The 56,145-nt window shown below is 63.8% G+C and carries 51 protein-coding genes and 2 pseudogenes (1 of these 53 running past the window's edge); 24 read left to right on the top strand and 29 right to left on the bottom strand.

All coding sequences use genetic code 11. The annotated features are described in order from the left end of the window. The first annotated feature begins 197 nt into the window (after positions 1-197). From AC1HFW_RS30105 to AC1HFW_RS30075, 7 genes are all read left to right on the top strand, one after another. The gene (locus AC1HFW_RS30105; protein ID WP_005304555.1) at positions 198-1,733 is read left to right on the top strand and encodes an efflux transporter outer membrane subunit; all 1,536 of its coding nucleotides are present in this window, start codon (positions 198-200) and stop codon (positions 1,731-1,733) included. Beyond that, on the top strand, positions 1,730-3,304 hold the full coding sequence (locus AC1HFW_RS30100; protein WP_074921862.1) for an MFS transporter: 1,575 nt from the start codon (positions 1,730-1,732) through the stop codon (positions 3,302-3,304). Before AC1HFW_RS30105 ends, AC1HFW_RS30100 begins: the two co-directional genes overlap by 4 nt. Before the next feature lie 7 nt (positions 3,305-3,311). Further along, positions 3,312-4,346 carry an HlyD family secretion protein gene (locus tag AC1HFW_RS30095; RefSeq protein ID WP_011806069.1) on the top strand — a complete coding sequence of 345 codons (1,035 nt, stop codon included), beginning with the start codon at positions 3,312-3,314 and terminating at the stop codon, positions 4,344-4,346. 31 nt (positions 4,347-4,377) lie between these two features. After that, positions 4,378-4,689, top strand: a complete 312-nt coding sequence (locus tag AC1HFW_RS30090) for a DUF3861 domain-containing protein (protein WP_035481292.1) — start codon at positions 4,378-4,380, stop codon at positions 4,687-4,689. Positions 4,690-4,725: 36 nt separating this feature from the next. After that, a complete protein-coding gene (locus AC1HFW_RS30085; protein WP_052814403.1) occupies positions 4,726-5,670 on the top strand; it encodes a LysR family transcriptional regulator in 945 nt (314 codons plus the stop codon). Next, positions 5,667-5,945: an EexN family lipoprotein gene (locus tag AC1HFW_RS30080; protein WP_011806066.1), complete on the top strand. Its 279-nt coding sequence runs from the start codon at positions 5,667-5,669 to the stop codon at positions 5,943-5,945. The genes AC1HFW_RS30085 and AC1HFW_RS30080 overlap by 4 nt, the downstream gene beginning before the upstream one ends. 275 nt (positions 5,946-6,220) lie before the next feature. After that, a complete protein-coding gene (locus AC1HFW_RS30075; RefSeq protein ID WP_003049965.1) occupies positions 6,221-9,136 on the top strand; it encodes a Tn3-like element IS1071 family transposase in 2,916 nt (971 codons plus the stop codon). Between the two features lie 444 nt (positions 9,137-9,580). Here the strand turns inward: AC1HFW_RS30075 and AC1HFW_RS30070 are convergent, their stop codons facing one another. Next, positions 9,581-9,865: a hypothetical protein gene (locus AC1HFW_RS30070; RefSeq protein WP_279494659.1), complete on the bottom strand. Its 285-nt coding sequence runs from the start codon at positions 9,863-9,865 to the stop codon at positions 9,581-9,583. A 325-nt stretch (positions 9,866-10,190) separates the two neighbouring features. Here AC1HFW_RS30070 and AC1HFW_RS30065 point away from each other — a divergent pair. The 3 genes and pseudogenes from AC1HFW_RS30065 to AC1HFW_RS30055 all read left to right on the top strand — a co-directional run. After that, a pseudogene (locus tag AC1HFW_RS30065) lies at positions 10,191-10,493 on the top strand (PAS domain-containing protein); the annotation flags it as partial. A 134-nt stretch (positions 10,494-10,627) separates the two neighbouring features. Further along, positions 10,628-12,385 carry a methyl-accepting chemotaxis protein gene (locus AC1HFW_RS30060; protein WP_279494658.1) on the top strand — a complete coding sequence of 586 codons (1,758 nt, stop codon included), beginning with the start codon at positions 10,628-10,630 and terminating at the stop codon, positions 12,383-12,385. A gap of 347 nt (positions 12,386-12,732) precedes the next feature. Continuing rightward, a complete protein-coding gene (locus tag AC1HFW_RS30055) occupies positions 12,733-13,341 on the top strand; it encodes a hypothetical protein (RefSeq protein WP_279494656.1) in 609 nt (202 codons plus the stop codon). Positions 13,342-13,607: 266 nt separating this feature from the next. Here the strand turns inward: AC1HFW_RS30055 and AC1HFW_RS30050 are convergent, their stop codons facing one another. The 4 genes from AC1HFW_RS30050 to AC1HFW_RS30035 all read right to left on the bottom strand — a co-directional run bounded on the left by AC1HFW_RS30050 (position 13,608) and on the right by AC1HFW_RS30035 (position 15,624). Then, entirely contained in the window at positions 13,608-13,964 is a 357-nt protein-coding gene (locus tag AC1HFW_RS30050; RefSeq protein WP_012435589.1) for a cupin domain-containing protein, read from the bottom strand. A gap of 133 nt (positions 13,965-14,097) precedes the next feature. Further along, the gene (locus AC1HFW_RS30045) at positions 14,098-14,658 is read right to left on the bottom strand and encodes a chlorite dismutase family protein (protein ID WP_011514928.1); all 561 of its coding nucleotides are present in this window, start codon (positions 14,656-14,658) and stop codon (positions 14,098-14,100) included. A gap of 406 nt (positions 14,659-15,064) precedes the next feature. After that, entirely contained in the window at positions 15,065-15,349 is a 285-nt protein-coding gene (locus AC1HFW_RS30040) for a type II toxin-antitoxin system RelE/ParE family toxin (RefSeq protein WP_011342942.1), read from the bottom strand. Continuing rightward, positions 15,346-15,624: a hypothetical protein gene (locus tag AC1HFW_RS30035; protein ID WP_011342941.1), complete on the bottom strand. Its 279-nt coding sequence runs from the start codon at positions 15,622-15,624 to the stop codon at positions 15,346-15,348. The genes AC1HFW_RS30040 and AC1HFW_RS30035 overlap by 4 nt, the downstream gene beginning before the upstream one ends. Positions 15,625-15,877: 253 nt before the next feature. Between AC1HFW_RS30035 and AC1HFW_RS30030 the strand changes: the two genes are divergently transcribed. Together AC1HFW_RS30030 and AC1HFW_RS30025 are read left to right on the top strand one after the other, a co-directional pair. Then, complete coding sequence (locus AC1HFW_RS30030; RefSeq protein ID WP_012077403.1) at positions 15,878-16,456, top strand: recombinase family protein; 579 nt, start codon at positions 15,878-15,880, stop codon at positions 16,454-16,456. After that, positions 16,453-19,482 carry a Tn3 family transposase gene (locus AC1HFW_RS30025; RefSeq protein ID WP_012077404.1) on the top strand — a complete coding sequence of 1,010 codons (3,030 nt, stop codon included), beginning with the start codon at positions 16,453-16,455 and terminating at the stop codon, positions 19,480-19,482. The genes AC1HFW_RS30030 and AC1HFW_RS30025 overlap by 4 nt, the downstream gene beginning before the upstream one ends. Positions 19,483-19,521: 39 nt before the next feature. Here the strand turns inward: AC1HFW_RS30025 and AC1HFW_RS30020 are convergent. The 14 genes and pseudogenes from AC1HFW_RS30020 to AC1HFW_RS29955 form a co-directional block, all read right to left on the bottom strand. Beyond that, positions 19,522-19,890: pseudogene (locus AC1HFW_RS30020) on the bottom strand (MOSC domain-containing protein); the annotation flags it as partial. Between the two features lie 23 nt (positions 19,891-19,913). Further along, positions 19,914-20,360, bottom strand: coding sequence for a hypothetical protein (locus AC1HFW_RS30015; RefSeq protein WP_008647292.1), 447 nt, complete (start codon positions 20,358-20,360; stop codon positions 19,914-19,916). Positions 20,361-20,373: 13 nt separating this feature from the next. Continuing rightward, positions 20,374-21,351: an L-histidine N(alpha)-methyltransferase gene (gene egtD, locus AC1HFW_RS30010; protein ID WP_034053995.1), complete on the bottom strand. Its 978-nt coding sequence runs from the start codon at positions 21,349-21,351 to the stop codon at positions 20,374-20,376. Then, positions 21,348-22,556 (bottom strand): ergothioneine biosynthesis protein EgtB, encoded by a 1,209-nt coding sequence (gene egtB / locus AC1HFW_RS30005; RefSeq protein ID WP_197022694.1) that lies wholly within the window; start codon positions 22,554-22,556, stop codon positions 21,348-21,350. Before egtB ends, egtD begins: the two co-directional genes overlap by 4 nt. Positions 22,557-22,577: 21 nt before the next feature. Continuing rightward, on the bottom strand, positions 22,578-23,339 hold the full coding sequence (locus AC1HFW_RS30000; protein ID WP_042797684.1) for an FAD-binding oxidoreductase: 762 nt from the start codon (positions 23,337-23,339) through the stop codon (positions 22,578-22,580). Then, entirely contained in the window at positions 23,332-23,940 is a 609-nt protein-coding gene (locus AC1HFW_RS29995; protein ID WP_008647302.1) for a sulfite oxidase-like oxidoreductase, read from the bottom strand. The genes AC1HFW_RS30000 and AC1HFW_RS29995 overlap by 8 nt, the downstream gene beginning before the upstream one ends. Positions 23,941-23,957: 17 nt before the next feature. Beyond that, positions 23,958-25,367 (bottom strand): mercuric reductase, encoded by a 1,410-nt coding sequence (locus AC1HFW_RS29990; protein ID WP_034053982.1) that lies wholly within the window; start codon positions 25,365-25,367, stop codon positions 23,958-23,960. After that, positions 25,364-25,645 carry a DUF427 domain-containing protein gene (locus tag AC1HFW_RS29985; RefSeq protein ID WP_034053981.1) on the bottom strand — a complete coding sequence of 94 codons (282 nt, stop codon included), beginning with the start codon at positions 25,643-25,645 and terminating at the stop codon, positions 25,364-25,366. Before AC1HFW_RS29985 ends, AC1HFW_RS29990 begins: the two co-directional genes overlap by 4 nt. A gap of 32 nt (positions 25,646-25,677) precedes the next feature. Then, on the bottom strand, positions 25,678-26,898 hold the full coding sequence (locus tag AC1HFW_RS29980; RefSeq protein ID WP_008647313.1) for a bifunctional alpha/beta hydrolase/OsmC family protein: 1,221 nt from the start codon (positions 26,896-26,898) through the stop codon (positions 25,678-25,680). Further along, a complete protein-coding gene (msrB, locus tag AC1HFW_RS29975) occupies positions 26,895-27,335 on the bottom strand; it encodes a peptide-methionine (R)-S-oxide reductase MsrB (RefSeq protein ID WP_034054008.1) in 441 nt (146 codons plus the stop codon). The genes AC1HFW_RS29980 and msrB overlap by 4 nt, the downstream gene beginning before the upstream one ends. Positions 27,336-27,902: 567 nt before the next feature. Further along, on the bottom strand, positions 27,903-29,435 hold the full coding sequence (locus AC1HFW_RS29970) for a protein adenylyltransferase SelO (RefSeq protein WP_074423286.1): 1,533 nt from the start codon (positions 29,433-29,435) through the stop codon (positions 27,903-27,905). A 4-nt stretch (positions 29,436-29,439) separates the two neighbouring features. Further along, positions 29,440-29,928, bottom strand: coding sequence for a peroxiredoxin family protein (locus AC1HFW_RS29965; RefSeq protein WP_034053978.1), 489 nt, complete (start codon positions 29,926-29,928; stop codon positions 29,440-29,442). A gap of 85 nt (positions 29,929-30,013) precedes the next feature. Next, positions 30,014-30,523 (bottom strand): peptide-methionine (S)-S-oxide reductase MsrA, encoded by a 510-nt coding sequence (msrA, locus tag AC1HFW_RS29960; RefSeq protein ID WP_008652077.1) that lies wholly within the window; start codon positions 30,521-30,523, stop codon positions 30,014-30,016. Positions 30,524-30,647: 124 nt separating this feature from the next. Continuing rightward, entirely contained in the window at positions 30,648-31,499 is an 852-nt protein-coding gene (locus AC1HFW_RS29955; protein WP_052157284.1) for an AraC family transcriptional regulator, read from the bottom strand. A gap of 69 nt (positions 31,500-31,568) precedes the next feature. Between AC1HFW_RS29955 and AC1HFW_RS29950 the strand changes: the two genes are divergently transcribed. The 3 genes from AC1HFW_RS29950 to AC1HFW_RS29940 all read left to right on the top strand — a co-directional run bounded on the left by AC1HFW_RS29950 (position 31,569) and on the right by AC1HFW_RS29940 (position 37,648). Next, positions 31,569-33,428, top strand: coding sequence for a glutamine--tRNA ligase/YqeY domain fusion protein (locus AC1HFW_RS29950; RefSeq protein ID WP_197970338.1), 1,860 nt, complete (start codon positions 31,569-31,571; stop codon positions 33,426-33,428). A gap of 485 nt (positions 33,429-33,913) precedes the next feature. Then, positions 33,914-34,618: an isocitrate lyase/PEP mutase family protein gene (locus AC1HFW_RS29945; RefSeq protein ID WP_079385910.1), complete on the top strand. Its 705-nt coding sequence runs from the start codon at positions 33,914-33,916 to the stop codon at positions 34,616-34,618. Positions 34,619-34,732: 114 nt separating this feature from the next. Next, a complete protein-coding gene (locus AC1HFW_RS29940; RefSeq protein WP_003049965.1) occupies positions 34,733-37,648 on the top strand; it encodes a Tn3-like element IS1071 family transposase in 2,916 nt (971 codons plus the stop codon). 372 nt (positions 37,649-38,020) lie between these two features. Here AC1HFW_RS29940 and AC1HFW_RS29935 read toward each other — a convergent pair whose 3' ends face one another. The 3 genes from AC1HFW_RS29935 to AC1HFW_RS29925 form a co-directional block, all read right to left on the bottom strand. Continuing rightward, entirely contained in the window at positions 38,021-38,884 is an 864-nt protein-coding gene (locus tag AC1HFW_RS29935; RefSeq protein WP_006393193.1) for an IclR family transcriptional regulator, read from the bottom strand. Positions 38,885-39,042: 158 nt separating this feature from the next. After that, positions 39,043-39,855: a competence/damage-inducible protein A gene (locus AC1HFW_RS29930; protein ID WP_479286268.1), complete on the bottom strand. Its 813-nt coding sequence runs from the start codon at positions 39,853-39,855 to the stop codon at positions 39,043-39,045. Positions 39,856-39,902: 47 nt separating this feature from the next. Next, the gene (locus AC1HFW_RS29925; RefSeq protein ID WP_035360027.1) at positions 39,903-40,706 is read right to left on the bottom strand and encodes an EI24 domain-containing protein; all 804 of its coding nucleotides are present in this window, start codon (positions 40,704-40,706) and stop codon (positions 39,903-39,905) included. Positions 40,707-40,769: 63 nt separating this feature from the next. On the opposite strand from AC1HFW_RS29925, the gene AC1HFW_RS29920 reads away from it, so the two are divergent. Further along, the gene (locus AC1HFW_RS29920; protein WP_116520641.1) at positions 40,770-41,153 is read left to right on the top strand and encodes a thioredoxin family protein; all 384 of its coding nucleotides are present in this window, start codon (positions 40,770-40,772) and stop codon (positions 41,151-41,153) included. Between the two features lie 91 nt (positions 41,154-41,244). Here the strand turns inward: AC1HFW_RS29920 and AC1HFW_RS29915 are convergent, their stop codons facing one another. Both AC1HFW_RS29915 and AC1HFW_RS29910 read right to left on the bottom strand, forming a co-directional pair. Beyond that, positions 41,245-42,708: a DEAD/DEAH box helicase gene (locus AC1HFW_RS29915; RefSeq protein ID WP_085943742.1), complete on the bottom strand. Its 1,464-nt coding sequence runs from the start codon at positions 42,706-42,708 to the stop codon at positions 41,245-41,247. 243 nt (positions 42,709-42,951) lie between these two features. Next, positions 42,952-43,926 (bottom strand): helix-turn-helix transcriptional regulator, encoded by a 975-nt coding sequence (locus tag AC1HFW_RS29910; protein WP_479286265.1) that lies wholly within the window; start codon positions 43,924-43,926, stop codon positions 42,952-42,954. A 107-nt stretch (positions 43,927-44,033) separates the two neighbouring features. On the opposite strand from AC1HFW_RS29910, the gene AC1HFW_RS29905 reads away from it, so the two are divergent. The 3 genes from AC1HFW_RS29905 to AC1HFW_RS29895 are packed head-to-tail and all read left to right on the top strand — an operon-like array spanning position 44,034 to position 48,564. Then, on the top strand, positions 44,034-46,127 hold the full coding sequence (locus tag AC1HFW_RS29905) for a TonB-dependent receptor (protein WP_479286263.1): 2,094 nt from the start codon (positions 44,034-44,036) through the stop codon (positions 46,125-46,127). A 17-nt stretch (positions 46,128-46,144) separates the two neighbouring features. Further along, entirely contained in the window at positions 46,145-47,395 is a 1,251-nt protein-coding gene (locus AC1HFW_RS29900) for an MFS transporter (protein WP_479286261.1), read from the top strand. A 2-nt stretch (positions 47,396-47,397) separates the two neighbouring features. Further along, positions 47,398-48,564 (top strand): FAD-dependent oxidoreductase, encoded by a 1,167-nt coding sequence (locus tag AC1HFW_RS29895; protein ID WP_479286259.1) that lies wholly within the window; start codon positions 47,398-47,400, stop codon positions 48,562-48,564. 6 nt (positions 48,565-48,570) lie between these two features. On the opposite strand, the gene AC1HFW_RS29890 is transcribed toward AC1HFW_RS29895, so the two are convergent. Next, the gene (locus AC1HFW_RS29890; protein ID WP_006393180.1) at positions 48,571-48,906 is read right to left on the bottom strand and encodes an AzlD domain-containing protein; all 336 of its coding nucleotides are present in this window, start codon (positions 48,904-48,906) and stop codon (positions 48,571-48,573) included. After that, positions 48,903-49,652 (bottom strand): AzlC family ABC transporter permease, encoded by a 750-nt coding sequence (locus AC1HFW_RS29885; RefSeq protein WP_198485448.1) that lies wholly within the window; start codon positions 49,650-49,652, stop codon positions 48,903-48,905. The genes AC1HFW_RS29890 and AC1HFW_RS29885 overlap by 4 nt, the downstream gene beginning before the upstream one ends. Positions 49,653-49,837: 185 nt before the next feature. On the opposite strand from AC1HFW_RS29885, the gene AC1HFW_RS29880 reads away from it, so the two are divergent. The 4 genes from AC1HFW_RS29880 to AC1HFW_RS29865 all read left to right on the top strand — a co-directional run bounded on the left by AC1HFW_RS29880 (position 49,838) and on the right by AC1HFW_RS29865 (position 52,620). Further along, the gene (locus AC1HFW_RS29880) at positions 49,838-50,758 is read left to right on the top strand and encodes a branched-chain amino acid transaminase (RefSeq protein WP_054432913.1); all 921 of its coding nucleotides are present in this window, start codon (positions 49,838-49,840) and stop codon (positions 50,756-50,758) included. A 79-nt stretch (positions 50,759-50,837) separates the two neighbouring features. Next, positions 50,838-51,050, top strand: a complete 213-nt coding sequence (locus AC1HFW_RS29875) for a zinc-finger domain-containing protein (RefSeq protein ID WP_006393177.1) — start codon at positions 50,838-50,840, stop codon at positions 51,048-51,050. Positions 51,051-51,084: 34 nt separating this feature from the next. After that, on the top strand, positions 51,085-51,507 hold the full coding sequence (locus tag AC1HFW_RS29870; RefSeq protein WP_006393176.1) for a YybH family protein: 423 nt from the start codon (positions 51,085-51,087) through the stop codon (positions 51,505-51,507). 12 nt (positions 51,508-51,519) lie between these two features. Then, on the top strand, positions 51,520-52,620 hold the full coding sequence (locus AC1HFW_RS29865; RefSeq protein WP_006393175.1) for a YheT family hydrolase: 1,101 nt from the start codon (positions 51,520-51,522) through the stop codon (positions 52,618-52,620). Between the two features lie 22 nt (positions 52,621-52,642). Here the strand turns inward: AC1HFW_RS29865 and AC1HFW_RS29860 are convergent, their stop codons facing one another. Then, positions 52,643-54,151 carry a M48 family metalloprotease gene (locus AC1HFW_RS29860; protein WP_225856708.1) on the bottom strand — a complete coding sequence of 503 codons (1,509 nt, stop codon included), beginning with the start codon at positions 54,149-54,151 and terminating at the stop codon, positions 52,643-52,645. 73 nt (positions 54,152-54,224) lie between these two features. On the opposite strand from AC1HFW_RS29860, the gene galU reads away from it, so the two are divergent. Further along, positions 54,225-55,076, top strand: a complete 852-nt coding sequence (gene galU, locus AC1HFW_RS29855; protein ID WP_061072318.1) for a UTP--glucose-1-phosphate uridylyltransferase GalU — start codon at positions 54,225-54,227, stop codon at positions 55,074-55,076. An 88-nt stretch (positions 55,077-55,164) separates the two neighbouring features. Here galU and AC1HFW_RS29850 read toward each other — a convergent pair whose 3' ends face one another. Further along, positions 55,165-56,037, bottom strand: coding sequence for a cytochrome c oxidase assembly protein (locus AC1HFW_RS29850; RefSeq protein ID WP_479286255.1), 873 nt, complete (start codon positions 56,035-56,037; stop codon positions 55,165-55,167). Between the two features lie 101 nt (positions 56,038-56,138). Further along, positions 56,139-56,145 carry the 3' portion of a porin gene (locus tag AC1HFW_RS29845; protein ID WP_479286253.1) on the bottom strand. Its footprint extends 1,100 nt past the window's final position, so the window shows 7 of its 1,107 coding nt (coding positions 1,101-1,107); its start codon lies beyond the right edge, outside the window; the stop codon is at positions 56,139-56,141.

Below are 56,145 nucleotides of genomic sequence, written 5' to 3'. Positions count from 1 at the left end.
TCGCATCTGCTTGGGTCGGAAGTTTTGACACGGTGGCCAGGATTCTATATAGTACCAAACCGCTCGGTACGCATCAACCTAACCATTCGTCTCACAGGCATCTGCACCTAAGCAGGTTTCTTGTGAGCCGTCGGCTTAACTTTTATCGTAAATCACACCGAGCGGTTCGGTACTATTCGCGCATTGGATAAACCTTCATGACGTCACAACCGCTGCTCTCACAACTGCTGCGACAAGCAGGCACGGCGCTCTGCACGATCTCACTGGTCGGCTGTGCGGTGGGTCCTGACTTCGTGAAACCCGACGACAGGCTTGCAGCCGTTCAACTGTCGCCCAGGGCGGATTACGCGCAGGCTCAGGAAACATCCGCTGCGAACTTCCCATCGTCATGGTGGACGCTGTTCAACGATGACGTGTTAGCGGATCTGCAAGCCCGTGCGCAGGCGGGCAACCTGAACCTGCAGATCGCTTCCGAGCGCATTGAGCAAAGCCGGGCGCAGTTGGGGATTGCTTCCTCGCTGCTGCTGCCCAGCGTGGGCGCATCGGCAGGCTATTCCCGCGAGGCCCTCAGCGAGCACGGCAAGTTTGCCGCGTTGGGTGCACCGACGAGCGCGAGCGATTTCTGGCAGTTGGGATTCGACGCCAGTTGGGAACTCGATCTGTGGGGCCGCGCGCGGCGATCGCGCGAAGGCGCCGCAGCCGCCTTCGAGGCCACTGTGTATGAGCGCGAGGCGGCACGGGTGGCCTTGTCCGCCGAAGTGGCCCGCACCTACCTCCAATTGCGAGGAACGCAGGCGCAACTGGACATCACCCGGCAGAACCTGGAGGTCGCCGATCGCACCCTGCGCCTTGCCGAAAGCCGTGAGCGCAACGGTGTCGCCACGCGCTTTGAAACCGCTTCGGCGCGCGCGCAACTGGCAACGGTGGAGGCGCTGGTGCCAGAACTGGTCCAGCGCCGCAACACGCTGATGAACGCCTTGGCACTGCTGCAGGGGGAGGAGCCGCGCGCCCTCGATGCGCAGTTGCTTGAGGCGATGCCCTTGCCTTCGCTTCCTTCCAATGTGCCGGTGGGCCTGCCCTCCGAATTGGCGCACAGGCGGCCGGACATACAGCGCGCCGAAGCCCAGCTCCATGCCGCGACGGCGGCCATCGGCGTCGCCAAGGCCGATTTCTACCCGCGGATCGGCTTGCGGGGAAGAGTCGGCGTCGAGGCCTTCGAGTTCAACGACCTCGACAGTTGGGATTCCCGGTTCTTCTCCGTTGGCCCGACAGTCTATCTCCCGATCTTTCAGGGCGGTCGTTTGAAGCAGCGCCTGGCGCTGAACGAGGCACGGCAAAGAACAGCCGCCATTGCCTATCGGCAGACGGTGCTGCAAGCCTGGCATGAAGTGGACAACGCCCTGGACGCCTGGGCAGCCCAGCAGCACCGACATGCCGAATTGCTGGTTTCGTATGAACAGAACAAGCAGGCGCTGCATGCAGCCGAGCGCGGCTATCAGGAAGGCGCTGCCGACTACCTGAATGTCCTGGCCGCGCAGCGTGGCGTCCTTGCCAGCCAGACCAGCCTCAATGCCAGCGCCACCAACGCCGCGCTCACCCTGGTCAATCTCTACAAGTCGCTGGGCGGTGGCTGGGACCCTGACGCACTCACATCCGACCGGCAGGCCGGCGGCGATGCGCCCCTGACGACCACTGCGTCGTCTGCCACCTCGCCATCAAAGGCCGGCCAATGAGTGCCGCAGCGTTGCAGCCGACAGCGGCGCCACCCGCACCCGCTGCTGCGGCAGCCCCGCCGAAGCGGGCGATCGCCGGGCTGGTCGGCATCCTCATCGCGGCCATGATGGCCGGACTGAACAACCGCGTGGGCGCGTTGGCGCTGGCGGACGTGCGTGGCGCGCTGGGCTTCGGCCTGGACGACGCCTCCTGGCTCACGACCGTCTATAGCGCCGGCGAAGTGATCGCCATGCCGTTTGCGGCATGGTTCGCCATCACGCTCTCAGTGCGCCGCTTCGAGCTGTGGATGATCGGCGCATGCACCTTGCTGGCGGTGTGCATTCCCTTCATCCATGACCTCGATCTGCTGCTGGCCATGCGCTTCCTGCAAGGCATCGCCAGCGGCACGATGATTCCCGTGCTGATGATGGCGGCGTTGAAGTTCCTGCCACCCCACATACGGCTGCACGGACTGGCGCTGTATGCACTGACGGCCACCTTCGCCCCCAACCTCTCGATCTGGCTGGCGGGGCAATGGACGGATGGCCTGTTCGATTGGCGCTGGGTGTACTGGCAAATCCTTCCGCTCGCGGCCATTGCCGCCTTGTTGATCGGATGGGGCCTGCCGAAAGACCCGATCCAGACAGACCGCTTCCCGCAGGCCAACTGGCCGGGCATGGCTTTCGGCATGCCGGCATTTGCCCTGATTACCGTCGCCCTGGATCAGGGCGTGCGGCTGGACTGGTTCAACTCCCCCCTCATCGTCGTCTCATTGGTGGCCGGGCTGACGCTGCTGGCGGCCTATCTGCTGACGGAGTGGTATCACCCGGCGCCGTTCATCAAATTGCAGATGCTCAGCCGCCGCAACCTGGCGTTGGGCTTCACCTTGTTCATCTGCCTTCTGGTCGTGCTGACCTCTGGCGTGATGTTGCCGATGACCTATCTCGGGCCGCTCCAAAGCTACCGACCGCTTCAGATGGCACCAATCGGGCTCATCGTCGCGCTGCCTCAACTGGTCCTGGGTTCCGTGGTGGCGCTGTTCCTGTACCGGAAATGGGTCGATGCCCGATTCGTGTTCGCGGGCGGCCTGCTGCTGATCGCCCTGGCGTGCTTCTTTGGTGCGCAATTGACTTCCGATTGGAACCGCGACCAGTTCGTTATGACGCAGACGCTGCAAGCCTTTGGCCAGCCCATGGCTGTCGTCTCGATGCTGTTCCTGTGTACCAGCGTCGTACATCCCAGCGAAGGCCCGTATGTGTCGGGGAACATCAACACGCTGCGCGCCCTGGGGTCGGTACTCGGGGGCGCGGTGGTTGGGCAACTCGTGACCGTGAGACAGCGGTTCCACGCGGAAATGCTGCTGGACCACGCTGCGTTGGTAGGCAACTCCGTCCCGCTTGCTCCGGAGCCCGCTCAACTGATGGGAATCATCGGCCAGCAGGCGCTGGTGCTGTCGGTCGCGGATGCCTATCGCGTGCTGGGCGTTCTGGCGCTGGTGATGGTTCCCTTCGTACTGCGGCTGACCTACATTCCCGCGCCCGACTTGCAGGCCCCCGCTTCTCATTCCACACCGTCGTCGTCCCAAGGATAGTTTCACCATGGCAATGCCGAAGAAAGCCAAGATCACCAGTGCCGTGCTGCTGCTCGCAGTCGCAGCGGGCTGTGTCATTTATCTGAATCGTCCCGAGTCCAGCGCATCGACCCAATCCACGGACGACGCCTATGTACAGGCTGATTTCACCCTCGTCGCGCCCCAGGTGTCGGGAGTGATCGGCAAGGTACTGGTCGAAGAAAACCAGCCAGTGAAGGCAGGGGATTTGCTCGCAGCCATCGACGACCGGGATTTCATCGTTGCGGTGGATGCGGCAAAGGCACAAGTCGCCGCCGCCGAGGCCAGCGTCGCGGGGCTTGCCGCGCGTGTGGCGCAGCAAGAAACCGCGATCCGCCAAGCGCAGGCAGCCGTTGCGGTGGACGATGCCGAACTCAAACTGGCAGAGGCCAACCAAAAACGCTATCGCAACTTGGCAGCCGATGGATCTGGTTCGATCCAGGCACAACAACAGGCCGAAGCGCAGTTGGCCATTCGGCTGGCCAGCCGGGACAAGAACCGCGCGGGCCTGCAAGCGGCGCGGCAGCAAACGGACATCCTGAAAGCCGATCTTGAAAAGGCCAAGGCTGCGCTTTCTCAAGCGCAGGCCGCACAGGCGGCTGCGGAGTTGAAGCTTTCCTATACCCAAATCACCGCGCCCATCAACGGCATGATCGGCCAGAAGTCGGTACGTGTCGGCGCATTCGTGAATGCTGGCAAGCCGTTGCTGGCGGTGATTCCACTCGATGCCCTCTATATCACGGCCAACTTCCGCGAGACGCAGTTGGCGCGTGTACGGGCCGGACAATCGGTGGACATCAAGGTGGACGCCTTGCCGGGTGCCGTACTGAAGGGAACCGTGGAAAGCCTGGGGCCGGCCAGTGGCGTCAGCTATTCGGCTGTCGCGCCACACAACGCCACGGGCAACTTCACCAAGATCGTCCAGCGCCTGCCTGTGCGCATTCGCATCGACCCCGACCAGCTTGACGCTGCAAACCTGCGCGTCGGCATGTCCGTGACGCCGAAGATCCGCATCGGTGAATAGCGTCATTAGCCCAACGTGAGGACCCATGCAAATGAGGCAATACCGTTATCGCGTAACTCTGGAGCAATTGACTGATTCACATGGCGTTCCCACCGATCGCAAGCCTCTACAGTTTGAGGTTGGAAATCATGACGACATCATCTCTGTCGTGACGTGGATTCGCAGCAGAGGTGATTTCAGTAGCCAGGCGGAAGCCGCTGCTTTTGGAGTTGGGTTGAAGTTATTTGGTGGAGCCATCTTGGCAAACAAGGATGACCCGCTTCTGTCTTCGTTCCTGCCGCAGCTATATCAATTCGTGAAGGATTTCAAGGCAGGATCAAGCGACATCCAAGGAAAAGATTGATTCGGCTTCTCTGCGCGACACGGGATATGAATCACTATGGAGCTTCGTCACCTTCGATACTTTCTGGCCGTGGCCGAAGAACTCCGCTTCGCTCGCGCAGCGGAGAAGCTGCATATTGAACAATCGCCGCTGTCGCGGGCCATCAAGGAACTGGAAGAAGAACTCGGCGTGGCGCTGTTTGCCCGTACCACGCGCAGCACGCGGCTAACCCATGCCGGAACATTGTTCTTGGAGCATGTGCGTCGTGTGTTCGCTGCCCTGGAACAAGCGCGTGACAGCGTGAAAGCGGCGGCTAATGGCTTTCATGGGCAATTACGTGTGGCCATGTCGGATGGCATCACGCCGTCGCGCTTGCCGGCCTTACTGGCGTTGTGTCGTCAGGAAGAACCCGAGGTCGAAATTCGCTTCTTCGAGGTGCCGTTATCACAGCAGATCAAAGGGCTTCATGATGATCTGTACGACGTGGGGTTTGCCCAATCCGACGAAGTAGGCGATGGCATCGTCGCCGTGCCCGCTTGGAGCGATGCGCTCATGGTGGCGGTTCCCGCCCGCCATCCGCTGCTGGCCCACAAGCGCATTCCCTTGGACGAGTTGCTGCGCTATCCGCTGGTCCTGTGCGATCCGCAAGTGTGTGAAGGCCATGCCAAGCACGTTGAACGAGTGCTGCGTCGTGCTGACATGGAGCCGCTCATCGCAGAACGAGTTGCCACGTGCGATCTGATGATGGCACTGGTATCGGCCGGCTTCGCGCTCGGGTTGGCGGGCGCTGCACACATTGCCACCAGCCGTGAGCTAGGTGTCGTGGCCCGGCCGCTGGCGTCGCGCGTTCCGCCGCTTACGACCTACTTGCTTCGTCTTGACGGTGATCCGTCCGACGAACTGACACGGTTCATTGAGCGCGTACAGGCCATCGAACTGCCGGAAACTCCCAGGCCCATACGAGGCCGCAACCCTGATCCCCCGGAGGAATTGATGCCATGAAGAAGATCATTCCGTTCTTGCTGGTGACTACCTTGGCCGCTTGCGGCCAATCAGAGGCACCTCAGAAAGCTGCCGATTCGGAGGCAAGCATTCCGACGGTGGAAGAACTGGCGGCCAACCCCGACCGGCTCAAGGAACTGCGCCAGCAATGCAAGACCGACCGCTCCAAGCTGGGCGACGTGCTGTGCAACCGGGTAGCAGAAGCCACGCGCAAACGGTTCTATGGCGACGGAGAAACGCCCTACACACCGCCGAAAGAGTCGCCAAAGTTCTGATTGTTGGCCGTTCGCCGATTCGCCTTCACTTTTTTCTCGACACGCCGCAATGCGCCCGCGCTTGCGGCGTTTTTCTTTGGCTCGCCACCGCACTCATTCTTTCTTTTTCCTCGACCTTTCTGCTCTAAACGGGGTCTCCTCGTTTTCAGTGCAATAAGTGACGGTACGCAAAGCTAGCACTGGCGCGGGGGTGGTCTGGGTAGACCGTTGATTTCATTGACTTTCCTGTTCGCTTTGTAAACGGGTATGGTGGCCTCCCACTTTTGAGGTTCACGATGCAGGGTTGGCACACAACGTTTTTGGGGATGCGTGGGCTCCCCCGCGATATCAGCGACTTCGAGATGAAGGCATTTTTCACCTTCGATGGTGCCGAGCGCGACGCAATCAATGCACGCCGAGGTGATTCCCACAAGCTTGGTCTGGCGCTCCATATTGGTTTCCTGCGCATGAGTGGGCGTTTGCTCGGTGCCTTTCGGGTAATTCCAGTAGCCTTGTGGCGCCACCTTGGCAACGAGCTTGGCATTGCAGCACCAGAAGTCGCCTCGCTGAGAGCCATGTATGAACGCGGGCGCACGCTATTCGATCACCAACAAGTAGCCTGCACGGTCCTTGGATTCCAGTGGATGAGCGAGCACCAGCGCCGCTCACTGGTACGTGAACTGCGCGACGAAGTGGCGCGCTGCGCCGACCGCGATCAGCTACTCGTGCGGGCGCGTCAATGGCTGTACAAGAACAAGCTGGTGATCGTGCACGAGCGGGCAATTCGGACACTGATTGCGGCGGCACTTGCCCAGCTTGAAGTTGAAACAGGCACCGCCATCGCCGCCAGCGTTGATCCAGCAACACTTGATCGCTGGCGAGCCTCAGTTTCAGAGCTGCGCCCAGATGGACAAACCCAGCAGAGTTGGCTATGGGCTGCACCGGCGAAACACTCAACCCGCCAAATCAGCGAGGTACTGGAGCGCATCGACCTGCTTTACACGCTGGACGTTCATAAGCACCTGGCAGACATCCCCGATCTCATCTTGCGCCGCTACGCGCGCCGACTTGTCTCCAGGCCGCCCTCAGCCGGAGCCAAGATCAAAGAGCCAGCGCGCACCGTGGAGGTCGCATGCTTTCTTCGGTATTGCCTGTTCACCACCACAGACCAGTTGATCCTTATGGTGCAGCGCCGGATCGCCGATCTGTGGCGTCAGGCTGCCGCCGATGTCCCCGCTACCGTCAATTGGGCCGCAATGTACAAAACGCTGCTCGGCGAACTTGTTGCCTTGAGCGCGCAAGGTGCGGTGCCAGATGCTGAGTTGCGTGCCCGTCTTGAAGCCTTGATCACCGAAACCCAGAAACGCAAACCACCGAGCAGGGCCTCCCTGGTCCGCGAGGGATTGATTGATGGAATTCGCCCCGTGCGGTCGTTGCTCGTCGCCATTGCAAAGCTGCCCTGGCAGGCCACCGGCGAGCATCCTGCCATCGAGTACCTTGCCAAGCTGCAAGCTTTATATCTCAAAGGATCCAGAAAGCTGCCAGTTGAAGTGGTGGCACCAAGTCTGGGAATGATCTGGCAGGTTTCGATCTCCAGCCCAGACCGGGAACGGGCGTTTCAGGCGTTGGAGGTGGCCACCCTGTTTGCCCTGCGCCGCGCGGTGCGCAATGGCTCGGTCTGGATTGAGCACAGCCTGAGCTTTCGGGGTCGTGCGCGCTTGTTCTTCACGGACGAGCGTTGGCAGGCAGAGTCCAAGAAACACTATGCCCGTCTATCGTTACCCAGCAAGGCTGCCACTTTCTTGAAGCCTTTGCTGGCCAGAGTAACTGCCGGTGTCGATGCGGTGGCCGCTGCAGCCCGCAGTGGCGTACTGCGCGTGGATGATGAACTCCATTTGTCGCCATTGCCCGCAGAGGACGAAGACCCAGAAGTGACCAAGCTGCGCGCGGCTTTGGATCACCGCATCGGTGAGGTTCAATTGCCGGAAGTGATTCTGGCCGTTGACGCCCAGGTGCGCTTTAGCTGGATCATGCTCGGACGTGAGCCGCGCTCTACCGACGAGCTGCTGATGGTCTATGCCGGCATCATGGCCCACGGCACCAGTCTGACTGCGGTCGAATGCGCGCGCATGATTCCGCAATTGTCTGCCACCAGCATTCGCCAGGCCATGCGCTGGGCGCGGGACGAACGGCGTCTGAGCCAGGCCTGCCAGGCTGTGCTGGAATTCATGCAGCGACACCCGATTGCCGCCACCTGGGGGCGGTCCGATTTGGCATCTTCTGACATGATGAGCATGGAGACCACCAAACGGGTGTGGCAAGCCCGGCTTGATCCTCGGCGCAACACACCTTCCATTGGAATCTACTCCCATGTAAAAGACCGGTGGGGCATCTTCCATGCGCAGCCCTTTGTGCTCAATGAGCGCCAGGCGGGCGTGGCCATTGAAGGTGTCATCCGCCAAGAAAAGCTGGAGACCAGCCAGCTTGCTGTGGATACCCATGGCTACACCGACTTTGCCATGTCACATGCCCGTTTGCTTGGTTTTGATCTTTGCCCGCGGTTGAAGGAACTCAAACAGCGCCACCTCTTTGTGCCACGCGGCACCAAAGTGCCCGCAGAAATCGCTGCGGTGTGCGAAGCCAATGTCGACGTCGCTTTGATCGAAAAGCATTGGGATAGTCTGGTGCACCTGGCAGCCTCGGTCATGAGCGGACATGCCAGTGCGGTGGCAGCTCTTGCGCGGTTCGGTTCTGCCGCCCAGGGCGATCCAATCTATGAGGCTGGCGTGCAATTGGGGCGGTTGCTGCGTACGGCGTTTTTGGCTGACTACTTTGTCAAGGACGCTTTCAGGAACGAGTTGCGCCGGGTGCTCAATCGGGGCGAGGCTGTTAACGCCCTCAAGCGCGCCATTTATACCGGCCGGATCAGCCCGGCGCAGGCCAAACGTGTCGATGAAATGCAGGCTGTGGCCGATGCGTTGAGCCTGATGGCCAACATCGTGATGGCGTGGAATACCTCACAGATGCAGGCGGTCCTGGATCGCTGGTCGAACCGCCGCCAGGTCATTCCACCGGAACTGATCGGGAAGATTGCGCCCACCAGGCTGGAGAGCATCAACTTGCGGGGTGTGTTTCGCTTCCCGGTTGACCGCTATGCTGACCAAATCCTGCCTTCGCGGCCAAATGCATCGATAACTGGCACCAATGGATGAAACCGACCACGGTTTGACGCCACGAATCGCAGATTTGAAAGTGAACAGGAAAGTCAATGAAATCAACGATCTACCAACACCACCTCCGCGCCAGTGCTAGCTTTTCGTACCGTCACTTATTGCACTGAAAACGAGGAGACCCCGTCTTGAAGCGTCGGCGGAATTGGCGGCGCGCTCAGAGGCGCGCGCTGTGCTGGGTGAGCGCCAGGCGGAGCAAGCAGCTCAGGAAGTGCGAAAGGTTCAAGCCGAGAGGGAGGATGCTCGCAATTTGGCGGCCGAGGCAAGAGAGCAGGGCGCTCGCCTTTCAGGCCAGGTCGAAATGTTGCAAGCTGAAGCAAAGCGCAGAGAAGCCTTTGAAGCCGGGCAACGTGAAGAAAACGAGCGCTTGCGCGGGGAGTTAGAAGGCCTTCGCGCTGCAGCGGCTGGTGCCGCTGGTGCGGCACGCTAACGTTGTAATTCCGGTGTTTTCTCAGCGGATTGGCGTTCAGCATACTGTGCGTTGGCACGCACCCGCTCCAGGATGATCGAGCGCTCCCGCGCATTGAAATCACCACTGTCCAATTGCGAGTTGATCGCAGCCATCTTTTCTGCATGGCTGAGAACGCGATATTGATCGGTGTCTTTTGCGGGGAATATCTGGTGGCGGCGGGTGTTTTCTCTGAGCCCTTGTGCCACGTGCTCCACTACTTGGGCGAGGCCCCACGCCTGTAGCGGCTCACTCTGGTCCACCACAGACTTCTGCCAAGCATGCTCATGTTTTACTGCACTTGAACTTCTACGTCTGAGTGTCAAAATTTCACTGGCTCAGACGCAAAGCGAGCCCAAAGCGGCTTGCCCTGGTAGTTCCGTTGCCCGCCCGCGTAGCGGCATGAGTAGTTCCACGGATGCCTCCAGCACAAGTCCTGTTACCATCTGCCGCATTCTGATACAAATGGTGACCAAGCACGCCATTGAGCAGCATGTTCGCTGAAGCCCCGACCCCGCTTCTTTTCCGCCCCCGCTGATTGGGGTACTAACGATAGCCATTCCTTACCGGAATGCGCCAGGGGATACCATGCGTACCAACCTTCCTGTAACGCAGCGCGAATACAGTTTCGCGCAGGACATGACGCTCATGTCCACGACGGGCACACAGAGCCACATCGTCTACGCCAATGCCGCCTTTGTAGAAGTCAGCGGTTTTCCGTACGAAGAGATTGTGGGACAACCACACAACATGGTGCGCCATCCGGACATGCCCAAGGAGGCCTTCGCCGACATGTGGGCCACGATCAAGGGCGGACAGTCATGGACCGCCCTCGTCAAGAATCGCCGCCAAAACGGCGACCACTATTGGGTGCGGGCCAACGCCACGCCGAATGGATACAGGGATATATCCCAACGGGGGAAGGGGCAAAGCACTCGAATTTCCAAAAAATTAGTTTGCCTGTCATAGAAAAATTAGGACAAATTCAAAATGCCCTCTCGATCCAACGATGGAGTAAACGCCCCATGAGCCTCTTCAGCACCTTCGGCCTGACCGGCCGCCTGTATGCCGCCGTTGCGGCCGTCACTGTGGCTCTTGGCGGGTCTGTTGTCTACACGGCCAGCAACCTGAGCCATATGGACGAGCTTGCAAAAAAGACCGAGTCTTTGCACGTGCCGCAACTACAGCGTATGGCGGCCATCCAACTCAACGTTACGCGCACTTCGCTGCAGTTGCGCCACGCCATGCTCTCACGCACGCCTGAGGAGCGCGCCGCCACAATGGCTGATGTAACCAAGCTCAAAGGTACGCTGGACGGCTTGATGGCCGAGTACGGCAAAGCACTTGCCACCCCCAAGTTCCGGGAGAGCTTTGAGGCCATGAAGCCCTTGGCGGCCAAATTTTGGGAGGTAGGGGGCGAGAACATTGCACTGATCAATGCAGACAAAAATGCAGATGCCTTTGCATTCTTGGTAGACCGGACCATTCCGGCGCGCAATGCCTGGCTCGCAGAGATTGCCGTCATGGTCAAGGCGCAGGAAGACACGCTAGGCAACGAAATCCAAGAAATTAGCGCTAGCGCAGCCAGCACTCGTAACCTGCTGATGGCCCTGGTGGCAGCCATTTCCCTCAGTTTGAGCGCATTGGCTTGGTACATAGGCGCGGCGCTGCGTAGCCGTGTGCGTGAAATGCGCGAAGTAACCGAGCGTGTGCGCGACGGCGACTTCACCCGAGCCGTGGACGATGATCGGCGCGACGAGTTTTCGCCAGTGATTGCCGCCATGGGTGACATGCAAGCCGCTCTGGCCCGTGTTGTGGCGAATGTGCGCAACAATGCAGAGAGCGTGTCTAGCGCCTCCGCAGAAATTGCCCAAGGCAACCAAGACCTTAGCGCCCGCACAGAAAGCCAGGCCAGCGCGCTGGAAGAAACAGCGGCTTCAATGGAAGAGCTCAGCTCCACCGTCAAACAGAACGCTGACAACGCCCGCGAAGCCAACCAACTGGCCCAAAGCGCCAGCGCCGTGGCAGTCAAAGGCGGCGAGGTAGTGACCCAGGTGGTAGACACCATGAAGGGCATCAACGACTCCTCCAGGAAGATAGCGGACATCATCAGCGTGATTGATGGCATCGCCTTCCAGACCAATATCTTGGCGCTGAACGCGGCCGTAGAAGCCGCACGAGCGGGCGAGCAGGGGCGTGGCTTTGCCGTGGTGGCTTCAGAGGTGCGCAGTTTGGCAGGGCGTAGTGCCGAAGCTGCCAAGGAGATCAAGGGCCTGATCAACGCAAGTGTGGAGCGGGTAGAGCAAGGGACTGTGCTTGTGGATCAAGCCGGAGCTACCATGACGGAGGTGGTGGGGTCCATTCGGCGTGTGACAGACATCATGGGCGAGATCAGCGCGGCCAGTTCAGAGCAAAGTGCCGGGGTAGCCCAGGTGGGCGAGGCTGTAACGCAAATGGATCAGGCTACGCAGCAAAACGCCGCCTTGGTCGAGCAAATGGCTGCGTCCGCGAGCAGCCTTAAATCGCAAGCGCAGGACTTGGTGGAGGCGGTGGCCGTATTCAAGCTCACACAAGGTGAAGTCGCATTCACGCCTGCTAACCATCGTGGAGCGACGGCCATGAAACCCAGTGCACCCAAGCAGTTTACGCCGGTTAAAAAGGCTGCATCAAAACAAAGTGCCAACTTCAGTAAGACTGCCGCCCCTCGGCTGTCTGCGGCAACCCCCAAGCCACCGGCAAGCGGTGGCGCCAATGGCGATGATGCCGATTGGACTAGTTTTTAAAGCGCATCTCATCACTCTGAATTGCCCCATGACAGCCCCTCATGACCCGCTAAAGCCGCATAGTGCGAAGGGCTCTTTGTACGACCTTGCCGATGCGTTGAACACCTTGCGTGACAGTCTGCTTGATGCGTCGATCGCATTGCGGGATTACCAGTTTGAGCTGGATTCAGAGCAACGCAGCTACGCGAACAAGGTGGCGTCAGCAGTGATAGATCGTGTTACTGCCGGGCTCCGATGAGGTGGCAAAAAAGATTGAGAAGTTAAGGCAACACGGAGCATGCCACGCAATAGATGTGGGCGCTATGTTGCACATTTTGCGCAGATGAATAAAGCGGCAGGGTTGTTAAATGTTGATCAGCGCCAGGGCTGCGAATGCCCTGGTGGCAACCTGCTACAGCGCTTCGACAGCGCACTTTGCCAAAGCCTCAAGGGTGCTTGCATGCCCAAACATGCGTTATCGGGCACCGTTGTGGCTTTTTGGCATTTGTCTTTTGCTAGAGAAAATACTCGACATGACTTCGCTAAAGCTCGGAATCGTAGGCTTGGAATCGGCCGAAATCAGCCGCGTCAGAATCTTGCTGCGACTCTTGGCAGGTTCGCCCAATTTTCACTGGAGCTACGCCGCGGTAGGCCCTTTTGACGCTGTACTTATCGCCCAAAGCATTGCGACCCCTGCAGATGCTGTACGTATCGATGTGCTGCCTGCCGGTGCAGCGGCTGTAGGCGGTTCGCTACTACTTCCCATCGACGCCAATGCATTGGAAGAGGTGCTCTACATACTGCAAGGGGTTCTAAGCCGGAACCGCCGAAAATTCCGTCAGCCGATCAACGTGGCTTGTCCCGCGCCCGGTCGATGGGGTAGACCCAACAGTCGTGTCACTAGCCGCCATTTCGATCACGGCAATGCCAGCCGGACGTCACGTCCAGATTGTTCCGGTCTGGATGAGGCCGACTGACGTCTCGGATGACGGGTGGCATACAACTGCTGTGAGTCCTGCAGGGGGGCAGCTGCCTGACCGGACGGCGAGCATCAGCCCATCTCATGTATTAGTCATGTCAGCTTTGACACTGCGCACGCGACGGCACCCGACCCGTTGCAGACCCCCAGACATATGGAAAGCTGACGCTCAACGTGGAGTTAGCCGGCGCGGCGCGGCTTCATCGCGCAGCGTCCGTGTTGATGGATGGGTTAGAACTCTCTGGGGCACACATTTGAGAAAGACTATTTTTCAGCCAACGCAAAACCCGCGTTGCCAGATGCAACCACTGAGACAAATACAAACGGCACTGGACTAGTATTTAGAGCGCCATGCACTTGGCCAGGTTTTGCTATGGCAATATCTCCAGCCTTTAGATGAGCGACTTTGCCGCCTCCTTGGTAATACTCAGCCTCTCCAGAGATAACCGTCCAAGTATCTTGGCCGTCCGGGTGAACATGAGCGGTTATTTCTTGCCCAGGATGGGCATGCCAAACAACAACTGCTGAGTCCTTGGTTTCCAGAACCACTGAACGAATTGGTTCGCCGTCAGACGGACGAATATATTCTGTTACCGAAAATATTCTTGATTCCATTTCCATATCCACTCCAAAAATCAATTTGGCTTGAGAAGTTATTACAGAACAACTGTATCCGAGAGTTCTACGTTGCCGATAACCGGCCCGAAACGGCGGCGCAACGCGCCGCTGTTGGGGGTCCGTGTTCATCGGCGGGTTAGACCTGTGCTTGCGTAAGACGAATATCGACTTCTCGGTCGACGTATTTCCATTCCTCTGACGCACGCAGTTCGGAAAGCAGCCTGTTGAACTCAACCTCATGAATTGGCGCGTATTCGAACCAATTCAGAAAATCGAACGGTTCATTCTCTGAGAGGTCGCGGCAGTGGTGGAGCTTGCGCGCTACTGCAGGCAAATACTGAAGCCCGATTTGGACGTGCTTCGACTGTTCGAAAACGCTCCGGCGTTCGTCTTGCGTGAGCTCCCACCAAGCTGCGTTCTTCCGGATCGGTATTAGCGCACCGCACGTTGCTTCTGGGCGCGCCAGACCTTGCTGCTTCGCTACAATTTCATTCTTCTCTGCGCGCATGACATATCGTTCATTGCTGGTTATTCCACGAAGTATCCAGGGTGCATTGGTTTCAGACTGCAACTCTGAAGCGGATACGACGTTGAGCCTTTTGGCTTCAGGCAGGGGCTCGCCAACTCTCGTTTCGGCCCTGACAATCCGCCAAGGGCCAATGTCTGCGCCGACGAAAGCAAATAATCGTGTATCCATTTCAATCTTTCATGTGTGAATGTTTTAACTCTTGCAGCTTCGAAGAACCTATCTGCCGATCCCGTGCTTGTGCATCATCGCCTCCGCGCAACTGCGACGACCGCCCGCAGCAATCACATTGAACTTTCGAATCGAAACTGCTGAAGCGAACCTACGCGGACGTACGGCCGCAGTCTGTGCGCTGCCGGACGGAGCGCTGCCAATTTGCGCCTACTGGCAGGCTGTGAGTGCGCGGATGGGCCAGCGACCTCCCTTCATAGAGGGAGCGAAGCAGGTCAGAGACACTATTGAACGTCCGCTACCGGGAAGATGCTTGACCGTCCGCAACTGGCCGCCTGCCGCCGACCGCGGTCTGGCTCGAAAGCAGTCTGTCAACGCGCCGTTTCATTGTTGCCATGATCATATCTTAATCGCGCACAGGCGGCCACAGGCGGGCAGTATGAACCAGCGTCAGTATCCACACCGTTTCGCCGTCGATCTGATACACCAGGCGATAGCTTTCGTGCGGGATCAACTCGCGGGTCCCGGGAATCTTTCCCGGCTTGCCCAGCATGGGGTGCTGGATCAAGCGGGCGGCCGCGTCGCTGAAAATCTCATCCATCCGGGCCGCCGCGCGCGGATTGTCGGCTGCGATGTAGTCCCACACATCGGCACGGTCTTGCTGCGCTTCGGGCGTCCAAACAACCCTCACGCCTGGCTCGCCACACTGGCACGCCGTGCGGCGAATTCGGCCTCAACTTCATCGTTCGACCGCCCCAATCCAGCGCGCATCGAAGCCCGGCCGGCTTCGACCTTGCGGCGCAGGAACTCGTCGTACTCGCGCGACTCGCGCTGGCGCTGAACGAACTCGCGCATCAGCTCGCGCAGCACTTGCGACGCCGGGCGATGGGCCGCCTCGGCTTCGGCCATAAACTCGGCGCGCAACTCAGGCTCCAGCTTCATCGTGAAAACGGCTTGTTTTGACATGATCGGGGCCTCCTGCCACTTGATACTAACAAAGTATATACGCCGTCATTACTAAGCGCTATTCACAGAACGCTGCAAGGCGGGCGTGCGCTAGGCCAAGGCCTGTCGGAAAACATTTGTTTTTCGACAGGCCTTCAACGGTCCTCTGCACCAACCTCCGAGTGGCCGCAAAATTGTGCGGAAAACTCTGTCGCCAGACGCTACCATACGGAAACCTCGTCTTAATGGTTTTCCGCTTATGTTGGTAGGTTACATGCGCGTGTCGTCGGACTCCGACCGCCAGAGCACGAACTTGCAGCGCGATGCGCTGCTCGCCGTCGGCGTCGATGCGCGGCATCTGTTCGAGGATCATGCTTCCGGCGCGAAGGACGACCGCGCGGGCCTGGCGCGGGCGCTCGAATTCGTTCGCCCTGGCGACGTGTTGGTCGTGTGGAAGCTCGACCGGCTCGGCCGTTCGTTGTCGCACTTGCTCGCCATCGTGACCTCGCTCAAGAAAAAGCAGGTGGCGTTCCGCTCGCTGACGGAGAACCTGGATACCACGACGCCCTCGGGCGAGTTTCTGTTCCAGGTGTTCGGCGCGCTCGCGCAGTACGAACGCGCCTTGATCCAGGAACGTGTCGTCGCCGGTCTGGCTGCCGCCCGCAAACGCGGCCGGATCGGCGGCCGGCCGCAGGCGATCACCGGCGAGAAGCTGGAGGCCATCGTCGCTGCGCTCGATGGCGGCATGTCCAAGGCGGCGGTGTGCCGCAACTTCGGCGTCAAGCGAACCACGCTGATCGAGACCCTGGCACGGGTTGGTTGGACGGGCTCTCGTGGAGCGTCATCGCGATGACGACCAAGAGCGAACGATTGACCGTCCTGTCGGACGCCGAGCAGGAAGCCCTGTACGGCCTGCCGGACTTCGACGACGCCCAGCGGCTGGAATACTTGGCGTTGACTGAAACCGAACTGGCGCTCGCCAGCAGCCGGCCTGGTCTCCATGCCCAGGTCTATTGCATCTTGCAGATCGGTTACTTCAAGGCCAAGCATGCCTTCTTCCGCTTCGACTGGAGTGAGGTCGAGCACGATTGCGCCTTCGTGCTGAGCCGCTACTTCCACGGCGAGTCCTTCGAGCACAAGCCAATCTCCAAGCACGAGCACTACACCCAGCGCGAGTGGATTGCCGATCTGTTCGGCTACCGGCCGTGGGCGGCCGAGTTCCTGGCGCAGCTCGCGCAGCAGGCCGCGCAGACCGTGCGGCGCGACGTGATGCCGGGGTTCATCGCCGCCGAGCTGATCGTCTGGCTAAACGAGCACAAGATCATCCGGCCCGGCTATACCACCCTGCAAGAGCTGGTGAGCGAAGCCCTGTCCGCCGAGCGTCGGCGGCTGGCTGGCCTGCTGTCGGAAGTGTTGGACGAATCGGCCAAGGCCGCGCTGGGTCGGCTTCTAGTGCGTGACGACACCCTGTCGCAATTGGCGGCGCTCAAGCAGGACGCCAAGGACTTTGGCTGGCGTCAGATGGCCCGCGAACGCGAAAAGCGCGCCACGCTGGAGCCGCTGCACCGGATCGCCAAGGCGCTGCTGCCCAAGCTCGGCGTCTCGCAGCAGAATCTGCTGTACTACGCCAGCCTGGCGAACTTCTACACCGTCCACGATCTACGCAACCTGAAGGCCGATCAGACCTACCTCTACCTGCTTTGCTATGCCTGGGTGCGCTACCGGCAGCTTTCCGACAACCTGGTCGATGCGATGGCCTACCACATGAAGCAGTTGGAGGACGAAAGCAGTGCGGGCGCAAAGCAATCCTTTGTCGCCGAGCAGGTGCGCCGTCAGCAAGACACACCGCAGGTCGGCCGCCTGCTGTCGCTTTACATCGACGACAGCGTGCCCGATCCCACGCCGTTCGGCGATGTGCGCCAGCGCGCCTACAAAATCATGCCCCGCGATACGCTGCAAACCACCGCGCAGCGCATGAGCGTGAAGCCGGTGAGCAAGCTGGCTTTGCACTGGCAGGCGGTGGACGGCCTGGCTGAGCGCATCCGCCGCCATCTTCGGCCGCTGTATGTCGCGCTCGACCTCGCTGGCACTGATCCGGGCAGCCCGTGGCTCGTGGCGCTGGCCTGGGCCAAGGACGTGTTCGCCAAACAGCAGCGCCTATCGCAACGGCCGCTCGCCGAATGTCCAGCGGCCACGCTGCCGAAACGCTTGCGACCGTACCTGCTGACCTTCGATGCCGATGGCAAGCCGACGGACCTGCATGCCGACCGCTACGAGTTCTGGCTGTACCGCCAGGTCAGGAAGCGCTTCCAGTCGGGTGAACTCTACCTCGACGACAGCTTGCAGCACCGGCATTTTTCCGACGAGCTGGTTTCGCTGGATGAGAAGGCCGCCGTGCTGGCGCAGATCGACATCCCGTTCCTGCGGCAGCCACTCGATGCCCAGCTCGATGCGCTCGCGACCGAGCTGCGCGCTCAGTGGCTGGCCTTCAACCGCGAGCTGAAGCAGGGCAAGCTGACGCACCTAGAATACGACAAGGACACGCAGAAGCTGACATGGCGCAAGCCCAAGGGCGAGAACCAGAAGGCGCGCGAGAAGGCGTTCTACGAGCAACTGCCGTTCTGCGACGTGGCCGACGTGTTCCGCTTCGTCAACGGCCAGTGCCAGTTCCTGTCGGCGCTGACGCCTTTGCAGCCGCGCTATGCGAAGAAGGTCGCCGACGCCGACAGCCTGATGGCGGTCATCATCGCGCAGGCGATGAACCACGGCAACCAGGTCATGGCACGCACCAGCGACATCCCGTACCACGTGCTGGAGAGCGCCTACCAACAGTACCTGCGCCACGCAACGCTGCACGCGGCCAACGACTGCATCAGCAACGCCATCGCCGCGCTGCCGATCTTCCCGTACTACTCGTTCGACCTCGATGCACTGTACGGTGCCGTCGATGGTCAGAAATTCGGCGTCGAGCGGCCGACCGTGAAAGCGCGCCACTCGCGCAAATACTTTGGGCGCGGCAAGGGCGTGGTCGCCTACACGCTGCTGTGCAACCACGTGCCGCTCAACGGCTACCTGATCGGCGCGCACGATTACGAGGCCCATCACGTGTTCGACATCTGGTATCGCAACACGTCGGACATCGTGCCGACCGCGATCACCGGCGACATGCACAGCGTCAACAAGGCCAACTTCGCTATCCTGCACTGGTTCGGCCTGCGTTTCGAGCCGCGCTTCACCGACCTTGGCGATCAGTTGAAGGAACTCTACAGTGCCGACGATCCGGCGCTGTACGATCAGTGCCTGATCCGGCCGGCCGGGAGAATCGACCGCGATCTCATAGTCAGCGAGAAGCCGAACCTCGACCAGATTGTCGCCACGCTCGGACTGAAGGAGATGACGCAGGGCACGCTGATCCGCAAGCTATGCACCTACACCGCGCCGAACCCCACGCGGCGCGCGGTGTTCGAGTTCGACAAGCTCATCCGCAGCATCTACACGCTGCGCTACCTGCGCGATCCGCAACTGGAGCGCAACGTTCACCGCTCACAGAACCGCATCGAGTCCTATCACCAGCTACGCTCAACCATCGCCCAGGTCGGCGGCAAGAAGGAATTGACCGGGCGCACCGACATCGAAATTGAGATCAGCAACCAGTGCGCCAGGCTGATCGCCAACGCGGTCATCTTCTACAACTCGGCCATCCTCTCGCGGCTGCTGATGAAGTACGAGGCGAGCGGCAACGCCAAGGCGCACGCTCTCCTGACCCAGATATCGCCGGCGGCCTGGCGGCACATCCTGCTGAACGGGCATTACACCTTCCAGAGCGACGGCAAGATGATCGACCTGGATGCGCTCGTGGCGGGGCTGGAGCTGGGATGACGGAAATTTCGGCGGTTCTGGCTTAGAACCCCTGATTTCAATGCGGACCGAACCGCCAATTCGCCAGACAAAGCGCTCTTCCCGGAAAGGTGAATGCATCGCGGCGATGTTGATCCCCGAGATCACGAGGTTGCGCCGCAAACGCTCCGGGGCAATTGGGGCTTGCCCCGTCCAGACCCCGAGCAAGCTGAGGTGCTCAGCCTGGATCAGACTCAGCTCGCGATGGCGTTGCGCATCCGACTGACGAAGCCGCAGGGAGCGGTGATCGCCAATCAGCCCGAGACCCGGTTCGGCCCTGGCCTCCTGCACGGACACAGCGTCCTTGAGGCGATCCGGGCGCAGAACGATGGCACCAAGTCGACCTGTGCCATGAAAGCGCCGGACCAAGTCGCGCAGCGTGCCGCCCATCGTTCAGACTCGAATGAGGTGCATCACAAGACTTCCTCTATGTGCAGTTCGCGTTGCCGGAAGCTGACAACATCACCGGCTCGGGCATCTGCGATCGCTGCGTAGATGGGCGCCTGGGTGGAAATTCCCATGTAGGTGTTGCCGTCGCACTGGAAGGCATCGCTAGCAACCGCAATCACGAACCAACGCCCGTCGATGCGAACCACGGCGCCTGTCTCCACCGAATCCCGGGGACCGAAATCGATCTGACGTAAGACTTCCAGGGCCTCCTGATGATCGTGAATGGGGCATTCGAACGCCTGCGCCAGAGCGGCATTGTTGACGGCCCGCGACGCCGCATCGCTTTCACTGGGTTCATCTCCGCGGCCCGCCGCACCGACCAGGTATTGCGCATAGGTCTGTTCAGCAAACCGCAGGCGCCCTTCGGCAAGGTCCAGCATGGTCTGGCGCAGATGGGTCTTGTTGCTCATTAGGACTCCTTTTTCAGGTCGACGTTTGTTGCGTTGGGGTGAACGGTAGCCGGTGCCAGACGGTGATGGCGTACCAGCCTCGGGGGTCGGTCAGGGTGCAGGTGTTGTCAAACCCGCTTCGGCGTGCGAGGTGTTCGATTGAAGCCAGGGAGTATTTCTGGGATTGCTCTGTATAGATGGTCTCCCCGGCATGGAATACAAACCCTCGGTCAAGGGTTCTGCTGTGGACCACCTGGTCAACTTGGCTCACCAGAAAGCTTCTGGCCACGTGTTCCAGCGGACAGTAGCTGGCGTAGTGCCGAAATTTCGTCAGATCGAAGTCCATGCCCAACTCGCGATTCAACCGCGTCAGCAGATTCAAATTGAACGCAGCGGTCACGCCCTGTGAATCGTCGTATGCTGCGCGCAACATGGCCGGGTCCTTGACCAGATCCAGACCAAGCAGCACAAGGTCACCCGGGCGCAAATGCGAATGCACCCGCTGCAGCAGCTTGACGGCACCGTGTTCGTCGAGGTTGCCCAGATTGCTGCCCAGCAACATTGCAACCTGGCGTCGCCCTTCGGCAATCTGAGGCCAATGCTCGAAATAGTCTCCCAGCACCGGTTCGATGGCCATGCGGGGGAGGTACGTGTCAAAGCGGCGGCTCAGATCCGCTAGGGCGTGTGCGGACACATCCATAGGCCTGTAGATGCAATCCACTTCACGTTGCGCCAGTGCCTGGCACAGCGACAGCGTTTTGGCCCCGTCGCCGCTGCCCAGTTCAATCAGATCGATCGGGCTGCACCGAGGATCTATCCACCGGGAAAGCTCATCCGCGCGTGAGCGCAGCAGCTCGTGCTCAAGGCGTGTGAGGTAGTACTCGGGCAGCGCCATGATCTGCTGAAACAGGCGCGAGCCCTCATCGTCGTAGAACCAAGCGGATGAGAGCGCCTTCTGTGGTCGCGTCAACCCTTGCAGAACATGCTCCGTCAGTCTGTCCCGATCAGTCATGCGGACTCCCGCGAGCGAACAGGACGGATGCCCGTGAACTGCCAACGCAACGGAGCGTGAAAGAAGTTCCGGTATGTCAAACGGGCGTGGCCCGGCGATGTGGCCCAGGACGCTCCGCGCAAGACCTGCTGGTTCACCATGAACTTCCCGTTGTATTCGCCCACTGCGCCCTCGCTGCGGGCAAAACCGGGATAGGGCTGATAGGCACTGCGCGTCCATTCCCATCGACGCCCCCAGTCGAACCGGCTTGCCGCTGCTTCCCACTCGAACTCGGTGGGCAATCGCCACCCCGCCCAATCGCAGAAAGCGTGTGCCTCGTAGTAACTGACATGCGTGACTGGTGCCTGACTGGTCAGCGGCATCACCCCCTGGAGCGTGTAATGACCCCATCCGTCAGGCTGGTTAGGGTCGGGCTGCCAGTACATCGGCGCACGGAATTTAAGCGTTTGCACCCAGTCCCAGCCTTCCGCATGCCAGAGCGAATGGCGCTGATATCCTCCGTCGCGCATGAACTGAAGGTATTCATCATTGGTGACTAGCGCCACACGGATGTCTACTCCTTGAATGAGCGCCAAATGCGATGGCGACTCGTTGTCGAAGGCGAACCCTGGCCCCTGGTGGCCCATGCGAATCGTCTGCCCTTCGACGCTAAGCCAATCGTCCAGTGGTGGGCAGGTTCCATCATGTTCGGCCGTCACATCTTGGGGACCGATGCCCAGAGGGTCATACGCCGGATGCAATGGGTTGTGGCCCAGGATGTACTTGATGTCTGTGATCAGCAACTCCTGATGCTGTTGTTCATGCTGCATGCCCAGCTCTACCAAGGCCGCGACCGCGGGCTCCAGTGGTTCCTTCAGCATACGGCGCATGGACTCGTCCACATGCGCGCGATACGCCATCACCTCAGCCACCGTCGGGCGACTCAAGCTCCCTCGCTGCGGGCGTGCCAGGTGAGCGCCCTCCGATTCGTAGTAGCTGTTGAACAGGTAGCCATACAGAGGATGGAACAGTCGATAGTCCGGCTGTTGTTTCGCGAGGACAAAAGTCTCGAAGAACCACGTGGTGTGGGCCAAGTGCCACTTCGGCGGACTGACGTCGGAAACCGGTTGGGGAACATGGTCCTCGGCACTCAGAGGGGCACACAGACGTTCGCTGCGCGAACGGACAGAGACGTATCGGGTTAGGCGGATGTCTTCAGGTGTCACGGCAGATGAGAAAAAAGAGAGTCAACTTCCGAAGCGCTCGGTGCGGATGGAGACCTCGGGCACATTTAGCCCGGTGACCATATGAACGATGGACTCGACAAAGTCATTACGCCCGCAGATGAAAACCTGCGCAGATTCGGTCGCCACATCACCCAATTGCTGCAATGCCCAAGCAACATCGGCTCCATCAATGCGGCCAACGTGGTCCTGTGCGCGCGGGGCACAGGTATCCCGCGAGAGCGCCAGTCGGCTGCGAAACCGCGGCGTAAACGCTTCCCATCGCTGCAGGGTGGGCCAGAGCAACACTTCGTCAAGATGGCGTGCGGCAACCAACAGCGTTGTATGCGCTTGGCTGTATGCACCCACGCGTTGCGCTGCCATGGACAAAAGGGGAACGACGCCAGATCCTCCCCCAATCAGCAAGGCTGGTCGTGTGTTCGACTCGTCAAGCACAAAATGACCTCCAACCGGTCCGAGGACTTCAATCGTTTCGCCGTGCTGGGCCTTGTCGTGAAACCAGGTGGATACTTCGCCATCGTCCAAACGCTCAATGCCAAGCTCATAGAGCCCGGTACGTTGAGGAGGTGAGAGGAGTGAATAGCTCCGTTGTGCCTGATAGCCGTCTTCCGCTGTCAGTCGGACATCCAAATGCTGGCCCGGCCTCGGGCGAACCCATCTGTCAGGACGCAGCACCACCCGCATGACGCGTGGAGTCAGTGCCTGCAACGCATCGATGCGTGCGGTCTGCCAGCTCAGCCGGTGTTGACCAACAGCCTCATCCATAGCGCTCTTCCTTGAAAGGGTCGCCTCGCATGTGATAGCCCCGCAGTTCCCAGAACCCGGCCTCGTCGCGCTCGTTGAACTGCAGCGCATTGACCCACTTGGCCGACTTCCAGAAGTAGAGATGCGGCACCAACAGGCGTGCCGGTCCCCCGTGCTCGGGCGCGAGCGGTCGGTCGTCGTAGTGCGTTGCGATCATTGCGCGCCCTTGTGTCAGATCGGCCAACGGCACGTTGGTGGAGTAGCCGTCCTGAGAATGCGCCAACACCCAAGGCGTGGGCGCTTCCAGTCCGGCCGCCTGCAACAAGGTGTCCAACGTCACACCGCGCCAGCGGGTGTCGAATTTCGACCAGGTGGTAACGCAATGGATATCGACCACCTGCTCGGTCTGGGGCAGGGCCTGGAATTCGCTCCAGGTCCAAACGCGAACCGGCCGCACACCGACCTTCAAGGTCAAGCGCCAATCGCCAAGCGCCAAGGCTTTTGGGGTGGGGCCCGCAGTCAGCACGGGAAAACCTTCCGTCAGGGACTGTCCTGGCGGAAGTCGACCGCCGTGGTTGTGGACATCGCGATTGCGGCCGCTGAATGAGCGGTTGATGGGCATGGTGTGGGTCCTCCGGCTCACCCAGAACTTGCGGTCAAGGGCTTGCGTCGATCAATGATGGTGGGCAGGAACTCGGTGACCGTCGGGTGAACGGGCAATGCATCCCGGACCAACTTCCAGGTGCCGCCACTGGCCATCACCAGACCGATCGCCTGAATGATCTCGTCCGACTGGATCCCGAGCATGGTCGCTCCGAGGAAATGACCACTGTCCTCATCGATGAGGAGCTTGATCTTGCCCACGGTTTCGCCTTCTTCCTTCGCGCGACTGACGTCCTTCATGGCGTGAACCGCCTGGGAAATGCGTCGCCCTTCGGTCACGAGTTTTCGCGCGTCGGCCTCATAAAGACCGACGTGGGCCAGCGGAGGATCGGTAAACATGGCATAAATGCCGACGCGCGCGGCGGCGCTGCGTTGCCCTCCGGCCAGGTTCTCCGCCACGATGTCCTGATCGTGGTAGCTGGTGTGGGTAAAGGCCCCGCGCTGATTGATGTCACCCAGCGCCCAGATGCCGGGAACCGCGGTTTCGAGCCGGTCGTTGGTGACCAGGTAGCCTCGCGCACTGACCTCCAGGCCCACCGTTTCCAGGCCCAGACAGTCGGTGTTCGGTATTCGCCCGGTGGCCACCAGCAGGTGGCTGCCATCCACGCTGCGGCCACCAGCCAACTGCACCCGCACGCCAGCGTCGTTGTCCGCCTTGCCGACCCGCTCAATGCGCACGCCGGTGTTCACTTCGATGCCTTCCGCTGTCAGCATTCCGGTCACAGCGGCTGCAATGTCCTCGTCCTCGCGGGCCGTGAGGCGAGGCCCTGTTTCCAGAATGGCAACCTCACTTCCCAGCCGCCGAAAGATCTGAGCCATCTCCAGGCTGATGTATCCACCGCCGATGATCACCAGCCTGGACGGTAATTCACGCAGCGCCAACAGCCGTTCGTTGTCCAGGAACGGCAGCTCGTCCAGCCCAGGCACCGGCGGAACAAAGGGACGTGTGCCGGTGTTCAGCACCACCTTGGGCGCCACCAGCTGATGCTCGCCGGCCAGCACCACGAACTGTTCGCCTTCACGGCCCGCCAGGCGACCGCGCGCCTTGATGATGGTGAGTCCTTCCAACTGGCCCAGCCAGGCCTGCAGGCCAGAGCGAGCCTCCTCCACCCGGCGTTGCATGCGCTCCATCGCTGCCCTGAAGTTGACCTGGACCGACCCGGTTTGCACACCGAATTCGCTGGCCCGGCGCGCCATGTGAGCCACACGAGCCGACTTGCGTAGGGTCTTGGTTGGGGTGCAGCCCCGATTGACACAGGTACCACCCAGGTCACGCTCCTCGATGAGCGCCACCTTCATACCCCGGGCAACGAGTGTCGCGCCCAGAAAGGGACCGGCCTGACCGGCTCCGATCACGATCGCGTCGAACCTCTGTTCCCCGCTCATGGCCGCACCTCGACACCGCGCCAGAACGCCACCCTGCCGGTCACCGCCTCCGCACCAGCCTTGGGCGACGGGTAGTACCACGCCGCGTCAGCGTTCACGTCTTCGCCGACCACGACGTCGTAGTAGCTGGCCCGCCCCTTCCATGGACAGGTGGTGTGCGTATCGCTTGGTTTGAAATGTTCCGGGCGCAACGCGTCGTGTGGGAAATAGGCGTTGCCTTCAACTTCCACGATGTCATCGCTCTCAGCGATGGTGGTGCCTTTCCAGATGGCTCTCATGCTCCGTCTCCTTCGTTTGTGTGTGGTTGGGATCAGTCCCGAATCAGTGTGGTGGTGATCACCGGATGGTTCTCCAGCGTTCGATGCACGGGGCAACGATCGGCGATGCGCAACAGGTCCTGTCGCTGGCTTTCACTCAACGGTCCGCTCAGCAGGAGCTGCCGCGTGACGTGGTCAACCTGTCCCGAGCGATCCCCGCACTCCTGGCAATCGGTCGCGTGCGCGCGCTCATGACGCAACCTGACCTGGACATCCTTGAGCGCATAGCCTTTTCGCTTGGCGTACTGGCGCAATGTCATGGACGTGCAGGCGCCCAGCGACATCAGCAGAAGTTCATAAGGATCGGGCCCGCGTTCGCCACCACCCACTTCCTTGGGCTCATCGGCGTCGAGGTGGTGCGGACCTGCTCGCATCGATCGCCAGAAGGCGTGATCGTGCTCCCCCACCCACACCTCGCCCGCACGAAGGTCCGACGGCGCATCGTTTCGCTCGGCTCGCATCGGCAGAAACCGCGAGGCCCAGGCGCCAATCAGGTCAGCCGCATACTGCGCATCGGCCGGGCGCGTGAGCAGATGGTCCGCATCGTCCAGGCTGATGAAACTCTTAGGATGTCTGGCCGCCTTGAACAGGTCCTGTGCCTCGCCGATGTCCACCACCGCGTCACTTGGCGCGTGCATAACCAGCAAGGCCGCGCGAAGCCCCTTGACCGGGTTCTCGTGGGCTTGGGCCTGGAGCTCTTCAATGAAGGCCGGCGCGATCCTGAACGCCCGGCCGCCCAGGTCGACCTGGATCTGCCCATCCTCTTCGGACTTGGTCGGACCGAAGTGACGAAGCACATGGTCGGCCGTCGCGGGTGCGCCCAGCGTGCAAACCGCCCGTATGCCGTCGAGGCGGGCAGCCGCCGCGATGGCCGCCGTCCCCCCCAGGCTGTGTCCGACCAACAGTGCAGGCATGCCGATCGTGCTCTGCATCCAGTGCACCGCCGCCACAATGTCCGCCACGCTGGACGAAAAGCCACCGCGCCCGAAGTCGCCTTCGCTCTCGCCCAGACCGGTGAAATCAAAGCGCAGCGTGGCGATGCCCTGCTGAGCCAGCGCCCGGCTGATGCGGGTCGCGGCGAGAGAGTTCTTTCCGCAGGTAAAGCAGTGGGCAAACACCGCCAGGGCTTGTAACGGTGCATGGTCCGGGCGTTCCAAGACACCCACCAGCAGACCCTGGCTGCTGCCAGCGAAGCCTACCTTTTCGCTGCTCATGCTTTCTCCAGTGCCAGGGCGTTGATGCAGTAGCGCAGACCGCTGGGCTTGGGTCCGTCGGGAAACACGTGACCCAGGTGGGCGTCGCAGACGTTGCACGTCGTCTCCACCCGCACCATGCCGTGGCTGTTGTCTCCGTGATAGCCCACCAGACCCGGGGCAATGGCCTGCGTGAAGCTGGGCCAGCCGCTGCGGCTGTCATATTTGGTCGACGCATCGAATAGTTCAGTGCCGCAGCACACGCACCGGTAGATCCCGGGCGAAAACAGCGTACACATCGAGGAGCTGTGCGCCCGTTCGGTGCCCTTGAGCCGCGTGATTCGGAACTGCTCGGGCGTCAGCTGTTGGGCCCACTCGGCTTCGCTGCGCTCAACTCGGCGCGGTGGCGTCGGGTTGCCCGTTTCCACCAGTTGAATCACTCCTTTCCAAGTCAACATGTCGGGCCCAGGCTCCGGTGCCGCCGGTTCGTTTTCCAGCCGCTTGAGAAAGGTGACGAGCTTGTCGGCGTCGATTCGGAAATGGTTGTAGACCACTCTGCCATCGGGATCGATCAGGATGAACCAGGGTGTGCCGCCGTTGCGGTAGCGGCGCATCAGCTCCGAACCCGCGCCGTCCTGTTCGTCACCGGCGTCGTGCCCGAAGGGAATGCCCAGCGCGTAGCGGGAGTGATTGGCCAGCATGCGCTCCCAGGTGTTCGAACCGAAGTCCTCGAACACGGTCTGGACTGCGGCGAACCCGACGAAGTCGCTCCCCCGAAACGCGTCGACCACCCGGGCAAGCGCCGGAAAGCCGGTCGCATGGCACCCCGGGCAGGCGTCCTGAAAACAGAAGATGAGCTTGAACCGGCCGGGCATGCGGTCCAGGTCGAAGTGTTCCAGCGCCTGGCCCGACGCGTCCACCCACCGGGTCACACCCAGGGGAGCGGCCGCTTCGCCAAGGACACCGGGTTCCTGTTTCGTTGTGGTCATGCGAAGTCTCCTTTCAGAAATCGTAGGATACCCCAATCAGGTGCCGCAGAAGGTGCGGTGGGCTGCGGCCACTTCGGGCGAGGCCGGCAGCGTGAATGGCCGCGCGGACTCCACCGTCTCGTACGGCCGCCCCAGCACCGCCAGCAGGCGCTCGAACGGACCGAGGTCGGCCTCGTCCACGGCACTCGACAGCGCCGCCTCCACCTGGTGATTGCGCGGGATCACGAAGGGATTGACCGACCACGCCGTTGCGGCGCAGTCCTGCAAGGTCCTTCCCTCCCGGGCCATGCGCTGGCGCCAGCGCGCCAGCCAGTCCGAGAGCGCCGGGCGCTCCCGTCCGAACAGGTCGTGCAGTGCGGCATCCGGCCCCGTGATGGCGTCGGACAGGAGGCGGAACGCCAGCGTGAAGTCCACCTTTTCCCGCTGCAGCAGCTGCAGGAAGTCGTCCGCCAGGGCGCGGTCGTCCGGCTCTTCAGCGGCCAAGCCCAGCTTGGCGCGCAGCTGCCCGGTCCAATGCCGGTCAAAGCGCACGGCAAACCCGGCCACCACCTGTTCCACCCGTTCCACGACGTCGATATCGCGGGCGTCCAGAACCGGCAGCAACGCTTCGGCCAGACGGGCCAGGTTCCATTGCGCCATGGCCGGCTGCTGGCCGTAGGCATATCGCCCCTGACGGTCGATCGAGCTGAACACCGTGGCCGGATCGAAACCCTCCATGAACGCACACGGACCATAGTCGATGGTCTCGCCCGAAATGCTCATGTTGTCGGTGTTCATCACCCCGTGGATGAAGCCCACGCCCATCCAGCGTGCAATCAGCTGCGCCTGCCGCTCACAGACGGCCTCCAGCATCGGAATGGGCTTGTCGGAAAGCTTGGCGAGGGCGGGGTCATGCCGCGCCACGGCATAGTCGAGCAGCCGCCGAAGCATCACCTCCTCCTCCCGCGCCGCGAAGAACTCAAAAGTGCCCACCCGCAAGTGGCTGGCCGCCACGCGCACCAAGATCGCCCCGGGGGGCGAGCCCTCGCGGTTCACCCGCTCACCGGTCCGGATCACCGCCAGCGCACGCGTCGTGGGAATGCCCAACGCGTGCATGGCCTCGCCCATGAGGTACTCGCGCAGCGCCGGGCCCAGTGCCGCCTTGCCATCGCCACGGCGCGAAAACGGCGTACGGCCCGACCCCTTGAGGGCCAGGTCCCGACGCTGTCCTGCCGTGTCGATGAGTTCCCCGAGCAGCAAGGCGCGGCCATCCCCCAAGTGTGGCGAGAACTGGCCGAACTGGTGTCCCGCGTAGGCCTGCGCCAGCGGCGCCGCCTCAGCCGGCATTTCCACGCCGGACAGCCACGCCAGACCGGTCGCAGACTTCAGCGTCGCCGGCTCCAGCCCCAGCTCCAGCGCCAGGGCGTCGTTGAACTGCACCCAGGCCGGGGCCGGGGACGGCTCGGGCTTCCAAGGCACATAGAACCCCTGCATGTCCCGGAAGAAGCTGTTGTCAAACGGCAGCCGAAACGCCGGGCCCGTCCCCGGCGTCTTCGGCTCCGACACGGCCTTTGGTGTGGACGCACGCATGACTTCAGGCCGCCTTGAGACCATCGTTCGAAGCGCCGAACGCCCCGATCAGCTGCCGCTCGTCGAGCTCGAAGTCGCTGTAGAGCACCTCGTCCAGCGGATCGATCACCAAAAACCACGGCGTGCCGCGCGTCCCGTAGTCCGCCATGAGCGACGACGCGCGTCCGATCGCAGGGTCGTGTCCGAACGGAATGTTCAAGCCGTAGCGCAACTGCGTCTCGCGCAGGCGCTCGAAGGTGTTGGACTCGGCGCCCTCGAACACGGTCTGCACCGCGGCAAACGCGAAGCCGCGATCGCCCAACGCCTTGATCAGCTTCTGCAGGGTCGGAAAGCCATGGCTGTGGCAGCCCGGACACCAGTGCTGGAAGCAGAAGATCACTTTGAACCCGTCGCCCAGATCGGACAGCTTCAGCGGTGCCATGCTGCGCCCTTCGCCGTCGATCCACCACGGCACCCGCAGCTCGGGCGCCTGTTGAATGCACCGGGATTGCATCACCATCTCCTCAGGAAAAAAACAGACACACCGGGTCGGCCCGCCCACTGGCGCGCCGACCCCCACCGTTCTTGAGCGTTGGCCGTCAGCCGATCTCGCGTCGCGGCAGCTTCCAGCCCGCACGGGGGTAGTGGCAGGTGTAGCCGTTGGGGTGCTTGACCAGGTAGTCCTGATGCTCGGGCTCGGCCTCCCAGAACGGCCCCGCGGGCGCGAGCTCGGTGACCACCTTGCCCGGCCACAAACCCGAGGCATTCACATCGGCAATGGTCTGCTGCGCCGTGGCCAGCTGCTCGTCCGAGGTGTAGAAAATGGCCGACCGGTAGGAACTGCCGCGGTCATTGCCCTGGCGCCCCGGGGTGCTCGGATCGTGGATCTGGAAGAAGAACTCCAGCAGGTCGCGAAAGCTCGTCTGCGTGGGGTCGAACTCCACCTCCAACGCCTCGGCGTGGGTGCCGTGGTTGCGGTAGGTGGCGTTGGGCACATCGCCGCCGCTGTAGCCCACACGGGTGCGCAACACGCCAGGCAGCTTGCGCACCAGGTCCTGCATGCCCCAGAAACAACCGCCGGCCAGGACTGCTTTTTCGCTCGGGTTCATCGTGATCTCCTTCAAAGTTCTGCCTCAAGGCATTGAACCTGAAGTCGGGTCCGTTCGGCACAGCACAACGGCATTCGGCGTCCGCATCACGCCACCGATCGTCCAGAACCAGGGCGCGATGGACCTACGGCTGACTCAGATGCTCCATCTGCCAAGCGCTGGGCGATTGCCCCGAGGCCCGTTGAAACGCTCGCGCGAATGCGGTGGCATTACCGTAGCCCACCTGAGAGGCCACCGCCTTCACTGCCTGCCCTTGCGCGAGTAGGTTGCGGGCAACCGCCATGCGCCAGTGGGTCAAGTAGGTCAACGGCGGTATGCCCACCACCTGGACAAAGCGCAGGGCAAAGGCAGACCGGGACAGGTGCGCCAGCTCCGCCATGCTGTCAAGCGTCCAGTCGTGCTCTGGCGATTCGTGCAGCATGGACAGCACCACACCCAGACGGCTGTCGACCATGGCCTCCAGCACACCGCCGGACAGCAGTTGCCGATCAATCAGGTGACGCACAAGCACCACGAAGGTGTATTGCAGCAGGCGGTCGATCGCTGCCCGATAACCAAAAGCACGTGCCTCGGCCTCCTCGAACAGCAGCTCTACCGGTCGCTGCAGCGATGACGTGGCGGTCAAGTCAATCACCGTGACGTCCGGCAAGATCATGTCCAGCGGCGGCGCCAATTCACTGAGGGTGGCGCACATCAGGTCCACCCCCTGCGGCCCTGAGCCCTGAACCCAGTGCTCCAACGCGCGGGGAAGCAACAGCACGCTGGGCGCCCGCACGTTCAGCGGCGCAAAGCCCTTGCGCGTCAGTTGCAGCTCGCCGCGACTCAGCAGGTGCATCGTCCCCTGCTTGAGGCCGTCAGCCTCGGATCCCTGCGTCAGGGTACAGAGATTTCCCGAGAAAAACATGCGCGCCGTGGGGGTGAACCGTAACAGCTGGTTCAGCAGAGAGGCGTTCGGCAAGGGAGTGCTTTGGTTCAAGCGCGTGACACCTGTTGTGGGTTAGACCTTGATTATCTTGGAGCTTCCGCCTCTCCTTAGAATGACTGCATGCCCCCCCCGTCCCTTTCGTCCAGCATCTCTCGACACCACCAAGCTCCCGCAGAAATTGAGGGCCAGGCGCTCAGGACGTCAAACTTCCTGCGCCAGGTCATTGAAAAAGACCTCGCCACCGGCACCTACGCCCAGCGCCAATGGGGCGGCGGCCCGGGTGATGCCGCCTTCCACGACGCCGGCCAGCCCGACCCGGCCAAGATCCGCACCCGCTTCCCGCCCGAACCCAACGGCTACCTGCACGTGGGCCACGCCAAGAGCATCTGCCTGAACTTCGGCCTGGCGCGCGACTACGGCGGCGTCTGCCACATGCGCTTTGACGACACCAACCCCGAGAAGGAAGAAAAGGAGTACGTGGACTCCATCCTCGACGCGGTGCAGTGGCTGGGTTTCAACTGGGAATCCAACTTCAACGGCAAGCAGGAAAGCCACCTGTACTACGCGTCGAACTACTTCGACTTCATGTACCGCGCGGCCGAATACCTTATCACCGCCGGCCACGCCTATGTGGACGAGCAGACAGCCGAAGACATGCGCATCAACCGCGGCGACTTCGGCAAGCCCGGCGTGGACAGCCCCTTCCGCAGCCGCAGCCCGGAAGAGAACCTGGCCCGCTTCCGCGAGATGCGCGACGGCAAACTGGCCGACGGCGCCGCCGTGCTGCGCGCCAAGATCGACATGGCCTCGCCCAACATCAACCTGCGCGACCCGGCCATCTACCGCATCCGCCGCGCCACGCACCACAACACGGGCGACGCCTGGTGCATCTACCCCATGTACACCTTCGCGCACCCCATCGAGGACGCGCTGGAGCAGATCACCCACAGCATCGCCACGCTGGAATTTGAAGACCAGCGCCCGTTCTACGACTGGTTGCTGGAGCGTTTGTGCGAAGGCGGCCTGCTCAAGGCCCCACCGCCGCGGCAGTACGAATTTGCGCGCCTGAACCTGACCTACGTGATCACCAGCAAGCGCAAGCTGGCGCAGCTGGTGAACGAGAAGAAAGTCAGCGGCTGGGACGACCCGCGCATGCCCACCATCGTCGGCCTGCGCCGCCGCGGCTACACGCCCGAGGCCATCCAGCTGTTTGCCGAACGCATCGGCGTGACCAAGAGCGACTCCTGGATCGACTACAGCACGCTCGACGGCTGCCTGCGCGAAGACCTGGAAAACAAGGCCCACCGCGGCATGGCCGTGCTTGACCCCGTCAAGCTGGTGCTCACCAACTGGGCCGAAGTGTTCGGCTCTGACGGCTACACCGAAGACTGCACCCAGCCCGCCCTGCCCCACAGCACCATTGCCGAAGGCCAGACGCCGCCGCCTGACCGCGTCTTCAAGATCGGCAAGGACGTGTGGATCGAACGCGAAGACTTTGAAGAAGTGCCGCCCAAGGGCTACAAGCGCCTGTTCCCAGGCAACGTGGTGCGCCTCAAAGGCGGCTACGTCATCGAATGCACGGGTTGCGCCAAAGACGCCGAAGGCAAAGTGACCGAAGTGCACGCCAAGGTCATCCCCGGCACCAAGAGCGGCACCCCCGGCGCCGACAGCGTCAAGGCCAAAGCCGCCATCACCTGGGTGGGCAACGCCGACGGGGTGAGCGCCGAAGTGCGCCTGTACGACCGCCTGTTCACCGACCCGCAACCCGACGCGGGCGGCAAGAACTTCCTGGACGCGCTGAACCCCGACAGCCTGAAGGTGGTGACGGCGGTTGTGGAGCCTTCACTGGCTGCAGCGAAGCCAGACCAGAAATTCCAGTTTGAGCGCCACGGCTACTTCGTGGCCGACCGTGCGGACCACGGGGTGGGCGGGAAAGTGGTGTTCAACCGGGTGACGGGGTTGAAGGATCGTTGGAATTGATCGCTATTCCCACTCTGTGCTTGCTTAATGCCTCGTACAAATCGTCTTTGTTGAAGACATCGCCTTGCACCACTTCACTCTCAGAATCTGGGGGTAGCTATCTACTCCGTTTTGGCGAGTAGGTGAACAGATCCGGAACAACGCGCGGTTGACACGGCCACATAGGAGTTGCGGAGCGTTTGCCCGGTAAACCTGTCTTGAATCGTCCCGAGGAGATTCGAACGCGCTGCCTAAAGCAACCACGCAAGCAACGTGAGCCGTTTTTCGACACCGACGAATCTGTGCATGCGCTGGTTATGGTCGAAAAGTGAGGCGCTCTACCAAATCGCAAAAACGGCAGGAAGTACATGGGTGTGTGGCATACCTCCCCCGACAACAGGGCGCACGCTTTACGACAAGTTGATGCGGTGTCTGGGCGAGATTGCCCATACGCACGATACCGACTGAAGTACCCGCCACCAACTTCGGCGACTAGGATGGCCATAATGAGCCAAATCCAACGGGGTCTACGGTTCCAGCAATTGCACACTGCCGAGGCCATCTTTCTGATGCCCAACGCTTGGGACGTTGGTAGTGCGCTGATGCTCGCGTCCTGCGGCTTTCCCGCTATCGCCACTACGAGTGCAGGCGTGGCTTTCTCGCTGGGATTCCCTGATCAAGAAGCTGCTGTGAGCAGGGAGACCATGCTGGATCGCGTGGGGTCCATTGCTGCGGCAAGTCCACTTCCTGTCTCCGCCGATCTCCAGTCGGGCTACGGTGCGAGCCCTGAAGAGGTTGGAGAAACCATCGCGGCTGCGATTCGTGCTGGTGTGGTGGGCGCGAACATCGAGGACTACAGCGGCAATCCTGCGCAAGCCCTGTTCGACAGAGAGCACGCTGTCGCGCGCGTTCGGGCAGCAAGACGCGCCGCGGACGCGTCGGGAGTTCCTTTTGTTCTGACGGCCCGATCCGATGTCTACCTGACTGGTGCGAGCAATGTTTTTGCAGAGGCCGTCGAGCGATGCAATGCGTACCGAGAGGCGGGTGCGGATTGCCTCTTTGTGCCGGGGGCTTCCGACCCCAAGACCATCGAAGCGCTCGTCCGGGAGATCAATGCCCCCCTCACCGTGGTCATGGGCCTGACAGGTTCACCTCTCACCGTGCCCCAACTCGGATCTTTGGGGTCTCCTCGTTTTCAGTGCAATAAGTGACGGTACGCAAAGCTAGCACTGGCGCGGGGGTGGTCTGGGTAGACCGTTGATTTCATTGACTTTCCTGTTCGCTTTGTAAACGGGTATGGTGGCCTCCCACTTTTGAGGTTCACGATGCAGGGTTGGCACACAACGTTTTTGGGGATGCGTGGGCTCCCCCGCGATATCAGCGACTTCGAGATGAAGGCATTTTTCACCTTCGATGGTGCCGAGCGCGACGCAATCAATGCACGCCGAGGTGATTCCCACAAGCTTGGTCTGGCGCTCCATATTGGTTTCCTGCGCATGAGTGGGCGTTTGCTCGGTGCCTTTCGGGTAATTCCAGTAGCCTTGTGGCGCCACCTTGGCAACGAGCTTGGCATTGCAGCACCAGAAGTCGCCTCGCTGAGAGCCATGTATGAACGCGGGCGCACGCTATTCGATCACCAACAAGTAGCCTGCACGGTCCTTGGATTCCAGTGGATGAGCGAGCACCAGCGCCGCTCACTGGTACGTGAACTGCGCGACGAAGTGGCGCGCTGCGCCGACCGCGATCAGCTACTCGTGCGGGCGCGTCAATGGCTGTACAAGAACAAGCTGGTGATCGTGCACGAGCGGGCAATTCGGACACTGATTGCGGCGGCACTTGCCCAGCTTGAAGTTGAAACAGGCACCGCCATCGCCGCCAGCGTTGATCCAGCAACACTTGATCGCTGGCGAGCCTCAGTTTCAGAGCTGCGCCCAGATGGACAAACCCAGCAGAGTTGGCTATGGGCTGCACCGGCGAAACACTCAACCCGCCAAATCAGCGAGGTACTGGAGCGCATCGACCTGCTTTACACGCTGGACGTTCATAAGCACCTGGCAGACATCCCCGATCTCATCTTGCGCCGCTACGCGCGCCGACTTGTCTCCAGGCCGCCCTCAGCCGGAGCCAAGATCAAAGAGCCAGCGCGCACCGTGGAGGTCGCATGCTTTCTTCGGTATTGCCTGTTCACCACCACAGACCAGTTGATCCTTATGGTGCAGCGCCGGATCGCCGATCTGTGGCGTCAGGCTGCCGCCGATGTCCCCGCTACCGTCAATTGGGCCGCAATGTACAAAACGCTGCTCGGCGAACTTGTTGCCTTGAGCGCGCAAGGTGCGGTGCCAGATGCTGAGTTGCGTGCCCGTCTTGAAGCCTTGATCACCGAAACCCAGAAACGCAAACCACCGAGCAGGGCCTCCCTGGTCCGCGAGGGATTGATTGATGGAATTCGCCCCGTGCGGTCGTTGCTCGTCGCCATTGCAAAGCTGCCCTGGCAGGCCACCGGCGAGCATCCTGCCATCGAGTACCTTGCCAAGCTGCAAGCTTTATATCTCAAAGGATCCAGAAAGCTGCCAGTTGAAGTGGTGGCACCAAGTCTGGGAATGATCTGGCAGGTTTCGATCTCCAGCCCAGACCGGGAACGGGCGTTTCAGGCGTTGGAGGTGGCCACCCTGTTTGCCCTGCGCCGCGCGGTGCGCAATGGCTCGGTCTGGATTGAGCACAGCCTGAGCTTTCGGGGTCGTGCGCGCTTGTTCTTCACGGACGAGCGTTGGCAGGCAGAGTCCAAGAAACACTATGCCCGTCTATCGTTACCCAGCAAGGCTGCCACTTTCTTGAAGCCTTTGCTGGCCAGAGTAACTGCCGGTGTCGATGCGGTGGCCGCTGCAGCCCGCAGTGGCGTACTGCGCGTGGATGATGAACTCCATTTGTCGCCATTGCCCGCAGAGGACGAAGACCCAGAAGTGACCAAGCTGCGCGCGGCTTTGGATCACCGCATCGGTGAGGTTCAATTGCCGGAAGTGATTCTGGCCGTTGACGCCCAGGTGCGCTTTAGCTGGATCATGCTCGGACGTGAGCCGCGCTCTACCGACGAGCTGCTGATGGTCTATGCCGGCATCATGGCCCACGGCACCAGTCTGACTGCGGTCGAATGCGCGCGCATGATTCCGCAATTGTCTGCCACCAGCATTCGCCAGGCCATGCGCTGGGCGCGGGACGAACGGCGTCTGAGCCAGGCCTGCCAGGCTGTGCTGGAATTCATGCAGCGACACCCGATTGCCGCCACCTGGGGGCGGTCCGATTTGGCATCTTCTGACATGATGAGCATGGAGACCACCAAACGGGTGTGGCAAGCCCGGCTTGATCCTCGGCGCAACACACCTTCCATTGGAATCTACTCCCATGTAAAAGACCGGTGGGGCATCTTCCATGCGCAGCCCTTTGTGCTCAATGAGCGCCAGGCGGGCGTGGCCATTGAAGGTGTCATCCGCCAAGAAAAGCTGGAGACCAGCCAGCTTGCTGTGGATACCCATGGCTACACCGACTTTGCCATGTCACATGCCCGTTTGCTTGGTTTTGATCTTTGCCCGCGGTTGAAGGAACTCAAACAGCGCCACCTCTTTGTGCCACGCGGCACCAAAGTGCCCGCAGAAATCGCTGCGGTGTGCGAAGCCAATGTCGACGTCGCTTTGATCGAAAAGCATTGGGATAGTCTGGTGCACCTGGCAGCCTCGGTCATGAGCGGACATGCCAGTGCGGTGGCAGCTCTTGCGCGGTTCGGTTCTGCCGCCCAGGGCGATCCAATCTATGAGGCTGGCGTGCAATTGGGGCGGTTGCTGCGTACGGCGTTTTTGGCTGACTACTTTGTCAAGGACGCTTTCAGGAACGAGTTGCGCCGGGTGCTCAATCGGGGCGAGGCTGTTAACGCCCTCAAGCGCGCCATTTATACCGGCCGGATCAGCCCGGCGCAGGCCAAACGTGTCGATGAAATGCAGGCTGTGGCCGATGCGTTGAGCCTGATGGCCAACATCGTGATGGCGTGGAATACCTCACAGATGCAGGCGGTCCTGGATCGCTGGTCGAACCGCCGCCAGGTCATTCCACCGGAACTGATCGGGAAGATTGCGCCCACCAGGCTGGAGAGCATCAACTTGCGGGGTGTGTTTCGCTTCCCGGTTGACCGCTATGCTGACCAAATCCTGCCTTCGCGGCCAAATGCATCGATAACTGGCACCAATGGATGAAACCGACCACGGTTTGACGCCACGAATCGCAGATTTGAAAGTGAACAGGAAAGTCAATGAAATCAACGATCTACCAACACCACCTCCGCGCCAGTGCTAGCTTTTCGTACCGTCACTTATTGCACTGAAAACGAGGAGACCCCTGCTTGCGACAAGCCGCGGCTATGATGACAGTGCGACCTTGCCCGCTGCGCCGCCCCTGGGCTTGCTACCGCGAAGCGCCTATGCGGCACCTAGCGAGAAAAGCAGCAAGAGCACTCGATGGCCGAAATCTGGCCTAACTTGTTGCTCCGTAAGACCTTTCGCGCCACTGCCTGTCTGCATCAAAGACTTGACAGCGGACATTTTTCATGGCCGGGGCAAACGGGCGTGTCAGGTGCGCATGGCCTCGGCCGCCATGCCCAGGCCGTTGAAGCCGCTGGACACCGAGGGCTCGTAGCCGAGCGCCTCGGAAATGCTGGCGGCCGTATCCACCAGGGCCTTGATCCAGTCGTCCTGCAGGCGCTCGGCCGGCGCCGAGATCGACAGGCCGGCGACCAGCTTGCCGGTGTCGTCGAAAATGCCCGCGGCGATGCAGCGCACGCCGAGTTCCAGTTCTTCGTTGTCGCGCGCATAGCCGTGGCGGCGCACCAGCGCCAGCTCGCGCTCGAGGCGGTCGAGGTCGGTCAGGCTGTTGCGGGTGTGGCCGGCCAGGCCGGTACGCAAAGCGTAGGCGCGCACCTGGCGGGCGTCGCCGGTGGACAGGAACAGCTTGCCGGTCGAGGTCAGGTGCAGGGGCGCGCGGCCGCCGATGGCGCGCACCACCTGCATGCCCGAGCGTTCGCTCCAGGCGCGGTCGATGTAGACGATTTCGTCGCCCTGCTGCACCGACAGGTTGATGGTCTGGCCCGTCAGCTTGTGCAGCGAGCGCATCGCCGAGATGGCCGCCTCGCGCACGTTCAGGCGCCCCTTGACCAGCGAGCCCAGCTCCAGCAGGCGCATGCCCAGCTGGTACAGGCCGTTGTCGACCCGTTCGACATAGCGGCCCACGACCAGGTCGTTCAGGATGCGGTGGGCGGTGGAGGCATGCAGGCCGGTGGTCGCGGACAATTCCTTGAGCGTGACGGGATCGGGCTGCGCGGCCAGCGCATCGAGCAGGCGCATGGCGCGTTCGATGACCTGGATGGCGATGGGACTGCCCGAAGCGCCATCGGCCTCGGCGTCCAGGGCGTTGCGGGTGGAAGAAGGACGGGACATAGGAAGGAAGGGCTAGCGCGGCGCCACCGAAAGAGACCAGACTTGCGGCAACGCAGCAAACAGTTCTTTCCCGTATTGTGAAATTTACCGGGCTATTTGGCAACCGTTTTTTGGTCTCGAAACCGGGGACGCGCCCCGTTTCCCTCGCCCGCGCTGGCTCAGGCCGAGGGCGGCGCCAGCTTGCCGCCCAGGCGCAGCACCTCGGCCCGCAGGAACGCCAATGCCTCGGCCGCCGCCTCGGGTTCGCCCTTCACGCCCAGGTCGATATGCGGCGCGCCGCCGGCTTCGCCGACGCTCGGCAGGCTGAAGGCGCGCACGCCCGGCCAGCGGCTTTCGACGGTCTGCATGGCCGGCGTGATGCGCGATTCCGGCATGCTGAACACCAGGAACGAATGCTCCGCGTGGCGGCGCGTATGCTGCAATGCACGATAGCGCGTGTCCAGGGTCCATTCGAGCATCGGCCACGCCATGACGGGAAAGCCCGGCACGAAGGTATGGTCGCGGATGAAGAAGCCCGGGATGCGGTTGTACGGATTGGGCACGATCTCGCAGCCCTCGGGGAACACGCCCATCTGCAGCCGCTGCTGGTTCTCGGGCGCGCTCATGTCGGCCGTGCCCTGCCCCTTGGCCGCCATTTCGGCGGTGCGCAGCGCGATCGCCTGTTCGGCTTCGGGATGCAGGGCCAGCGGCAGGTCCAGGGCCGCCGCGGCGGCCTGGCGGGTGTGGTCGTCCGGCGTGCCGCCGATGCCGCCGCAGGAAAACACCACGTCGCCGGTGGCGAAGCTGCGCCGGTAGGCGGCCACCAGCACGTCGCGGTCATCCGGCAGGAACTCCGCCCAGGCCAGCTGCATGCCGCGCGCGCCCAGCAGCTCGACGACCTTGGAAAAATGCTTGTCCTGGCGGCGGCCCGACAGGATTTCGTCGCCGACGATGATGAGGCCGATGCGGCGGGAGGCGGATTCTGCAGCCATGTCCGGTTCCAGAGTGGCGGGTTGAACAGTCGAGGGGAAACGCCGCCTCAGGCGACGTCGATGGTGCGTTCCTGGCGCAGGCGCTGGACGGCATCCAGGCCGTAGTGCGCGTAGACCAGCGCCGAGAACACCGGCAGGATAATCCAGGCGGGCGGCAGCAGGTTCAGCAGCGAACAGATCAGGCCGATGATCCAGAAGCCGCCATTGTGGCGCTCCAGGATGATCTTGCGCTCGGCCGGGCTGGCGTGCTCGACGATGGCGTCGACCCGCATCATGCGCGAGAAGGCGAAGGTCCACCAGAAGATCGGCAGCACCAGGGCCATCGGCGGCACCAGCCACAACGGCATGGTGAACAGCCAGCCGAGCACGAACGCGCCCGACACCCAGATCGCGTTCCAGACGCTGACGGAGGTGGCCAGCTTGCCCTGCCGGCCGAGGCCGGCGTATTCGCGTTGGCCGACGTGGCGCAGCACCAGCGGCATGACGAACACGGCCGCGATCGCCAGGCCCAGCACGCCCGACAGCGGCAGCAGGATCGACACCGCGATCACCGGCACCAGGTAGATCTTGAGCGAGAACAGCCCCATCGCCAGCAGCCATTCCTCGGTGCGGTTGATGAAGTCCCAGTGCGAGGCCTGGGCGGCGAGCCAGTCGGTCAGGGGCGTCCAGAACAACCAGAACAGCAGCACCACGCCGACCAGCGCGATCAGGAACGGCAGCAGCACGGCGAACAGCATCGTCGGATGGCACTGCGACACCAGCGCGCGCTTGAACGCCAGCCCGACGCCGCTCGCGGCGCGGGCGAAACGGCCGGTTTCGGGCGGAGGGGAATCAGTGCGCAAGGCGGTCATCGTAGGACGAAAGGAAGGTGAGCATCCCGGGTATGATAGTCAAACACGCCCCCCTGCGCTCGTATGACACTACTTGTACCCGGCTCCGACCTCACCGCCTTGCGCGCCCAATTGGCGGCCTCGCCCGATGCCTGGCTGATCGCCTGTTTCTGCGCCGCCTGGTGCGATACCTGCGAGGAATACAAACCCAAGCTGCGCACGCTGTCCGGCGCCCTGCCGCAGCATGTCTTCGCCTGGATCGACATCGAGGACCACGCCGAATTGCTGGGCGAGGTCGACGTCGAGAATTTCCCCACCCTGCTGATCCAGATCGGCGGCCGCGTGGTGTTCTACGGCCCCATGCTGCCCCACATCGGCCATCTCGAGCGCCTGCTGGAAAGCCTGGACGCGCAGAGCGCCGCGGTGACCGCGGCCTTGCCCGACCTGCCCCGGCTGCTCGCCGCCTGAGCGGCCAGCCGGCAATAAAAAAAGCGCCCTGGCCGGGCGCTTTTTTTATCCGCGCGCCCCGCATGCGGGACGCGGATGCGCGACGACTCAACTACTTGCGGCTGCCGCCCAACAACACGGCGATCTGGCGCTTGGGCGCGGACGAATTGCCGCCCTGGCGCGGCGCGTCCGGTTCTTCGGCCGGGGCCGAGGGAGCCGACGGTTCGTAGGGCTTGAGGAAGAAGTCGTCCACCGGCTGGCGCGACGGGCTGCCGCCCGAACGGCGTTCCGACGAACGGCCACCGCGCTCGCGGCCGCCTTCGCGCGGCGACGCGGCGCGCTCTTCGCGGCGGCCATGGCCATGGTGGGTGCGCGCGACCAGGTCGGCGGGCAGTTCCAGGGTGCCGCGCGGGACTTCGCGCTTGATCAGCTTTTCGATGTCGAGCAGGAAACGCTCTTCGTCGCCGGTGAACAGGGCGATGGCTTCACCCGTGGCGCCGGCGCGGCCGGTACGGCCGATGCGGTGCACGTAGTCTTCGGCGTTGTACGGCAGGTCGTAGTTGATGACGCAAGGCACGCCGGCCACGTCCAGGCCGCGCGCGGCCACGTCGGTGGCGACCAGCACTTCGAGCTCGCCGGCCTTGAAGGCCTCGAGCGCCTTCATGCGGTCGGCCTGGGTCTTGTCGCCGTGGATCGATTCGGCCTTGACGCCGTCGCGCTCGAGTTCGCGCGCCAGGCGCGCGGTGCCGATCTTGGTGTTCGAGAACACGATGACCTGCTTCAGGCCGCGCGACTTCACCAGGTGCACCACCGCCGCGCGCTTCTGGTCGCCCGACATCTTGTAGGCGATCTGCGTGATGGTGTTGGCCGTGGCGTTGCGCGCCGCGACTTCGATTTCCACCGGCTGGTTCAGGTACGAACGGCCGAGCTTGCGGATTTCGTTGCTGAAGGTGGCCGAGAACAGCAGGCCCTGGCGCTGCGCGGGCAGCAACCGGATGATGCGTTCCAGATCCGGCAGGAAGCCCATGTCGAGCATGCGGTCGGCTTCGTCCAGCACCAGGATGCCGACCTGGCTCAGGTTCACGTTCTTCTGCTCGACGTGGTCGAGCAGGCGGCCGGGCGTGGCCACCAGCACTTCGCAACCACGGCGCAGCGCTTCTTTCTGCGGACCGATATCGACGCCGCCGAACACCACCGCGGAACGCAGCGGCGTCTGCTTGCTGTAGCGCTTGACGCTTTCGTAGACCTGGTCGGCCAGCTCGCGCGTGGGCGTCAGGATCAGCGCGCGCACCGGGTGCCGCGCGGGCGAGGCGCTGGTGTTGGCCAGCGGCATCAGGCGATGCAGGATGGGCAGCGTGAAGGCCGCCGTCTTGCCGGTGCCGGTCTGGGCCGCGCCCATGACGTCGCGCCCCTCGACCACGACGGGAATGGCTTGCGCCTGGATCGGGGTGGGCGTGGTGTAGCCGGTTTCGGCGATCGACTGCAACAGCAGGGGATGCAGCCCGAAGTCGGAGAACGTGGGCGTAGGCGCGGGCGCTTCGGCGGTGGGTGCTGCGGATTGAGTGGATTCAGTCATCAGGGTTTGGCAGATACCGGGACCAGTGGAAAAGAACAAAACGAGAGTGCTGCGAGCACTGCACGACATATGCATCGGGACAACCGGAACGCGCGCCACGCTCGCGCGGCCACGTGCGAACCACCCCGATGCGCAAGCGCGTCGCGGGCAATCGGCACCCTGCCTTGCAGGCCAGGTGGCGCATTCTGGTTTCGATACTTATGAGGGCAGTACCAGGCCCGGATTGCTGTGGATAACTTAATTTTAGCGCAGCCGGACGCCGGGGCGGTCAAGCCAGTGCCTGGGGGCGACTCCTTTGGCCTGGCGGAAGCTCTTGCTGAAATGGCTGAGGTTGGCGAATCCGGTGGCCAGCGCGGCGTCCGTGACGCAGTATCCGGCCTCCAGCATGGACGCGGCGGCCTCCAGCCGGACCGACTTCAGGTAGGCGTGCACCGAGCGCCCGGCCACCTGGCGAAAGCCCGCCTTGAGCTTTTTCTCGCTCAGCCCGACCTCGCGCGCCAGCCGCAACACCGTCCATTCCTCGCCATAACGGGCCTCGATCAGGCGCCGGGCCTGCGCCAGCTGGCGCCGCTCGCGGGCCGCCACCGGGGCCTCGCCGGCCGCGCCGCTCATGGTTTCCAGCACGATGGCCAGGGCCTCGAGCGCCTTGGCGCGCATGTACAGCCGGCGCGCGGTGGCGTCTTCGTGGCGGCAGTCCAGGACGTCGGCGGCCAGCCGCAGCAGGCCGGGCGGCGCCGGAAAGCCGGCCATCAACGAGCCGGCCGCCGGCACGCTGTGATCCAGCACGAAGGCGCCGCGCAGGGCCGCCAGCGGCCGGCCCCCGGCACGTAACAGCCCGGCGGGTGAATAACGGATGTCCACCAGACGGACGGCTTGCCCGCCCGGCATCTGGAAACGGCCCCGCGCCCCGCGTTCGCCCGTCTGCACCACGGCCATGCCGGGGCCGACGTTCAGCGGCGCCCCGCCGTCGATCGACATGCGGGCCCGGCCTTCCAGGAAGACGGCGATGCAGAACATGGGCGGGCCTTCGGCGGCGACGTCCAGGCCGACCTCCGGCGCGCCGTTCCAGACCGACAGGGTCAGGTCTTCGTCGAACGCCTCGACCCGTGACAGCGCAGCCCAAGCAGCGGGAATCGGCGCGGCGGGCAGCAAGGGGTGGCCGGAACGATGTCCCGGCCAGTCGGTCGCGGGCGCCAGCGCGCCAGTGGCGAAATCCAAATTTAGACCCCGAATTGAACAGTGCGGGTACGGAAACCGTTAGTGCGCCCCGATCCCAATAACAATAATTCTCATTAATAATTCTACTGAAATCCCGCTTCGACGACATGACACTTTCGCTCCCCTTCCGCAACACCGCGCTGACGGCCGCCCTGTGCGCCCTGGCCGTTCCCGCCGCCGCGCAGTCCCAGTCCCAGTCCGTCAGCGAGCTGGCCCCCATCACCGTCACCGCGAGCAAGCAGGAACAGGCGCTGCGCGATTTCAACGGCGCCGCCGTGGTGGTGCCGGCCGACACCCTGCACGCCGCCCAGGTCGACAGCACCCTGCAGCTGTCGCGCGTGCTGCCGGGCGTGCAGATGTCCAGCAGCGGGTCGTTCCTGTTCCCGGTCATTTCGGTGCGCGGCATCACCTCGGCCCAGGACTTCTACAACCCCGCGCTCACCGTCTACGTGGACGGCGTGCCGCAATTGCCCACCTTCGCCTCGCAGCTGCTGACCGACGTCGAACGCGTGGAACTGCTGAAAGGCCCGCAAGGCACGCTGTATGGCAAGAGCGCGATGGGCGGCGTGTTGAACATCGTGTCGCGGCAACCGGACAACGATCCCTACTTCCGCGCCACCGCCGGCGTCGCCAGCCGCGACGGCTACCTGTTCAAGGCCAGCGGCGGCGGGCCGCTGGTCGACAACCTGCTGTATGGCTCGGTGGCCGCCGCGGTCAACGACGCCCCCGGCCGGCTCGACAACCCGCTCACCGGCGCCAGCCATGTCGGCGGCACTTCGGCCAACGCAGGCGCGGCGCGCCTGCGGCTGGCGCCGGCCGGCAGCCCCTGGGAAATGGGCCTGGCGGTCAGCGGCGAATGCACCCGCGGCAGCCAGGACGTCTACGTGCCCTTCGACGATCCCGGCAGCCGGCAGGCGGCGATTTCCCCGGACATGCCTGCGTCGCTGGCCGATCCCTACCAGAAGCGCTGCAGCGGCAGCCAGGCGCTGACCGGCCGCTACGATTTCGATGGCTGGCGCCTGGATGCGGTGGCCGCCTGGCAGCAGTTGCACTACGACCGCCATTTCACCCTCGGGCCGACCTACACCAGCCAGCCCGAGCGCTGGCGCCAGCAGATGCAGGAACTGCGCCTGTCGACCACCGGCACGCACGCGGTCGACGGCGTCGTGGGCCTGTATCGCCAGCGGGTCACGCAGTCGCGTTCCGCGCTCAGCCAGATACAGATGCCCGGGATGCAGATCGACGCATTCACGGCCGGCTCCCGCAACACCAGCGAATCGATCGCCCTCTATGGCGACGCCACCTGGCACGCCACCCGCGCGCTCGACCTGTCGGGCGGCCTGCGCTATTCCCGCGACAAGGCATCCACCCGCTACGACGGTTCGACGCTCAATAGCGTGACCTACGGCCAGGACCCCTTCGGCGGCGCGGGCACGACCTCGGGCAGCACGGTGCTCGGCAAGCTGTCCGCCGGCTACCGCCTGTCGCCCGAATGGCGCGTGTACGCCAATGCGGCGCAAGGCTACAAGCCCGGCGGCTACAACCTGGCGCCGTCCAACCCGGCCGATGCGCGTCCCTTCGGCAAGGAACGCGGCGTCAGCTACGAGGCGGGCGCGCGCTTTGACGGCGATACCTTGCGCGGCGGGGCCGCGCTGTACCGCACCGACATCCGCGATGCGCAGCTCTATGTCAGCGACCAGATCGGCTATCAGCACATCGAGAACGTCGGCAATACGCGCTCGACCGGCGTCGAGTTCGACCTGAGCTGGGACGTGACGTCGCAATGGACGCTGGGGCTGGACGGCTTTCTCAATCACGCCACGTTCCGCAGTTTCAACAGCGACGCGGTCTGCCCCGGCTGCGACGGCAACCGCGTGCCGTTCTCGCCGGGCTACGGCCTGAACGCCAGCGCCCGCGGCCACTTCGACGCGGGCATCGGCCGCCTCTCGCCGACCCTGACCGTGCGCCGGATCGGCGCGCAGTTCTTCGACATCGGCAACAGCCTGCGCCAGGACGCCTACACGCTGGTCGACCTGAGCCTGGCATGGCGCATCCGGCCGCAGGTCGAGGCCACGCTGTACGTCAACAACCTGACCGACCGGCGCTACCGCACCTACGCCTTTGGCGGCGGCGCGCGCGGCAGCTACGCGCAGGTCGATCCCGGCCGCACCGTGGGCCTGAACGTCGCCTTCGAATACTGACGCCGGGACCCGACGCGATGCCGAACGCCTCTCCCGCGCGCCTGCCGACCGCGCGGGTCATTGCCGCCATCGGCGGCATCTGCATGGTCCAGAGCCTGGTCAGCGGCATCGCCTTCCAGGGCGTGCCGGCGCTGCTGCGCGACAGCGGCGCGCCGCTGGACCAGGTGGGCCTGGCCTATCTGGCCTTCCTGCCGTGGGCCCTGAAATTCCTGTGGGCGCCGTGGATCGAGCGCTATCGCCTGCCCCAGGGCCAGGCGCGGCGGCGCACCCGGCGCATCGTGCTGCCGGGCCAATGGCTGCTGGCCGCGCTGCTGTTCCTGCTGGCGATCCTGGGCCAGCCGACCCTGCCCGTGCTGCTGGCCGTGCTTGGCCTGATCTCCCTCACCGCGGCCACCGTCGACATTGCCGGCGACGCCTTCGCGGTCGAGCAACTGGCGGCGCGCCGGCGCGGCTGGGGCAACGCCACCCAGGTCGGCTCCAGCTATCTGGGCATGTTCCTGGGGGCCGGGCTGTTCGTGGTGCTGGCGGGCAGCCATGGCTGGCGCGTGGCGGCCGCCGTGATGGGCCTGCTGGTGTTGCTGCTGACCCTGCCATTCGCCGGGCTGCGGGAGCCGGCCCGCGCGGCCGATGCGCCGCCGCACCGTCCCAGCTTGGCGCACGCGCTGGGACGGCCCGGCGTGCGGCTGGGCCTGCTCATCACGGTGGTGTTCCAGGTCGGCTCGCGGCTCGCCGCCGGCATGACCTCGCCGCTGTTGCTGGACCGCGGCGTGCCGCTGGCCTCGGTGGGCTGGATCAACGGCGCCGGCGCGGTCGTCGCCGGACTGGCGGGCACCTTGCTGGGGGCGCTGGCGCTGCAACGCTGGCGGGCGCCGCGCGCGGTGGTCGCGGCCATGGCCCTGCAGGCGGCCGCGCTGATCCTGTTCGTGGCCGGCGTCGCCGCGCCCGGCCTGGGGTTGCCGGCCGCCGGCCCCGGCTGGCTGGTGGCGCTGGCGCTGCTCAAGGCGGCCACGGCCGCCACCGGTTTCGTCGCGCTGTATGCCTTTCTCATGGGGCAGGCCTCGCCGGCCCAGGCCGGCGTCGATTTCACGCTGTTCCAGTGTGCCGACGCGCTGGTCGCCATGGTCGGCGGCCTGGCCGCCGGCTGGCTGGCGCAGCACCTGGGCTATGGCGCCTGCTTCGGCATCGCCGCCGTCCTGGGCGCGGCCGGCCTGCCCGCCCTTTTCGCCCTGATGCGGCGCGCCGCGCCGCCCTCGTCTTCTGGAGAATGAACATGTCTGAACGCACCGTCGTCATTGCGGGCGCCGGCGTCGCCGGCCTGGCCTGCGCCTGGTGGCTGGCCCGCCAGGGCTGGCGCGCCGTGATCGCCGAACGCGCACCGCACCTGCGCGACGGCGGCTACATGATGGGCCTGTCCGGGCCCGGCCTGCTGACCGCCCGCCGCATGGAGCTGGTGCCGGCCCTGCGCGCCGTCGAGCGCGAAATCGGCGAGAACGTCTACCGCGACCGTCGCGGCCGCGAAGTCATGCGGATCCGCTATCGCGAGCTGCTGCGGCAACTGGACTGGATCACCCTGCGCCGCACCGATCTCGTGCAGGTGCTGCACGCCGCGGTGCTCGACCACGCCGAGATCCGGCTGGCCACGACGGTGGCGGACTGTAGCCAGGATGCCCATGGCGTGGACGTGACATTGTCGGATGGGTCCCAATTGCGCGCCGATCTGCTGATCGGCGCCGATGGCGTGCGCTCGCCCCTGCGCGCCCAGGTCTTCGGCGCCGAAGCGGCGGCGCCATCGCCGCTGGGCTACCGCTATGCGGCCTATGACGTGGACGACGACACCGGCATGGCGCGCGACTTCGTGTCCTATGCCGCGCCGGGCCATCAGGTCGAATATCACGGGCTGGGCGGCGGCCGCAAGGCGGCCCTGCACGTCTGGCGCAGCCACGAGACCGGCTGGGTCGAGGCGCCGCGGCGGCTGGGCCTGTTGCGGGAATTGGCGCGCACCACCCACGCGGAAGTGGGCCGGCAGCTGGACACGCTGTCCGCCGACACGCCGATCGTCATGGATGACCTGGCGCTGGTCGAGCTGCCGCGCTGGCATCAGGGCCGCATCCTGCTGGCCGGCGACGCCGCCCATAGCCTGTCCCTGATTTCTGGCCAGGGCGCGGGGATGGCATTGGCCGGCGCCTACGTGCTGGCGCAGGAACTGGGCCGGCTGCCGATCGAACAGGCCCTGGCGGCCCATGAACGGCGGCTGCGCCCGGTGATCGACAGTCTGCAGCAGCGCAGCCGCAAGCTGGCGCCCGTCTACGTGCCGGCCTCGGCATTCGCCTTTGGCCTGCGCAATACGGCCTTGCGCCTGCTGCCCAGGCTGATCCTGAAACGCTATTTCCTCAGCGGGCTGAAATCCGAAATGGAAGCCGCCACGGCGCTTGGCTGAGCGGCCTCAACCCGCCAGCCAGCGCAGCCCCCACAGCACCAGCATGCCGACCACGATGACCAGCACCGCGCTGCGGGTGCGCAGGAAGACCAGGATGGCGACGATGCCGGCCACCAGCTTGTAGTCGAAGATGGGGCCCAGCCCCGCCTTCCAGGGCAGCAGGTCGGGCACCACGATGGCGGTGAGGGCGGCGGCCGGCGCGTAGCGCAGGGCGCGCCGCACGCCGTCGGGCAGCGGAATGTAGTCGCCGAACAGCATGAAGCCGGCGCGCGTCAGCACGCTGCACAGCGCCAGCAGCAGGATGGCGGAATAGACGTAGATCTCGGAAGGCCAGAGGGTCATGCGCGCGCCTTGAAGAAGCGTTCGGCCCACATGCCGGCCACCACGCCGGCGATGACCGCGGCCGCCAGGCCCAGCCGCAGCGGCAGCACCTGGCCGGTCCAGGCGACCACGCCCGCGGCCAGCATCGACACCAGCATGGGCTTGGAATTGGCCAGCGGCACCGTGATGGCCAGCAGCGCCAGCACCGCCGCGAAATCCAGCGACCAGCCGGCCGGCACCATGGTGCCCAGGTAGATCCCGACGATCGACGAGGTCTGCCAGACGAGCCAGCCCGGGGCGATGGTGCCGATGAAGTACCAGAGCTGTTCGCGGGTGCCGCGCTCGGCCGCGTCGCCGAACCGCGGCATGAACAGCACGAAGCCCATGTCGGTGGTGAAGTAGCCCAGGCCCAGGCGCTTGGGCCAGGACAGGTGGCGGAAATAGGGTTGCAACGCCGCGCCGAAGATCAGGAAGCGCAGGTTGACCACGCAGCCGGCGGCGAAGATCAGCCACAACGGCGCGCCGGTGGCGATCAGCGGCAGGGAAGTGAGCTGGGCCGATCCGGCGTACAGCAGCAGGGTCATGGCCAGCGCCATGGATTCGGTCAGGCCCGACTTGACCATGGCCACGCCGGTCACCAGGCCCCAGGTCGCCGTGGCGATGAGGGCCGGCACGATGGCATGCACGCCGGCGCGGAAGGCGGCGACGCGCGCCTGGCGGACCTCCCGGGGGTCTTCGGTTTCGGGAAACGCTGACTCAGAGGACAACGGCGAGCCCCTGGGGATTCGAACAGAACGACATGGACACTCTGTGGGGAAGGAACCGCACGACAACCTGCTCGCCCGCCGGGCCCGCGGCGCCCGCAGGCACCGCGCCGGTGCACGAATGGAGCGCTATTGTAACCTCGTCGCTTGATACAATACGGCCCTCAGGTTTAGTGAGGGAGCAAACCATGTCGATGGCTGACCGCGATGGCTTCATCTGGTATGACGGCAAGCTCGTGCCCTGGCGCGACGCGACCACGCACGTGCTGACGCACTCCCTGCACTATGGCCTGTCGGTGTTCGAGGGCGTGCGCGCCTATCGCTCCGAGATCGGCACCGCCATCTTCCGCCTCGAAGACCACACCAACCGCCTGTTCAACTCGGCGCACATCTACCAGATCCCGATGCCGTTCGATCGCGACACGATCAACGAGGCCCAGCGGATGGTGGTGCGCGAGAACCAGCTCGAATCCGGCTACCTGCGCCCGCTGGTGTTCTACGGCCCCGAAAAGATGGGCGTGTCGCCCAAGGGCGCCAAGGTGCACGTGGCGATCGCCGCCTGGCCCTGGGGCGCCTACCTGGGCGAGGAAGCCCTGTCGCAGGGCATCCGGGTCAAGGTGTCGTCGTTCGCCCGCCAGCACGTCAACGTGACGATGCCGCGCGCCAAGGTCGCCACCACCTACGCCAATTCCATCCTGGCCAACACCGAGGCCCTGCAGGACGGCTACGACGAGGCCCTGCTGCTGGACACCGAGGGCTTCGTGGCCGAAGGCTCCGGCGAAAACCTGTTCCTGGTCAAGGACGGCGTGCTGTGCGAACCCGAGATCGCCTCCGCCCTGACCGGCATCACCCGCTCCACCATCCACGCCCTGGCGGCCGATTTCGGCCTGCGCGTGGTGACCAAGCGGCTGACCCGCGACGACGTCTACATCGCCGACGAGGCCTTCTTCACCGGCACCGCCGCCGAAGTCACGCCGATCCGCGAGGTCGACAACCGCCAGATCGGCTCGGGCCGGCGCGGCCCCATCACCGAGAAACTGCAGAAAGCGTTTTTTGACATGGTGAATGGCCGCAACCCGAAGTACCATCACTGGCTGAGCAAAGTCTGATTCACGCCGCCCTGCCCGGCAGGGCGGCATTACTGCCCCAACCTACCGATTTACCGGTATTTTTTATTCAGGAAATTCCATGACCGCCGCTGCCCCGGCCGCCGCCCCCCACGAAGTCATCGAAGTCGGCGCCGAAGACCTGCCCGTGTTCTGTCCGGGTCCCAAGGCCCCGCTGTGGAGCATGCACCCGCGCGTCTTCCTGGACGTCGCCCGCAACGGCTCGGCGCGCTGCGCCTACTGCGGCGCCGAGTACCGGCTCAAGCCCGGCACCGTGCTGCACGGCCACCACTGAGAACCGCCGCTTAACAGCCATCCGTCCCGCCATCATGTTCGCCACGCCCGAAGAAGCAGAACACGCGTTCTACGAAGCCCTTGAGCAGGGGGACACCGTCCGCCTGATGCAAGTGTGGGCGGACGACGAGGAAGTCGTCTGCATCCACCCGGGAGGCCTGCGCATCGTCGGCCACTCGGCCGTGCACGAGTCCTGGCAGCACGTGCTGGCGAACGGACCGCTGCACATCCGGCCGCTGCGCCCGCTGGTCATGCTGAGCATGATGTGCGCGGTGCACGTGCTGGTCGAGCAGGTCGCGGTGCGCACGCGGGAAGGCACGCAGTTCGCCAACTGCTACGCCACCAACATCTATCACAAGGGTCCCACGGGCTGGCGCATGGTCATGCACCACGCCTCGTCGGCGCCCACCGAAGCCGGGGTGCTCGACTTGCACGACGTGCCCGACATGCTGCACTGATCCGGGTCGACTTTGGCTGCTGCACGTTTCGACACAACGCCCTGCCCTGTTCCCTCCTGGCTGCCCGGAGGCGATGCCCAGACGGTGTACGCCGCGCTGTTCGCGCAGTACCACCGCATCGCCTTCGTGCGCGACCGGGTCGAGACGCCCGACACCGATTTCGTCGATTTCGACTGGACCGGTCCGGGGCTGTTCCCGCACAAGGCGGCCGATGGCGCGCCCGTGAGCGGCCAGCAGCCCGTGGCCAACGGCAAGACCGCCGCCGCGCGCTGGATGACCGACGCCGACTGGAAGTCGCTGCCGCAGACCGCCGATACGCCGGCGCTGCTGCTGTTCCACGGCCTGGAGGGCGGCAGCAACAGCCGCTACGCGCAGTCCATCGCGCATCACTTCCGGGCGCGCGGCTGGATCGTGGTCATCGCGCACTTCCGCGGCTGCTCCGGCGTGCCCAACCGCCTGGCGCGGGCCTATTACTCGGGTGATTCGGCCGAGGTCGGCTTCCTGCTCAACACGGTGCGCAACCGCATCCCGCACGCGCGCTGGCACGCCGTGGGCGTGTCGCTGGGCGGCAATGCGCTGCTGAAATACCTGGGCGAACACCAGGAAGACACCGGCTGGCTGACGGCCTGCGCGGGCGTCTCGGTGCCTCTCGACCTGGTGGCCTGCGGCAAGACGCTGTCCACGGGGTTCTTCAACCGCAAGGTGTATACGGGCCACTTCCTCAAGACCCTCAAGCACAAGGTGCTGGAGAAGGCCCACCGCTACCCCGGCGCCATCGACGTGATGCGCATCGCCCACGCGCGCGACCTGCGCGACTTCGATGACGCCTACACCGCGCCGATGCATGGTTTCCGCAATGCGCTCGACTACTGGACGCGCGCGTCCAGCAAGCCGTGGCTGCCGCGCATCTCGGTGCCGACGCTGGTGCTGAACGCGCTGAACGATCCGTTCATCCCGGCCAGCGCGCTGCCCAAGCCGGACGAGTGCTCGCCCACCATCCTGCTGCACCAGCCCACCGATGGCGGCCACGCCGGCTTTCCGACCGGCGCCTTTCCAGCCCACCTGGGCTGGCTGCCGCAACGGCTGGGCCGCTTCTTCGAGACCGGGCTGTAGGCGCCGGGCGGCGCCCGCGGCGTCAGCCCGACTTGAAGCGTTCCAGCAGCTGGCGTTCTTCGGCCAGCTTGTCCTTGACTTCCTTGATCTGCACGTCGATCTGCGATTGCTCGTAGAAATCGCTCGACATGCCGCGCGCCTGCTGCAACTGCGATTCCGCCGCCGCGAAGGCGCCCGTCAGGACGTAATAGCGCGCCAGGTCGCGGCGCGCCTGCACCGGCTTGCCGGTGCGCTCTTCGCTGTGCGCCAGCATCTGGTAGAGGCTGGGTTCGTCGCTGCCCCACTGCTTGATCTTGGCCCGCAGGTAGTCCTGGGCCTCGGCATGGCGGCCGTTGCTCTGCAATGCCGCGGCGTAGGCGATGCCCAGCGCCCGCTGCTCCGGCCAGCGCTTGGTGGCGGCCTGCGCCAGGTCCAGCGCGCGCCGGTTGTCCTTGCGGGCCAGGGCGATGTCGATGGACAGCTTGGCCATCTGCGCCGACTCGCGCCCGTCGGCCGCGGCCAGGCCCAGCTGGCGCTCGGCGTCGTCCAGGTTGTTGCGCTGGAACGCCTGCAACGCCAGCCCGTAGTAGGCGGCGGAGCGGCGCACGCCGGACAGGGCCTGGGCCTCGTCCTGCAGCTGCTGCGTGGCCGAACGCAGGCTGACCGCGTCCCGGCCCTGCACCACGCGCATCTTGGCGCGCACGTACCAGAAATCGTCGCTGTCGACGTGGCGCGACGGCGGCAGCGAGCGCACGCGGTTCTGCACGTCGGACATCCGTTCGATCGACAGCGGGTGGGTGCTGGCCCAGGAACCGCCGCCCGCCCCTTCGTTCAGGCGCGAGGCATTCATCAGGCGCGAGAACATCTGCGCCATGCCCTGGGCGTCGTAGCCGGCCTTGGTCAGCATGGTGAAGCCGGCCCGGTCGGCCTCGCGTTCGGCGTCGCGCGAGAAACCCAGCTGGCGGTTGATGGCGGCGGCCTGACCGAACGCGGCCACGCCCATCGCCAGGTTGCCGCCACCGCCAGCCAGCGCCGCCAGCAGCGCGCCCGCCAGGCTCGCCAGCATGACCATGCTGTTCTGGCTCTGCTGCGTCATGCCGCGCGCGATGTGGCGCTGGACCACGTGGCCGATTTCGTGCGCCAGCACCGCCGCCAGCTCCGATTCGGAGCCGGACGAGACGATCAGCCCGGTGTTGACGCCGATGAAGCCGCCCGGCATGGCGAAGGCGTTGATCTCGGGATCGCGCACGCCGAACATCTCGACCTCGGGCACCGCGCCGGGCGCGAAGGCCGCCAGCTTGCGCCCCATGGTGGTGAGGTACTGGCTGAGTTCGGGGTCATCGACATAGGTCGGATCACGGCGCCCCTGCGACATGATCGCCTCGCCCAGGCTGCGTTCCAGCATGGGCGAGAGTTCCGCGGAGGAAGCGGCGCCCATCGAGGGCAACCCCACCGGTTGGGCCCAGGCGGTGACCGGCAAGGCCGGCGCCGCCAGCGCGACACAGAGTCCGACGATCGCGCCCCGCTGCGCAATCGAGCAAATGGATGGCATTTTTCTGCGATTCATGAACCTATGATAGCGATGCGCTTAAAATGTTTCACCGACTGCCCCTTATGAGGTTTCAATGCGCCCCGTCCGTAAAGCCGTTTTTCCCGTCGCGGGCATGGGTACGCGCTTCCTGCCCGCCACCAAGGCGATGCCCAAGGAAATGCTCCCCGTCGTCGACAAACCGCTGATCCAGTACGCTGTTGAAGAAGCCGTCGCCGCCGGCATCACCGACCTGATCTTCGTTACCGGGCGCAACAAGCGCGCCATCGAAGACCATTTCGACTCCGCTCCCGAGCTCGAATCCGATCTCGAAAGCAAGGGCAAGCATGAGCTTCTGGCAATGGTGCGGGGCATTCTACCTGCCCACGTCAATTGCCTCTATATCCGCCAATCGGCGCCGCTGGGCCTGGGCCATGCCGTGCTGTCGGCCGCCCCCGCCGTGGGCGACGAGCCCTTCGCCGTGCTGCTGGCCGATGACCTGATCGACGCCGACACGCCGTCCATCAAGCAGCTGGTGGACGTGGCCGTGGCGCGCAGCGCCAGCGTGCTGGGCGTGCAGGACGTGCCGCGCGAAGACACGCGCAAGTACGGCATCGTCGCCGCCCAGGCCGACGACAGCCATGCCGACGGCCGCACTGAACGCGTGACCCACATCGTGGAAAAACCCGATCCCGCCGACGCGCCCTCGACGCTGGCGGTGGTGGGACGCTACGTGCTGGAAGCGGCGATCTTCGACCACCTGCGCTCGACCAAGCGCGGCGCCGGCAACGAGATCCAGCTGACCGACGGCATCGCCTCGCTGATGCGCGAGCGCGCGGTCTACGCGCACCGCTACGAAGGCACGCGCTACGACTGTGGCAACAAGGCCGGGATGTTCGAGGCCACGGTGGCGCTGGGCCGCAAGTACCACGGCCTGCTGCCGCGATAAGGCGGCCGACGCCCACCCCGCAGGACCCGACGCGAGCGCCCCTGTGGCGCTCGCGACGCTTTTGGGCGGACGTTCAGGCGGATGTTTTTCAGGCAGAGGCCGCGCGGCGGCCCCGGGCCCGCGCCATGGCATCGCGATCGGCCTTGCGCAGGCGCCCCTTGGCCGACAGCCGCATCAGGGTGCCCAGGGCCACCATCAGGCCGATCACCTCGACCAGCGCGGCCGGGATCCACATGGTCAGCCCGCCGATGGTCTGGTCGGTCTGCGCCGACATGGCGATGGCGCGGCCGCACAATTCGAACAGGGGATAGATGTCGCTTTCGGTGAAGGCGATGACCGCGCCCGCCACCATCTGCGGCAGCATGGTCAGGATCGGCGAGATCACCCGGCCGCCCGGCGTCATCGCGGCCGGCGGGGCGGGACGGCGATCCAGGATCAGGTTCCAGTACATGAAGCCGCTGATCACCACGGACCAGTTCATCACGCGATACAGCCGCCAGTCGAGCATGGAATAGAACTGCACCGACGGAATCAGCCAGACCAGCACCAGAAACACGAACAGGGTCGGCACGAAGATCTTGTTGGTCAGCACCGCCACGGTGGCGCGGCCGGCGCCGGTGCGCAGGAAATCACGCAGGCGCAGGCGCCACGACATCGGCAGCCCGGCGCGCATGACCTGCCCGGGGAAGGCCGCCATCACCAGCAGCGGGCCGAGGTGATGCAGCACCAGGTGCTGGATGCGGTGGATGAAGAACATGCGCTCGGCGTAGTAGTCCACCCGCGTATGCAGGGACAGGTACAGCAGCACCATGCCCAGCCAGAACAGCGCGCGGCGCGCGCCCGTCACGTGATGCACGCGCTGGCCGCGCACGAACAGCACGATGGCCACCAGGAAGGAGGCCATCAGCGTGGGAGAGAACTCCCAGGGTATGAGCCATTCGAGACTGTCCATGCGGGTCATCCGGAAAATGCCGGCAGGGGCGAAACGCCCGGGCCTAGACGGGCCGCGCCATCAGGCGCGATCGCGTCGATTGTAGTGGACCCGGGCGCCCCCCGTACGGCTCAGAAC

The organism is Achromobacter sp. ISS7, assembly GCF_056523125.1.
This window is presented reverse-complemented; position numbering and strand designations above follow the sequence as displayed.

What these genes read in the sequence shown, in the direction of transcription:
- AC1HFW_RS29905 (WP_479286263.1), top strand. Translation starts at nt 44,034, where the DNA reads ATGACACTTTCGCTCCCCTTCCGCAACACCGCGCTGACGGCCGCCCTG.
- AC1HFW_RS29875 (WP_006393177.1), top strand. Translation starts at nt 50,838, where the DNA reads ATGACCGCCGCTGCCCCGGCCGCCGCCCCCCACGAAGTCATCGAAGTC.
- AC1HFW_RS29950 (WP_197970338.1), top strand. Translation starts at nt 31,569, where the DNA reads ATGCCCCCCCCGTCCCTTTCGTCCAGCATCTCTCGACACCACCAAGCT.
- galU (WP_061072318.1), top strand. Translation starts at nt 54,225, where the DNA reads ATGCGCCCCGTCCGTAAAGCCGTTTTTCCCGTCGCGGGCATGGGTACG.
- AC1HFW_RS29980 (WP_008647313.1), bottom strand. Translation starts at nt 26,898, where the DNA reads ATGAGCAGCGAAAAGGTAGGCTTCGCTGGCAGCAGCCAGGGTCTGCTG.
- AC1HFW_RS29895 (WP_479286259.1), top strand. Translation starts at nt 47,398, where the DNA reads ATGTCTGAACGCACCGTCGTCATTGCGGGCGCCGGCGTCGCCGGCCTG.
- AC1HFW_RS30015 (WP_008647292.1), bottom strand. Translation starts at nt 20,360, where the DNA reads ATGAGCAACAAGACCCATCTGCGCCAGACCATGCTGGACCTTGCCGAA.
- AC1HFW_RS30000 (WP_042797684.1), bottom strand. Translation starts at nt 23,339, where the DNA reads ATGGATGAGGCTGTTGGTCAACACCGGCTGAGCTGGCAGACCGCACGC.
- AC1HFW_RS30055 (WP_279494656.1), top strand. Translation starts at nt 12,733, where the DNA reads ATGTTGATCAGCGCCAGGGCTGCGAATGCCCTGGTGGCAACCTGCTAC.
- AC1HFW_RS29920 (WP_116520641.1), top strand. Translation starts at nt 40,770, where the DNA reads ATGACACTACTTGTACCCGGCTCCGACCTCACCGCCTTGCGCGCCCAA.
- AC1HFW_RS29965 (WP_034053978.1), bottom strand. Translation starts at nt 29,928, where the DNA reads ATGCAATCCCGGTGCATTCAACAGGCGCCCGAGCTGCGGGTGCCGTGG.
- msrA (WP_008652077.1), bottom strand. Translation starts at nt 30,523, where the DNA reads ATGAACCCGAGCGAAAAAGCAGTCCTGGCCGGCGGTTGTTTCTGGGGC.
- AC1HFW_RS30090 (WP_035481292.1), top strand. Translation starts at nt 4,378, where the DNA reads ATGAGGCAATACCGTTATCGCGTAACTCTGGAGCAATTGACTGATTCA.
- AC1HFW_RS30035 (WP_011342941.1), bottom strand. Translation starts at nt 15,624, where the DNA reads ATGTCAAAACAAGCCGTTTTCACGATGAAGCTGGAGCCTGAGTTGCGC.
- egtD (WP_034053995.1), bottom strand. Translation starts at nt 21,351, where the DNA reads ATGACTGATCGGGACAGACTGACGGAGCATGTTCTGCAAGGGTTGACG.
- AC1HFW_RS29940 (WP_003049965.1), top strand. Translation starts at nt 34,733, where the DNA reads ATGCAGGGTTGGCACACAACGTTTTTGGGGATGCGTGGGCTCCCCCGC.
- AC1HFW_RS29935 (WP_006393193.1), bottom strand. Translation starts at nt 38,884, where the DNA reads ATGTCCCGTCCTTCTTCCACCCGCAACGCCCTGGACGCCGAGGCCGAT.
- AC1HFW_RS30060 (WP_279494658.1), top strand. Translation starts at nt 10,628, where the DNA reads ATGAGCCTCTTCAGCACCTTCGGCCTGACCGGCCGCCTGTATGCCGCC.
- AC1HFW_RS29990 (WP_034053982.1), bottom strand. Translation starts at nt 25,367, where the DNA reads ATGAGCGGGGAACAGAGGTTCGACGCGATCGTGATCGGAGCCGGTCAG.
- AC1HFW_RS30095 (WP_011806069.1), top strand. Translation starts at nt 3,312, where the DNA reads ATGGCAATGCCGAAGAAAGCCAAGATCACCAGTGCCGTGCTGCTGCTC.
- AC1HFW_RS29870 (WP_006393176.1), top strand. Translation starts at nt 51,085, where the DNA reads ATGTTCGCCACGCCCGAAGAAGCAGAACACGCGTTCTACGAAGCCCTT.
- AC1HFW_RS29880 (WP_054432913.1), top strand. Translation starts at nt 49,838, where the DNA reads ATGTCGATGGCTGACCGCGATGGCTTCATCTGGTATGACGGCAAGCTC.
- AC1HFW_RS29995 (WP_008647302.1), bottom strand. Translation starts at nt 23,940, where the DNA reads ATGCCCATCAACCGCTCATTCAGCGGCCGCAATCGCGATGTCCACAAC.
- AC1HFW_RS29945 (WP_079385910.1), top strand. Translation starts at nt 33,914, where the DNA reads ATGAGCCAAATCCAACGGGGTCTACGGTTCCAGCAATTGCACACTGCC.
- AC1HFW_RS30105 (WP_005304555.1), top strand. Translation starts at nt 198, where the DNA reads ATGACGTCACAACCGCTGCTCTCACAACTGCTGCGACAAGCAGGCACG.
- AC1HFW_RS29970 (WP_074423286.1), bottom strand. Translation starts at nt 29,435, where the DNA reads ATGCGTGCGTCCACACCAAAGGCCGTGTCGGAGCCGAAGACGCCGGGG.
- AC1HFW_RS29930 (WP_479286268.1), bottom strand. Translation starts at nt 39,855, where the DNA reads ATGGCTGCAGAATCCGCCTCCCGCCGCATCGGCCTCATCATCGTCGGC.
- AC1HFW_RS29850 (WP_479286255.1), bottom strand. Translation starts at nt 56,037, where the DNA reads ATGACCCGCATGGACAGTCTCGAATGGCTCATACCCTGGGAGTTCTCT.
- AC1HFW_RS30030 (WP_012077403.1), top strand. Translation starts at nt 15,878, where the DNA reads ATGCGCGTGTCGTCGGACTCCGACCGCCAGAGCACGAACTTGCAGCGC.
- AC1HFW_RS29925 (WP_035360027.1), bottom strand. Translation starts at nt 40,706, where the DNA reads ATGACCGCCTTGCGCACTGATTCCCCTCCGCCCGAAACCGGCCGTTTC.
- AC1HFW_RS30080 (WP_011806066.1), top strand. Translation starts at nt 5,667, where the DNA reads ATGAAGAAGATCATTCCGTTCTTGCTGGTGACTACCTTGGCCGCTTGC.
- AC1HFW_RS30085 (WP_052814403.1), top strand. Translation starts at nt 4,726, where the DNA reads ATGGAGCTTCGTCACCTTCGATACTTTCTGGCCGTGGCCGAAGAACTC.
- AC1HFW_RS29900 (WP_479286261.1), top strand. Translation starts at nt 46,145, where the DNA reads ATGCCGAACGCCTCTCCCGCGCGCCTGCCGACCGCGCGGGTCATTGCC.
- AC1HFW_RS29915 (WP_085943742.1), bottom strand. Translation starts at nt 42,708, where the DNA reads ATGACTGAATCCACTCAATCCGCAGCACCCACCGCCGAAGCGCCCGCG.
- msrB (WP_034054008.1), bottom strand. Translation starts at nt 27,335, where the DNA reads ATGTTGACTTGGAAAGGAGTGATTCAACTGGTGGAAACGGGCAACCCG.
- AC1HFW_RS30050 (WP_012435589.1), bottom strand. Translation starts at nt 13,964, where the DNA reads ATGGAAATGGAATCAAGAATATTTTCGGTAACAGAATATATTCGTCCG.
- AC1HFW_RS29860 (WP_225856708.1), bottom strand. Translation starts at nt 54,151, where the DNA reads ATGCCATCCATTTGCTCGATTGCGCAGCGGGGCGCGATCGTCGGACTC.
- AC1HFW_RS29985 (WP_034053981.1), bottom strand. Translation starts at nt 25,645, where the DNA reads ATGAGAGCCATCTGGAAAGGCACCACCATCGCTGAGAGCGATGACATC.
- AC1HFW_RS30075 (WP_003049965.1), top strand. Translation starts at nt 6,221, where the DNA reads ATGCAGGGTTGGCACACAACGTTTTTGGGGATGCGTGGGCTCCCCCGC.
- AC1HFW_RS30100 (WP_074921862.1), top strand. Translation starts at nt 1,730, where the DNA reads ATGAGTGCCGCAGCGTTGCAGCCGACAGCGGCGCCACCCGCACCCGCT.
- AC1HFW_RS30045 (WP_011514928.1), bottom strand. Translation starts at nt 14,658, where the DNA reads ATGGATACACGATTATTTGCTTTCGTCGGCGCAGACATTGGCCCTTGG.
- AC1HFW_RS29890 (WP_006393180.1), bottom strand. Translation starts at nt 48,906, where the DNA reads ATGACCCTCTGGCCTTCCGAGATCTACGTCTATTCCGCCATCCTGCTG.
- AC1HFW_RS30025 (WP_012077404.1), top strand. Translation starts at nt 16,453, where the DNA reads ATGACGACCAAGAGCGAACGATTGACCGTCCTGTCGGACGCCGAGCAG.